Here is a 56,532-nt window from a genome sequence, read left to right on the forward strand (position 1 = left end):
CGATCCGCCGGCTTTGCCCACCCTGCGGACTGGCTGCCGGTTAGTTATTCAGCACCACCACGGTGGTGCCGACCGAGACGCGGCTATAGAGGTCGGTGACGTCGTCATTGGTCATGCGGAAGCAGCCCGAGGACACGGCCTGGCCGATCGTCTCCGGCTCGTTGGAGCCGTGGATGCGATAGAGCGTCGAGCCGAGATACATGGCGCGGGCGCCGAGCGGATTCTCGATGCCCCCCTTCATGTGGCGCGGCAAGTCGGGCCGGCGGGCCAGCATTTGCGACGGCGGCGTCCAGTCCGGCCATTCCTTCTTGGCGGTGATCTTGTGTACCCCGCCCCAGCGGAAGCCATCGCGGCCGACGCCGATGCCGTAGCGCAGCGCCTGGCCGTTCTGGAGCACCAGATACAGCCGGCGTTCGGCGGTGTTCACCACGATCGTGCCGGGCGCATAGTTGCCGTTATAGATGACGGTGGAACGGGGGATCGGGCTCGCGCCGCCGCGGAAGAAGTTCGGGCCGCCGCCCATGATGTCCCGGGAGTCGAACTCCTCGGCGAGCACGCCGCCGGTCGCGGCGGTCAAGAGTACGATGGCGGCGATCGGCGCGGCAAAAAACCGGATCATGTTTCCCCCGAAAAAAATCTCTTCAACAAAGGCCAGAGGCCATATTCGCGAGGGTTTCGCAAGCCACGGCCCCGTGAGGGGCGCCATGCTTAACGAATGGCGTTACCAAATCGGCAACCGCGCCAATTTGCCGGAAAGCGTTAGCCAAACCAGCTCATCCTCGCGCGGGGCAGGGGCGCGATGGCCGCTATTGCTTTGACGAGGCCTGCGAACAATGATTGGTCGGATGGATCACTCGAAATCGCCGGTTACGGGAGCAGAAAGAATGAACGGTGCGGAAAGCCTGGTGCGGACGATGGTCAAGGGTGGGGTCGACGTCTGCTTCACCAACCCCGGCACCTCCGAGATGCATTTTGTCGCGGCGCTCGACCGCGTGCCCGGCATGCGCTGCGTGCTCGGCCTGTTCGAAGGCGTGGTGACCGGTGCCGCCGACGGCTATTTCCGCATGAAGGGCACGCCGGCCTCGACCCTGTTGCATCTCGGCCCCGGCCTCGCCAACGGCCTTGCCAATCTGCACAATGCCAAGAAGGCGAATTCCGGCATCGTCAATATCGTCGGCCAGCACGCCGTCTACCACATCGGCTACAACGCGCCGCTGACCTCGGACATCGAGGGCCTGGCCCGGCCGATGTCATCCTGGGTCCGCACCTCGCCGGATGCCAAATCGGTCGCCGCCGACGGCGCCGCGGCCATTGCCGCCGCCAAAAGCGCGCCGCCGCAGATCGCGACCCTGATCCTGCCCGCGGACACTGCCTGGAACGAGGCCGACGGCATCGCCGAGGTTCCGGCCGAGCGGCAGCGCGCGAGCTACTCGCCGCAGGCGGTCGACCTAGCCGCAAGAATCCTGCATGGCGACGGCGAAGGCACCCTGCTCCTGATGACCGGCAGCGCCTTGAGCGAGCAGGGTCTGGCGCTGGCCGAGCGCATCGCCGGCAAGACCGGTTGCACCGTGATGGGCCCGACCTTCCGTCCGAAGATGGCGCGCGGCCGCGGCCGTTTCTCGATCGACCGGATCCATTATGTCATCGACCAGGCGCTGCCGATGCTGGCCAGGTTCCGTCACATCGTGCTGGTCGAGTCCGATGATCCCGTGGCGTTCTTCGCCTATCCGAACAAGCCGAGCATGCTCAAGCCCCAGGGCTGCGAAGTGCACCGCATGACCTCCTGGGGCGAGAACTCGGTCGCGGCGCTGGAAGCGCTTGCCGGCGCTGTCAAGGCCAGCGCCAAGGACGTCAAGCCGCAGGCTTTGCAGGAGCTGGTCAAGCCGACCGGCGCGCTCACCTTCGCCTCGATCGCGCAGGCCATTGCCTGTGCGATCCCCGAGAATGCGATCATGGTCGACGAATCCCTGACCACCGGCCGCGGCTTCTTCCCGCCGACGGCGGCGGCCGCCCCGCACGACTGGCTCCAGAACATGGGCGGGTCGATCGGCTTCTCGACACCGCTGTCGATCGGCGCGGCGATCGCCTGCCCGGACCGCAAGGTGATCACGATGGTCGGCGACGGCAGCGCGATGTACACGATCCAGTCGCTGTGGACGCAGGCGCGCGAGAACCTCGACATCGTCACCATCGTGTTCGCCAACCGCATCTACCAGATCCTCCGCGGCGAGTTCGACAATGTCGGCGCCGGCGAGCCCGGCCAGCGCGCCAACGACATGCTGCGCCTGGATCGTCCGACGCTGGATTTCGTGGCGCTGGCCAAAGGTATGGGCGTGCCCGGCCGAGCCGTCACCAATGCCGACGAGTTCAACAAGGCGTTGGCTGAGGCCGTCGCCGAGCCCGGCCCGCGGCTGATCGAAGTCCAGATGTAGGGCGCCAACAGACAGAGCGCCGTGAGCCCGGAGGCACGATGCAGACCGAGCTGAACAAGGTGATCGCGGCGCTCAGGGACGTCTACGCCCACGAGGGTTTCCTGTTCGAGAAGGACGTCGGCGAGCGTGCAGTGACGCACCGCTTCGCCGTGCATCTGGAAAAGCAGTTTCCGGGCTGGTCGGTCGACTGCAACTACGACCGGCTCGGCGAGCGCACGCTGCACCTGCCGCACGGTACCATCATCTCGACCGACGATCATCTCGGCAAGTCGATCTATCCCGATGTCGTCGTGCATCAGCGCGAGATCCCGAACAACCTGCTCGCCGTTGAGATCCGCAAGGCGAGCAATCACACGCCGCTCGATCACGATCAGCACAAGCTGCGGGCGCTGACCGATGTGCATGTCTGGTTTCCCTACTGGATGGGTGTTCTCCTGGTGCTGGACAGGCACCATGTGACCATGTCGGAGGTCTATGTGAGTGGCATTGTCGATCAGCCGCTGTCACTCTGGTTCGCAGCGCGGGTTGCGGAGAGTGGTCTTGGGGCTGCGCATTAAAGCATGATCCGGAAAAGTGCGAAGCGGTTTTCCGGAAAGATCATGCGTAAACAACAAGCTAAAGCGCGATGACGATTCATCCAAATCTCATCGCGCTTTAGACGCTGAGTTTTGGTTGAATCGATACGCGCTCGGGGCACGGTTTCACCTCTCCCCGTCGGGGAGAGGTGAACCAGGGACGGCTCGCCGAATCTCGTTTCAATGAGTTTCAGCCGAAAGGACGCCCGCGCGATGCGAGCGGCCTTTCATTGTGCAAGCGCGCTCAGTGCAACGGATCGCCCTGGCCGAGCGCGTAGGCGACGAGGTCCTTCAACGCGAAGCCGGGGCCCGTCACCGGCGTCCATTGCGGGTCGAGTGACAGCACGGAGGAGTTGTCGCCGAACAGCATGCCGAGGAAGACCTCGGCCACGATGCGACCGCCGACGGGGCCGAGCTGCGGTGTGTTGATTCCGGCCGCCGGCGCGCCGGTGGCGGGAATGGCCACGGTGGTTTGGAACTGCCGCGCCTCGGCCAGGATGTAGGTCCAGAGCGGGCAATTGCCGGCAAACACGCCGTTCGCAATGCTTGCGATCTTGGTTTGCGGATCGTCGGGGCCGGGCTCGTCGACGGCCTTGCCGATGACGATCTGGTCGTCGGCCAGCGGCGTCACGTTCATCGCCCTGGCGACGGCTTGCCCCGAGGGCAGGCCGAGCCGCCAGCCGCGCTCGAGATTGCGCAGCGCCAGCGACGCCGGATTGGATGCGACCTCCGGCGGCAGCTTGCGCAGCGGGTCCACCAGCGATGCGTCGATGCGATAGGCGAACTGCAGCCGCCGCTTGTTCTCGGGATTGGTGTCGTCGTCCTCGACGCCGTAAGCGCGCGTGTCGAGATCGATGAAGCGGCCCCAGTCGATGGCGCGCCCCGGGCCCATGGCGCGGAACCCCGTCAGCGCGTTTTGGTCGGGGTTGTTCGGATCGGGGAAGATCTGCAGCAGCATGTTGTCCGCATCGTTCAGCCGGTAGCCGGGTCGGATCATGGAGTGCCCGAGCCTGTAGGCCGCGACCGAGAACTCGACCGGCATGAACGGATAGGTCTTCCAGTGGTAGTGGGCGAGCTTGCTGCGGTCGTAGCGGCCCGCGGTCTTCAATTCGTCCAGCACGCTGGCGTGAACGATGCGCGGCAGGAAGTCGTTCAGCACGACGTATTGATAATGGAAGCGGACGCGCTGCTGCACGTCCTCGAACGACAGGCTGTCATTCTCGTCGACCATGCGGTTGTGAAAGCGCAGCATCAGGGCCTGGAACTGCGAGACGATGCTGTTCTCGTCGTTGCGGGGATCGCCGATCAGCGCGCGGCCCTTGAAGCGCGGCAGGTCGTTGGCATCAGGCACGCCCGCGCCGCTCAGCGTCTCGCCGAGGCGGAACTTGTTGCCGTCATACATGTAGGGCTGGTCGTTCGGCCCGCGGCCGTAGACGTTGTCCAGATCGAAGGACGGCGTGCGGAAGTCGACGAGCCCGTCGGGATCCTGCTGCCTCGTCAGCGAGCTGACCGGATCGAAGGTGATGTCGTGATCGACGAACTGGCCGAAATAGGTGTAGAGCGCGGGGATGCCGCTCTCCTCCGCGTCCGGTCCATCCTTGGGCGCGTCGAACTTGCCGACCATCTTGTCGGCGAGCGCCGAAAGGTTCGCGACATTGTCGGCGTCGTTCACGCCGAACGTCGCCGGGGTGAGCTTGCGGAACATGCGGCCGAAGCGGCCTTGCGAAAGCGGCGAACGGGTTGCGTTCAATCCGCGCGGAACAATTGCGTGGCGGCTGCTCATGAAAACACCTCCTCTGAAAAGTCACGACGGAACGAATAAAGCTAAAGTTGTTAGCAATAGAATATACAGGCAAAGCTAGATCAGGATTCCGGCGTGCGACAAGCCGTCGCTTCACACTGTGCGCGATGTCGATGCTGTTCCGAAGCGGAGGGGTGCGAGCAAGCTGCGGCGGCGCTTTGCAAATTCTTCCCGGACCGATGACGGATAACATTCTCGTCATCGCCGCGCGCAAGCAGCTTCATGCGGTGACGACTCGCCGGGCTTTCGGTCGATCGTCTTCACCGGAAGATTGTGGCGGCGCGCGCGACAGCGCGCACGCCGCAATCACGTCAGTAATAGCGCTGCGGCGCGAACGCGTAGCGCGGATTGATGCCGCAATAGGCCGACGTGCCGGAGGCGGAGGCCTGGCACTGCTGATAGGTCGCGAACTGGCAGTTGCCGGGATAGCCCCACATGCGGCCCTGCAGGCAATATCGATCGTTTGCAGGATGCGCCTGGGCCGCCGGCGATGCGACGGCGATCAGCGCTGCGAGCGATGCCAGGGTGAGGATGGTGCGACGCATTTCAGACTCCTTCGAGAACGGGGGATAACACCAGCTCATTCTACGTGTTCCGGGATTTGTCCGACACTTCGTCGTGCTCGTCTTGGTGTCCGCAGCGGCCGCCGCGTTCAACACGCATGCATGATGATGCGAACCGCGGCGAGCAATGTGATCTCGGCCACAGTTCGCCACCGGGTTGTCGGCCTATCGTGCAGACTTGTCGTGAACGGATTTGCCGTCTGCGGACTTGCACGCGCCATGCCCGGAGGCCTACGCTTTTGCTCATTCGGGTCAGGTCATTTGGAGGTTCTGATGCAAAGGTCATATTTGCTCGGTGCGACCGCAGCGCTGGCGCTTCTTGCACAATCGTCGCTCGTGCTGGCGCAGACCACTCCGGCCGCCGGCGGGACCACCGCGCCTGCGACGACAAGCCCCGCGCCAGCCGCGTCGACCACGCCGGGCGCGACCACCGATACCAGCCAGCCGACCGACGCCAAGAAGAGCGCATCGAAGAAGCGGGCGAAGAAGAGGATGACCCGGCAGCAGGAGATCGATCATTCGATCGACACCGCCTGCGCGCTACCGCAGTTCAGTGCCCAAGCAGTATCAGCGATACATTCCGTTCGATAAGCAGTAGCGGGATCGACGGTGGTGCGACGGTCTTGGCCGGGCGGCTTCCGGCCCCACATCCGCGGTGGCGGTCTGCGAGAGCAGTGCTAAAGTAGGGCGAAGCCGGGGGGAATGATGAGTGACGAGGTGAAGGATGCTGGCCTTATGGCCATGATCAGCAGCATCCTGGGAGGCAACAAGCGCGCGGACAGTGTTGCACCGCCGCCGCCCGCCGAGGTTCCGCCGATCGTGCCGGCGGATGCAGTGGGGCCGACATCCAGCTCCGATCCGGCAGCGGCCAAAGCCGAGAACGCACCCGATGCCGTGCCGGCTGCCACGAAACCGGTCGAGCCGCCTGTGCAGATCGCGACCACGCGGGACGGCAAGCGCCTGCTGCCGGCGGAGGCGATCGCCGATCTCGTGCTCGGCGAGCTGCGCAAGCTGGAAGATTTCCCGAGTTCTGGCGTCTCGGTCACGGTCTACGGCTATCGGAATTGGAACGCCATGCTCACCTTCGCGCCGTTCTCGACCAGTTTCCAGAACGCAACCCGGTTCCGCCAGGCGATTCCGGACCTCGTCTTCAAGCTCCGCCGTTTCGTCGAACTTGAGATATAGTCTTGGGCAGCGGCGGCACACGGCGTCGCCATCCAACCAGCTCGACAGGATATTCAATTGAGCGTCGCCTTCACCAAGGAAGAAAGCGCCGAAACCGCGTCCGAGACGCTGTTGCCGGATCGCCCGATCTCACCGCATCCGAACCTCGTCACGGAGGCAGGCTTCAAGGCGTTGCAGACGCAGCTTGCCGAAGCGCGCCAGGCCTATGAAGCCGCGCAAGCCATCGAGGACGTCAACGAGAAGCGCCGGCAGTCGGCGGTGCCGCTGCGCGACGTCCGCTATCTCACCGAACGCTTACGCACCGCTCAGGTCATGCCCGATCCGACCTCGACCGAAATCGTCGCCTTCGGCAGCACCGTGACCTTCAGCCGCCCCGATGGCCGCGTGCAGACCTACCGTATCGTCGGTGAGGACGAGGCTGATCCCAAGGCCGGCTCGATCTCGTTCGTCTCGCCGGTTGCGAGGTCGCTGATGGCAAAGGCGGTCGGAGACGTCGTGGGCTCAGGCGCGCAGGAGATCGAGATCCTGTCGATCGGGTAGGGACGCGCAGGGCCAGGCGACGATCGCGCGGCAAAAGGCGCTATCGACGGGAGCAATCTCATTGGAGCCCGCCTCAAGCGGGCGTCTCGAAGGATGGCCGCACGGAAAAGCTCTCATTTGCGATAGTCCTGCGGAAGAGGGAGCGCACCTCCGTCATTGCAGCATTTCGTGTTCATCACATCCTGCGTTACACCTCCGGCAGCTCGACGCCCGTCAGCTCGCTCAATTGGCCGATGAGCTGGTCCTGAAATTTCCGATCCGCCGCCTCGCTGGCCGGCTGCTGCTGCGCGAGATGATGCCAGTAGCGTCCGCTGACCAAGGCAGCGGAATCCTCGCTCACCGCGAGCCAGGTCTGGGTTCGTTGTCCGGTGTCGATATCGACCGGAGCGCCCGCGCCGCCCATCTTCGTGCGGACCCATCCGGGATCGACGGCGTTGCTCAGGACCTCGGGCCAGCGTCGTGCCAGCGCGAAGGCCAGCGCGACGACGTGCAGCTTGCTCTCGGCGTAGGCCTTGGCCGCATTCCAAGTCCGCTTCCTCCAGTCGAGATCGCCGAGCGAACCCTCTCCGTCCCGGTGCAGTCCGCTGCTGAGATAGACCAATCGGCCCGGCCGCTCGATCAAGGCCGTCAGCATGTACGGCGCAAGCGTGTTGATGGCGAAGGTCTCGGCATGGCCTTCCGGCGTCGCGCCACGGCTTGGCCGCGTGTAGACGCCGGCATTGTGGATGACCGCATCCATGCGCCCGATCGCGTTGACCTGATCCGCGATGCTCCTCGTCTCTGCCGCACTTCTGAGATCGCCGACCGCCACCCCCGCGGCACGCGACGTGAGTTGGCCGAGCGCTACGGCACGATCCGCCGAACGCGCGTGCAGCACCACGCGGTGTTCTTGATCGAGGAGTGATTGCGCCGCCGCCCGGCCGAGGCCGTCGGTGCTGCCCGTGATGAATATGGTCGCCATGCGCTGCTCCTCCTGACCTCTTATGCGCAGTGTATCGCGCCCGCGCGTCATTTCCGATACTGCTCGTCGTTCACGGCCACCGCGGCAGCGAGCAGGCCGACGATCACGCCGCGCTCCGCTCCGGCACAAAACAAGTCGGCCCGCAGCGGCAATTTGCGGAACTCGCCGCTTCGCCACATTGCGGAGGCGAACTGACGCGCAATCGAGTGAAAATCAACTCACGATAGGTCTGGTCGGAAGCACCTGATGGTGGAATAATTCCGGATGCTTTCTTGATTGGATTTTGACGTCGGCTGCGAACCGGCTGGCGACGTGGATTTTCACCATGGCCGCGCTTCCTCAGGACGTTGTGGCGGATTTGCAGCAGGAGAACGCGCGGCTCCTCGCCGAATTGCGCGCCGCACAAGATCGCGAGGCCGCCACCGCGGACATTCTCAAGATCATTGCCGGCTCGCCATCCGAGGTGAAACCGGTATTCGATGCAATCGCGAGGCGCGCCAATGCCTTGCTCGGCGGCTTTTCGACGACCGTATTCCGCTTCATCGACGGCTCCGCCCACTTGGCGGCGTTCACGCCGACGAATTCCGCCGCCGATGAAGCATTGAAGAAGATGTTTCCGCGGCCGATTGCCGATTTCGAGAGTTTTGCAAGGACGCAGACCGGTAAGGTGGTGCCGACCCCCGATACCGAAGCGCTGACAAACGACATCAAGTTCATCGCCCGCGCCCGCGGCTTTCGCAGCATGTTGTTCGTTCCGCTCGCGACCGGCGGCGAGGTGATCGGCATGATCAGCGTAACGCGAGCCGAGCCGGGTACCTTCGCTCCGCATCATGTGCAACTTCTGCAGACCTTCGCCGACCAGGCCGTCATCGCCATAGAGAACGTCCGGCTGTTCGATGAGGTCCAAGCGAAGACGCGCGATCTCGCCGAATCGCTCCAGCAGCAAACCGCGACTGCCGATGTGCTGAAGGTGATCAGCCGCTCGACCTTCGATCTGCAAGCCGTACTCAACACGCTGGTCGATTCGGCGGCAAGGCTGTGCGAAGCGGAGATGGCATTCATCATGCGCCGCGAAGGCGATGAATATCAGGCCGGAGCAGCGGTAGGGTTTTCCGAGGAATACATCGCGTTTCTGCAGGCTCACCCGGTTGCCCCCGGCAGGAGCACGGTCACAGGTCGGACCGTACTCGAGCGTCGTCCCGTGCAAATCCTCGACGTCGCTGCAGATCCCGAATACCGCCTGCACGAGTCCATCACCATGGCTGGCCAGCGCACGGCACTCGGCGTTCCCCTCCTGCGCGAGAATGAGCCGATCGGCGCGATCGTGATCGCCCGCAAGCGCGTGCAGCCCTTCACGGAAAAGCAGATCGAGTTGGTCGCCACGTTTGCCGATCAGGCCGTGATCGCCATCGAGAATGTACGGCTCTTCGAACAATTGCAAAGCAGGACGCGGGATCTATCCGAGGCGCTGACGTACCAGACCGGCAGCGCCAATATCCTGAGGGTTATCGCTTCCTCGCCGACTGAAGTCGGTCCGGCGCTCAAAGCGATCGTGGAAAGCGCATGCGGGCTTTGCGAGGCATACGATGCGCTCGTCGTTCTGAGGGACGGCGACGATATCCTCGTCCAGGCGCACCATGGTCGAGTTCCCGTCGTGTGGAGTCGACGATCGATCAGTGCGCAATCGCCCAGCGGCCGGGCCATTATCGACCGCCGCACCGTTCACGTGCATGATCTGCTTGGGCCCGAAGGGGAGGAATTCCCGACAGGACGCGAATATGCGCTTCGCTCCAACGTTCGGACCGTTTTGAGTGTGCCGCTGTTGCGCGAAGGCGAGGCCATGGGAGCGATCGTGCTACGTCGCACGGAGGTTCGTCCATTCGGCGAGAAGCAGATCAACCTGCTCCAGACTTTTGCAGATCAGGCTGTTATCGCCATCGGCAATGCGCGCCTGTTCGAGCAGTTGAACGAATCGCTGGAGCGGCAGACCGCAACCTCGGAGGTGCTGGAAATCATAAGCGCTTCATCAGGCTCGTTGACTCCGGTCTTCCACAAGATGCTGGAGAATGCGACACGGATCTGCGGCGCCGGCTTCGGCACCATGAATCTCTACGAGGAAGGCGGCTTTCGTACGGTCGCATTGCACAACGCGCCGCCAGCTTATGTTGAGACCCGGCTGCACCAGAGCATTCGCCCGCATCCCGCGAGCGGGCTCTGCACCGTCGAGAAGACTCACCAGGCGGTTCATATCGACGATATCAGGACGCAGCCGCCCTATATCGAAGGCAACCCCGACGTTCGCGCGCTTGCCGACCTTGCTGGCGCAAGGACCCTCGTCATCGTGCCCATGCTCAAGGAAGACGAACTGATCGGCACCATCACGATCTTCCGCCAGGAAGTTAAGCCCTTCACGGACAAGCAGATCGAGCTCGTGTCCAATTTCGCGCACCAGGGTGTGATCGCGATCGAGAATGCACGCCTGCTGAATGAACTGCGCGAGCGCACTATGGAGTTGTCGCGATCGCTCGAGGAATTGCGAAACGCGCAGGATCGGTTGATCCAGACCGAGAAGCTTGCCTCGCTCGGGCAACTCACCGCCGGCATTGCACATGAGATCAAGAACCCGCTCAATTTCGTCAATAATTTCGCTGCGCTTTCCTCCGAGCTGATTGACGAACTCGGCGACGGGCTGCGCTCGGCCGCTCTCGGCGAGGCAGCAAGGCAGGACATCGACGCGCTGATACGCATGCTACAAGGCAATCTGGAGAGAATCGTGCAGCACGGAAAGCGCGCCGATTCCATCGTCAAGAATATGCTTCTGCACTCGCGCGAGGGTTCCGGCGAGCGCCGCTCGGCCGACATCAACGCCATCGTTGAGGAAAGTCTCAACCTTGCCTATCACGGCGCGCGCGCTGAAAAGGCGGGTTTCAACATCAAGCTTGAAAGGAATCTCGATCCCAGTGCGGGGACGATCGAGCTGTATCCGCAGGAAATCACGCGGGTGTTCCTCAACCTCATTTCAAATGGCTTCTACGCGGCTAGCAAGCAGAAGGACGCCGCCGGCGACGGCTTCGAGCCAAGGCTGCGCGCGACGACCACAAACCTCGGCGGCGCCGTCGAAATCCGCATTCGCGATAATGGCACGGGCATCCCGGCCGACGTGAGGGAGAAAATATTCAATCCATTCTTCACCACCAAGCCCGCAGGTGAAGGTACCGGGCTTGGCCTTTCAATCTGCCACGACGTCATTGTGAAGCAACACGGCGGCAGCATCGAGGTCGATACCGAGCCTGGCGATCATACGGAATTCATCATTACGCTGCCACGTACGCTGGCGGCACCATTGCAGACCGGAGGCAGCAGTTGAGCGGTCAAATAATGTCGTCGACGATGAATCCGATGTCGAGGCACCATTCCGCCGGCAGTTCCGACGTGATCTGCGCGCCGGTCGCTTTCTCGCGGAGCTTGTATCGTCGGCACGCGTGGCACGCCGTCCCAAGCGAAACTAGGCATCCTGCGTCAATGTTCACCGCAAACACCGGGGGTTCAAAATGAAGACGCTCTTGGTCCCGCTTCGAAACATTCCGATGATGACATCCACGCTCAATGTCGTCGTAGGTCTCGCGCAACGTTCCGGCGCCTATATCGAGGGCTTTCCGCTCCGGTTCGGCATCCCTCAATATGTAGCCGCGGAATTGGCCACCGGCATCCTTTTGGATTCGTATCAAGTCAAGACCGAAGCCGAATTGAACGACATGCGCAACTTTTTCGAAGCATTCATGTTGAAGCACGATATTCCTCGAGCCACTGCGGGATCGCGTGGACCATGCTTCGGCTGGCTGGAGACCGCGCCTGAGGGCGAGGACTTTGTCGGAACTTATGGGCGCGCTTTCGATCTGATCGTGATGGCACGGTCCGACGTCGATGCTGCGGGCCCTCACCGTCGCGCGATTGAATCCGCGCTGTTTGAGAGCGGCAGGCCCGTGCTCCTGACGCCATCCAATGCACCAAGAAGCATCGCGACGAACATCATGATCCACTGGAATGGTAGTACCGAGCAGGCTCGGGCAAACGCATTTGCCATGCCGCTGCTTCGTGCGGCCGAAAGGGTATCGGTGCTAACCGTCATTGGCGGCCAGGGGGTAGCAGGACCGTCTGCCGATCAGATCGTTCAGCAACTGCGGTACAACGACATTGCAGCCCAGGTGAGAAGGGTTGAACTGGAGAACCGCGAGACCGGAGAGGCGGTCCTCGATGCCGCGAGAGCTGAAGGCTGCGATCTCTTGATCAAGGGAGCCTTCACCCGCACCCGGCTGCGGCAAATGATCTTCGGCGGGGCGACCAGCTATATCATGGAGCATGCGGATCTGCCTGTCCTGATGGCTCATTAGAGCGGAATGGCACAATTCGAATCGAACGCGGGCATCGTCCTCGTCATCTCGATGTCGCGTCAACGTCACAGCCGTTGGTTAACGGAGCGTTCGTGCCAGTACCAAGCCAAAAGCCAGGAAGCAAAGCATGTCACACCATCACCACGGCGATCGCCACATCGGTCCGTTCAAGAAAATCAAGTTCGGAACCAACGGAGACGACATCATTGCGGGGTCGGACCTTGGCGACATCATCCTTGGCTTCCGTGGCAATGATACCATCAATGCCGGCCTCGGCAATGACACCGTCTTCGGCGGTCGCGGCGATGATTGGATCGACGGCGGCAAGGGAAACGATGTGCTGTTCGGCGAAAGCGGCAATGACGTCCTGATCGGCGGCGACGGCAATGACGACCTGCATGGCGGCCGCGGCCGGGATCTGCTCCTTGGCGGCGCAGGCCGAGACCAACTGGACGGAGATCAGGGCAACGACAAGTTCCTGCTTCGGAAGGGCATGGGTGTGGACACGATCCAGCATCTCGATTCCGGCGATCGCATCGACGTCCGCGACTTCAACATTCCGTCCTTTCAGGCGCTGATCAATTCCGCGCGCCAGATCGGCCATAAAGTTCAGATCGATCTCGGCAATGGCGACGCGCTCATCATCGAGCATGCCCGCATTTCTGATCTTCACGCCGAGCAGTTCATTGTTTCCGATCAGGTGAAGGGCGCGTCGAGCTCACAGACACCCTACCTGCTCAGCAGCGATTCCCACGTTTATACCGAGTCGTTGCTGACGACCGGCGACAGTGTCAACGGCTACAAGATGGCCGGCATTCCGGACGGCCTCGGCGCGTTCGACAATGGCGATGGCACCTTCACCGTGCTGATGAACCATGAACTTCCCTCGGCGGCGGGCATTGCCCGCGCTCATGGCGGCACCGGCGCGTTCGTGTCGGAATGGGTCATTGACAAGACGACGCTGCAGGTCCTGTCGGGCAAGGACCTCATCCATGACGTCTGGATGTACGAGGGCGGCAACTATGTCGACCACAGCACCGGCAACAGCCCCGTATCGTTCAACCGGTTCTGTTCCGCCGATCTTGCCGATTCGGGCGCGTTCTACAACGCGCAGACGGGGCTTGGCTTCGACGGCAGGCTGTATCTCAATGGTGAAGAGGGTGGCGTCGAGGGCCGAGCCTTTGCGCACATTGTCGGCGGCCCTCAGGACGGGAACAGCTACGAGCTGGCCTGGCTCGGCAACATGGCCTACGAGAACGTGGTCGCCAATGCGCACACGGGAGACAAGACCGTCGTCGGCATGATGGATGACGGCCAGAACGGCCAAGTCTACTTCTATTCCGGCACCAAACAGTCGACCGGAAATGCCATCGAGAAGGCCGGGCTGACTGGCGGCCATCTGCTCGGGGTTCACGTGACCGACTTCGAGGGTTACGCGAACAATGCGCCGAGCAGCACCAGCCCGCTGGGTGCCGACGAGAAGTCCGCCTTCACCATGATTGACCTCGGCGACGTCAGCGGCAAAACCGGCGCGCAAATCGACGCGGACAGCGAAACTGCGGGTGTGACGAGCTTCCTGCGGCCGGAGGACGGCGCATGGGACACCCTCAATCCCAACCGCTTCTACTTCGTGACGACGAATGCGTTCAACGCGCCGAGCCAGCTGTGGGCGCTGGACTTCACCGACGCGTCGCACCCCGAGCTCGGCGGCACCATCAAGCTGCTGCTCAACGGCAGCGAAGGCCAGAAGATGCTTGACAACGTCGCCGTCGATTCCCACGGCAAAGTCATTCTTTGCGAGGACGTCGGCAACAACGCCCATCTCGGCAAGGTGTGGCAATACGATCCTGCGACCGACGCGCTCACACAGCTTGCTCAGCACGACGCAAGCCGCTTCGTTACGGGAGGTGCAAACTTCCTGACCCAGGACGAAGAGGCATCAGGCGTCATCGACGTCACGCAGCCGGGGAAAACGTCTACCTGATCGACACCCAGTCTCACCTCAATGTGGGAGGGGAGCTCGTCGAAGGCGGCCAGCTGCAACTGATCCACCAATATCTCGTCTGACGCCAAGTTGCCCGACGAGGCTATTGCTCTGTGGAGGTGCCGGACTCCAAGTCCGGCACCTCTGTCGCTGTCAAACGTCTGTCATGAGTCATCGACAGTTAGAAGCCGTTTCATCGCTTTCTGCGGTGAAGGGGCGATCAGTTCGAGACAATCACCACATCGTAAGCTGCGGAGTCATTGCGTGTGATGTTGGCTACGCAAGCAGGCGTTTCCACGGATGCAGGATCGGAGCTGCGCGCCGCTCTTCGATCGTGCCGCGCGGCCCTGGTGGGCATCGCAGCCTTCAGCGGGTTGATCAATATCCTCAGCCTGACCGGCTCCCTCTACATGCTTGAGGTCTATGATCGCGTGCTGCCTGGCCGCAGCGTATCTACGCTGGCCGGCCTGACGATCATCGCGGCCTTGCTGTTCGTCTTTCAGGGCACATTGGAAGTGGTTCGCGGTCGAATGCTGGTTCGCATCGGGAACCAGATCGACTGGCGGATCAGTGACCGCATCTACGATCTGATGGTTCGCCTTCCGCTTCGCACACGCGGTGGCGGAGACGGACTGCAGCCGGTTCGCGACGTCGACACGGTGCGATCGGTGATGTCGGGCTCTGGTCTTCCTGCCCTGTTCGATCTGCCCTGGTTGCCATTCTACCTCGTCATCTGCTTTGCTTTCCATCCGCTGATTGGCGCGACAGCCCTCGGCGGCGCGCTCATGCTGGTGATGTTGACGCTGGTCACCGATCGGCTGTCGCGGCAATCCGTCCGGAAGGCGTCGAGCTATGCCGCTGCACGCAACCGCCTTGCGGAAGCCAGTCGTCGCAATGCGGAAGTCCTGATTGCCATGTCGATGTCCTCCAGGTTTCTGGAGCGATGGCGCAAGCTGGGCGATGCTCATCGCAGGCAGCAAAGGATCGCCAACGACATCTCGGGAGGCTTCGGGGTGACGGGACGGATGCTGCGCATGATGCTGCAATCGGCCGTGCTGGGGGTTGGGGCCTACCTCGTCATTCGACAGGAGGCATCCGGGGGGATCATCATTGCCAGTTCCATCCTGACGGGTCGCGCACTTGCTCCCGTGGATGTCACGATCGGCAACTGGAAGAATTTCATCGCCGCGGCCCAAAGCTGGCAGCGCCTCACCGGGCTCATGTCGGCGTTGCCGGTGTCCGCCGATAAACTGCCTCTGCGGCCTCCGACGCGATTCCTCGTCGTGGACAAGTTGTCCGTCGCCGCCCCTGGATCGGAAAAGATCCTGGTTGCTGATATCAGCTTTCACCTGAAGGCAGGCAGCGGGCTTGGCATTGTCGGCGCCAGTGGCTCGGGAAAATCCTCGCTGGTGCGCGCCCTTGTCGGCGCATGGCGGCCGTCACGCGGTGTTATCCGGCTCGACGGTGCATCGCTCGAGCAATGGTCGCCTGACGCACTTGGAAATCACATCGGATACCTGCCTCAGGACGTCGAATTGTTCGAGGGGACCATCGCCGAGAACATTGCACGGTTTGCACCTGATGCTTCGATGGAGCAGATCCTTGCCGCTGCCGAAGCCGCCGGCGTCCACCAGCTCGTCGTCAGCCTGCCCGATGGGTACAACACCCAGATTGGCGAGCAGGGCGCGCTATTGTCGGCGGGGCAAAGACAGCGCGTGGCGCTCGCGCGTGCGCTGTATGGAAATCCTTTCCTGGTCGTGCTCGACGAGCCCAATTCCAATCTGGACATCGAGGGCGAGGAGGCGCTGACTCGCGCAATTCTCGGCGTTCGGGCTCGAGGCGGCGTTGTCGTCATCGTCGCACATCGCTCCAGCGCGCTGGTTGCCGTGGACTTCGTGATGACGATGACCCATGGCAGGCAGCAGGCGTTCGGGTCCAAGGAGGAAGTGCAGTCGCTGGTGGCGAGGCGGGAAGCCGGGCCGCCTGGCGCACCGTTCAAGGTTGTTGTTCCTCAACCGGCCGCATCCACATGACCACCGCGACATATGGCGAAGATCGCAGCATGCGCCATCATCTGCTCGCCGGCGTCGTTCTGGCGGCGGGTCTGACCGGCGGGATCGGCGGCTGGGCCGCCACGACCGAACTGTCGGGAGCGGTCACCGCTGCTGGATCGGTGGTCGTCGATTCCAACGTCAAGAAAGTCCAGCATCTCACCGGCGGTATCGTCGGAGAGCTGATGGTTCGCGAAGGCGACCATGTTCGTGCCGGTGAGACATTGGTGCGGCTCGACGAGACCGCCCTGCGTGCCGGCCTCGCCATCTACACCAAGGGATTGGATGAGATGCGCGCCCGCAAGGCTCGTCTTGCCAGCGAGCGAGACGGCGCCGACAATCTGGTCATCCCGCAGGAACTGCTCGACAACGCTTCTGCGGAATTCGTTGCGGCGATCGGCAGCGAACGCAAGCTGTTCGAGTTGCGCGCCACCGCGCGTCGCGGCCAGAAGGCCCAGCTTCGCCAGCGGATCGCGCAGCTCGAGGATGAAATCCGCGGCTATGCGGCTTTGCAGCAAGCCAAGGCGGAGGAGATCGAATTGATCCAGCGCGAGCTGATCGGAGTGCGCGGCCTCTGGGAGAAGAATCTGGTCCAGATAAACCGTCTTACCCTCTTGGAACGCGAAGCCGCGCGTCTCAAGGGCGAACTGGCGCAGTCGATCGCCTCCACGGCCCAAGTTCAGGGCAAGGTGACCGAAATCGAGCTGCAGATCCTGCAGATCGACCAAGACCTCAGCAGCGAGGTTGCGAAGGAGTTGCGCGAGATTGACGGCAAGATTGGCGAATTCATCGAGCGCAAGGTGACGGCCGAAGATCAGCTGAGACGGGTTGACATACGCGCTCCGCAAGATGGCGTGGTTCATCAACTCAATGTCCATACGGTCGGCGGCGTGGTCAGCCCGGCCGATCCCGTCATGCTGATCGTGCCGGAAGCCGACCTGTTGATGGTGGAAGCCAAGGTTTCTCCGGCCGACATCGACCAGCTGTATGTCGGCCAATCGGCAAGCCTGCGATTCTCTGCATTCAACCAGAGGACGACGCCGGAGATCGAGGGCAAGGTCAGCCGTATCTCCGCCGACGTGACGTCGGATCAACGCACGGGTCAGAATTATTACACGGTACGTGTCTCGATAATGCCCGAGGAGCTGGCACGGCTCGGCACTGTCAAGCTTGTGCCCGGCATGCCGGCGGAAGTCTTTGCCAAGACCTACGACCGCAGCGTCTTGTCGTACTTCACCAAGCCACTCCTGGACCAGGTTGCCCGGGCGTTCCGCGAGCGTTGAATGCAGGCCGATGCAACCAACCGCCAAGGTCTGCAATGGCGAGTGACCCGTTCAGGTACGAACCGACCGGGTCGCCCAGTGAGCCCTCCCTGATCCTGCCATCCTGCCCCTGTTTTGCCCGACAAGTCAAATCCGATTTCGGAAAAGGCGCAACCCATTGATCCGACTGACGTCGGCTACTGTGCATGGGGTTGTTTTTCGATTTTTTATGGAACGCTCTCGGCAAGCCCTGACGGCGACGCCAGCTGTCCGGATTGCCCGCAACTGGATGGTTCAGGAGGATGGATGGTGGGCGCACAAGGGATCGAACCTTGGACCTCTCCCGTGTGAAGGGAACGCTCTCCCGCTGAGCTATGCGCCCGGGACCATCATGCAGGCGGCCGGACCTTTCGGCCGGCCGGCACATCGGAGCCCGCGATTTAGAAGTGCCGGCCGAAGGTGTCAAGTTTCCAGGCGGCGCGGCGGCGGAAAACCTTCGGCAGGTCGGCAATTCGCGAGGGAAGCCGGATTTTGGGCCGGTTACGCGCCCTGCTGGCGCGCGCGGGAGGCGTGGGCCTGGAGGGCGCGGATGCGTTCGGCGAGCGTTCCGCCGCCTTCGGGCAGGGTGGCAGCGCCCGCGCCATTGGTCGCGGCATCGTTGGCCGGGCGTGGCGCCGGCTTGGGCGGCTGGCCGGCTTCGGCCGCCAGCAGCGCCTCGATCGGCGAGTTCGGGCCTTCGAGCTGCATCGCGAGTTTTGCCACTTCCGCGGCGATGTCGTTGATGCGTTCGCGCAGCAGCGCGTTCTCCATGCGCTCGGTCGCCCAGGAGCTTTCCGCCTGCTGCTGGATCGCGTTGATGTCGCGATGGAGCTTTGCGCGCTCGTCGCGGGCGGAGCGGAGCTGCTCCTCCAACGCGGCCTTCTCCGCGCGGATCGCTGCAAACGCGGCCGACGACTTGCCGCCGCTCAAGGCGGCGATCTCGACGCGCAGCTCCTTGATGGTGCGCTCGGCGGCCTCGTTGGCCTGGCGCAGCTGGTTGTTCTCATAGTCGCGCTCGGCGAGCAGCTTGCCTTGCGTCGCAAGTCGCCCTTCGAGGTCGGCGACGCGGCCCGACAGCATCTCGGCCTCCTTCACCTGCACGATGAGCTGGCGATCGAGCTCGGTGATGCGCTGGCTCAAATTCTCGACGCGGCCGCGGGCCTCGCCGAGTTCGCGCGAGGCGGTCTCGGAGTCGGTCCGCTCCTGCGCGAGGCGAGCTTGCGTGGCGGCAAATTCCTTCTCGGCATCGCCGACGCGGTTCTTCAATTCCTCGATTTGCGCGCGCACGGCAATGAGCTCGACCTGGCGGCTCTCCGCCATCATCGAGCGGTCGGACAGCTCGGCATTGATCCTGGCGAGCTCGGCCTGCTTGTCGGCCAGCGCAATCTCGGCGGCGTGCAACGCCTCGGTCTTGGCGTTGAATTCCTCCTCGGTGGCGCGCAGCTGCTCCTTCATCGCCTTCTCGCGCGCTTCGAGCGCGAAGATCGTGGCGTTCTTCTCGCCAAGCTCGATCTTCATGCGGTTGATGGCGTCGCTCTTCTTGCCGAGCTCGGCGAGCTGGCTCGTGGTCTTGTTCTTGAGCTGCTCGACGCTCATCTCGAGCCGCCGCGCCGACATGGCGAATTCGGCACGGAGCTGGTCCTTGTCGGCCTGGATCTCGGCCATCGACAGCGGAGTCGCGGCCTCCAGCCGGCGCGTGGTCAGGCGCACCGCGCGGTTATGCACCAGCGGCACGATCGCGAGCCAGCACAGCATCGAGAGCAGGAAACCGATCGCCAGGTACATGATCGGTTCGACCATGGGCCAGAACTCCCAAGCTTAAGGAAAAATTCACCAACGACAATGCCATGGCGGGCCGGCAAAAAGCCAGCCCCGCTCTGTCGTTAACCTTGATCCGTAGGCGGATAGGAGGCGAGGACCTAGAACGGGTTCCAGGTCGCCCGCGGGGTGTATTTGAGATAGCCGATATTGGCACCCAGCCGCAGACCGAGGCCGGAGCGGATCGGCACCAGCACGATGTTGTTGGCGGTGAGCGCCGTCATGCCGAATCCGCCGATGATGTAGGCCGAGCCGTCGATGCCGGCGAAGCGCTGGTAGATCGCATTGGTGGCGGGCAGGTTGTAGACCAGCGTCATGGTGCGGGCGCCGTCGCCGCCCCAGTCGAAACCGAGCGAGGGACCCTGCCAGTAGACGCGCAAGTCGCCGGCGTTCTTGGTGTAGAGCGTGCCTTCGCCGTAGCGCAGGCCGGCGACGAAGGCGCCGGAGCCTTCCTCACCCAGGATGTAGCCGTTCGGCAGGCCCCATTGGCTGACCGCCTTCTCGATGATCGAGGCGAGCCCGCGCGAGACGTTGCCGAAGAAGCGGTGGCCGGCCGTGACGAGCTCGTCCGGCCCATAGGTGTTGGGGGACGGGGCTCGCTGCGGCGGCGGCAGGTTGGGCGGCGGCGCCTGCTGGGCGAAGGCCGGCACGATCCAGCCGATCATCGCGGCAAGCGCGAGCGCAGCAAGGCGTGATGCGAAAGTCATAAAAGAACCCCTGGTACCGAATCCGATCGCTTCCTTAACCTGACGCCAACAGGCACGGCTCTAGGTTGCGCCGAATGTCCCCTCGACTCGGATGTTATCCGCAGCAACTATGACGGCACAACGGCAGGAAGATAGCCCTTTGCGCCCCGGAATTGCCTTGATCGGCCTCGTCGGCCTGTTGGCGGGCATCTGGATCATCTGCCCGGGGCTGCCGGCAGCGGCCACCACCACCGAACGGATCGTCGTCAACCGCTTCGCCGGCGTCGCCATCGAGGGCTTCGACCCCGTCGCTTATTTCGTTGTTGGCAAGGCCGTGCAGGGGACGGCAGAGTTCGAGGCGAATCTCCGGGGTGCGGTCTGGCGCTTCCGGAACGAGGGCAACCGAGCCTCCTTTCTGGCCCATCCCGAGATCTATGGTCCGCAATTCGGCGGCTACGATCCGGCCGATATCGCCCGCGGCGTCACCATCGCCGGCAATCCGCATTTCTTCGCGATCGTGGCGCAGCGGCTCTATTTGTTCAGCCGGGAAGCGAATCGCGACGCTTTCGTCGCCGATCCCGAGCGCTTCCTCTATGAGGTAGGCAAGCGCTGGCCGACTCTTCAGGAACAGCTCGGTCAGTAGCAGCCTATCCCCTGCGGGTCGCCCCAGGCGATGAATTCCGGGATGATGAAGCCCGTATCGCTGCGCTGGCCGAATCGGAGCTCGCCGCCCTTGCCGTCGGTCACCTTGCCGCCGGCCGCGGTCACGACCGCGCAGCCGGCCCCGACGTCCCATTCCGAGGTCGGCCCGAAACGGGGATAGATGTCGGCGTTGCCTTCCGCGATCCGGCCGAATTTCACGGCCGAGCCGCAGGTCTTCCTGACGGCATTGGGCCTGTTGTCGATGAACGCCTCGCTTTTGGGATCGCCATGGGAGCGGCTCACCGCCGCGATCCAGGGCTCGCCCGGTGCCGGCAGCTTTCGGGTGTGGATCGGCTCGGCCGCCCCGATGGTTGCCCCGTCGAACTTCACCCGCTCGGCGCCGCGCCCGACGATGCCGCGCCAGAGCAGCCCGAGCGCGGGTGCGCTGACGATGCCGAGCAAGGGAACGCCGTCCGTCACCAGGGCGAGGTTGACGGTGAATTCGTCGCGGCCGGCGACGAACTCCTTGGTGCCGTCGAGCGGATCGATCAGGAAGAAGCTGCCCTGAAACGGCGGGGCGGCGAGCTGGGTCCGCTCTTCCGACAGCGTCGGAACGTCGCCCGCGAGCTGCGCCAGGCCGTCGGCGATGATGCGGTCTGCGGCGAGGTCGGCCTCAGTCACCGGTGAGCCGTCCTGCTTGCCCTCGATCCGCATGGCGGAGCGGTTGACGGCAAGGATCGCTTCGCCCGCCTTCACCACCAGTGCGGTGAGCGCCTCCATCAATCCGGATGCGGCCTCGGCATCGATGATCCTCACCTGCATGCCTCATTCATCGGCAAGTCTGCCCTCTCAATTGATTCGCCCGCAGCTCTTATGGCCGCTTCGAGCCTATCGCAAGCTAGCTGCCACCGGCTGGCGAATGTTAGAACCCGCAGCATCCGTCAAGCATGCGTGATTCGCGGCGTCCAGCGCCGTGCAATTCCAGGAACCCTCCAGGACCCCATTATATGTCTGACGCCTCGTCGCCCGCGACCGCTACTGCTCCCGATATGCTCGAACTCGCCGCGCTCCTGTGCTCGCGGGTCTGCCACGATCTCATCAGCCCCGTCGGTGCCATCGTCAACGGGCTCGAAGTGCTCGACGATGATCCCAAGCCGGAAGATCGTGAGTTCGCGCTCGACCTGATCCGCAAGAGCGCCAAGACTGCCTCCGCCCGACTCCAGTTCTGCCGCCTCGCCTTCGGCGCCGCCGGCTCCTCCGGCGCCCAGATCGATCTCGGCGATGCCCAGACCATGGCGCGCGGCCACATCGAGGACGGCAAATGCTCGATCACCTGGAATCTGCCGCGGCTGCTGCTGCCGAAGAATCGCGTCAAGCTGCTGCTCAACATGCTGGTCGTCGCCCAGCATACGATCCCGCGCGGCGGCATGCTGACGGTTGATCCGATCGGCGAGGGCGAGACGATGAGCTTCCGCATCACTGCGACGGGGCACAATGCGCGCCTGCCGCAAAACATCTCCGAGCTCCTGAGCGGCGAGCGCGGGCCTGCCGCAGATGCGCATGCAATCCAGCCTTACTACACGCGGCTGCTCGCGCAGTCCTGCGGGCTAACCGTGACGCTCGCGCCCGAAGGCGAAGCCATCATCGTTAGCGCTTCGTAAAACAGACGCGTCGCGTTCGGCTTCTTAATCGAATCTTTATGAGGCGCTTCGGTTTGTCCGGAGCGCCCTATCTCTTTGTTGGTTCCGTTCTTTTGCACATACTCAACCAATATTAAACGCTTTGCGGTGAAGCTGGCCCCATTCCGAAATGGCGCATCACGCCTCGTGCGCGCCTGTATGAAGGCCTGTTTTCATGGATGATCTGTTGCGGGAGTTTCTGACGGAGACCAGCGAGAGCCTGGACACCGTGGACAACCAGCTGGTGAAGTTCGAGCAGGAGCCGAACAACGCCAAGATCCTGGATAACATCTTCCGCCTGGTCCACACCATCAAGGGCACCTGCGGCTTCCTCGGCCTGCCGCGGCTGGAAGCGCTGGCGCATGCCGGCGAGACCCTGATGGGCAAATTCCGTGACGGCATGCCGGTGACCGGGCAGGCGGTGACGGTGATCCTGTCCTCGATCGACCGCATCAAGGAGATTTTGGCAGGTCTCGAGGCGACCGAAGCCGAGCCTGAGGGCAACGACCGCGACCTCATCGACAAGCTGGAAGCGATGGTCGAGCAGGGCATGGCGGCGATGTCGGCGTCGGCCTCGCCGATCGCGTCCGGCTCGGCGCAGCCGATGCCGAGCGGCACCATTCCGGTTGCTGACGCTCCGCCGCTGGCGCCGGATGCCCCGGCTGCTGCGCCGGCCAAGCAGATGACCACGGGCTCGCTGGTCGAGCAGACCCTGGAGCGCCCGTTGCGTCCGGGCGAAGTCTCGCTCGACGAGCTCGAGCGCGCCTTCCGCGAGACCGCGATCGAAGCGCCGGTGCCTGTTGTCAAAGCTGTGGCCGCGCCTGCGCCGGCCGCCGAAGCACCGGTCGCGAAGGAGGCGGCAAAACCCGCCAAGCCGGCGCCGAAGAAGTCGATGGCCGACGAGACGGCGAGCGAGGGCGACCGCGTCGCCAACCAGTCGATCCGCGTCAACGTGGATACGCTGGAGCATCTGATGACCATGGTCTCCGAGCTGGTCTTGACCCGCAACCAGCTGCTGGAGATCTCGCGGCGCAACGAGGACACCGAGTTCAAGGTGCCCTTGCAGCGCCTCTCCAACGTCACCGCCGAGCTGCAGGAGGGCGTCATGAAGACGCGCATGCAGCCGATCGGCAATGCCTGGCAGAAGCTGCCGCGCATCGTCCGCGACCTCTCGAGCGAACTCGGCAAGCAGATCGAATTGGAGATGCACGGCGCCGACACCGAGCTCGACCGCCAGGTGCTCGACCTGATCAAGGACCCGCTCACCCACATGGTGCGCAACTCCGCCGATCATGGCCTGGAGACCCCCGCCGAGCGCCTCGCCAGCGGCAAGGGCGAGCAGGGCACCATTCGCCTCTCCGCCTATCACGAGGGCGGCCACATCATCATCTGCATCGCCGACAACGGCCGCGGCCTCAACACCGAGAAGATCAAGGCCAAGGCGCTCTCGTCAGGTCTCGTCACCGAGGCCGAGCTGGAGAAGATGAGCGAAGCCCAGATCCACAAGTTCATCTTCGCGCCGGGCTTCTCCACCGCCGCCGCCATCACCTCGGTCTCGGGCCGCGGCGTCGGCATGGACGTGGTGCGCACCAACATCGACCAGATCGGCGGCACCATCGACATCAAGAGCGTGGCCGGCGAGGGCAGCTCGGTCACCATCAAGATCCCGCTGACGCTCGCCATCGTCTCGGCCCTGATCGTGGAAGCCGCCGGCGACCGCTTTGCCATTCCGCAGCTCTCGGTGGTCGAGCTGGTCCGCGCCCGCGCCAACAGCGAGCACCGCATCGAGCGCATCAAGGACACCGCGGTGCTGCGGCTGCGCAACAAGCTGCTGCCGCTGATCCACCTGAAGAAGCTCCTGAAGATCGACGACGGCGCCGCCAGCGATCCCGAGAACGGCTTCATCGTGGTGACGCAGGTCGGCAGCCAGACCTTCGGCATCGTCGTCGACGGCGTGTTCCACACCGAAGAGATCGTGGTCAAGCCGATGTCGACCAAGCTGCGTCACATCGACATGTTCTCCGGCAACACCATCTTGGGCGATGGCGCGGTGATCATGATCATCGACCCCAACGGCATTGCCAAGGCGCTCGGCGCCGCCGGCTCCTCGGCCCACGACATGGCGGATGACGCGGCCGGCCATCACATCGGCTCGGGCGAGCAGACCACCTCGCTGCTGGTGTTCCGCGCCGGCTCGTCGCAGCCCAAGGCGGTCCCGCTCGGCCTCGTCACGCGCCTGGAAGAGCTGCCGGCCGACAAGATCGAGTTCAGTAACGGCCGCTACATGGTGCAGTACCGCGAGCAGCTGATGCCGCTGGTCGCCATGGAAGGCGTCACCATTGCCGGCCAGGGCGCCCAGCCGATCCTGGTGTTCGCCGATGACGGCCGCTCCATGGGCCTCGTCGTCGACGAGATCATCGACATCGTCGAGGAACGGCTCAACATCGAGGTCGGCGGTTCGGGTTCGGGCATTCTCGGCTCGGCGGTGATCAAGGGCCAGGCCACCGAGGTGATCGACGTCGGCCACTTCCTGCCGATGGCGTTCGCCGACTGGTTCACCCGCAAGGAGATGCGGCCGTCGATGCACTCGCAGTCGGTGCTGCTGGTCGACGACTCTGCGTTCTTCCGCAACATGCTGGCGCCGGTGCTGAAGGCCGCCGGCTACCGCGTCCGCACCGCGGGAGGCGCGCAGGAGGGCCTCGCCGCGCTGCGCGCGCAAAACTTCGACGTGATCCTGACCGACATCGAGATGCCGGACATGAACGGGTTCGAGTTCGCCGAAGTGATCCGCGCCGACAACAATCTCGCCGCGACGCCGATCATCGGCCTCTCGGCGCTGGTGTCGCCGGCGGCGATCGAGCGCGGCCGCCAGGCCGGCTTCCACGATTATGTCGCCAAGTTCGACCGTCCCGGTCTGATCGCGGCGCTGAAGGAGCAGACCGCGGGCGCCGCCGGCGCCTCCGAGCTGAGCCGGGCGGCGGCGTAACCAACGGGATCAGGAGACGCGCTTATGAGCAGCAAGACCCACGCCAGCGAAGGCACCATGGTCGAATACGTCACCGCGATGATCGGCGGCCAGCTGTTCGGGCTGCCGATCTCCCGCGTCCAGGACGTGTTCATGCCCGAGCGCGTCACCCGCGTGCCCTTGTCCTCGCGCGAGATCGCCGGCGTCTTGAACCTGCGCGGCCGCATCGTCACCGTGGTCGACATGCGCGCCCGTCTCGGCCTGCCCAGACCTGAGGACGGCAAGACGGCGATGGCGGTCGGCGTCGACCTGCGCGGCGAATCCTACGGCCTCCTGATCGACCAGATCGGCGAGGTGCTGCGCCTGCCCGAGGACGGCAAGGAGGAGAACCCCGTCAACCTCGACCCCCGCATGGCCAAGCTCGCCGGCGGTGTCCACCGCCTCGACGGCCAGCTCATGGTCGTCCTCGACGTCGATCGCGTCCTCGAGCTTGCGCCCGAAATGATGGCGGCCTGATACGGCGGCGCTGCCGCCGGCGGGCCTGCAATTGGAAGTGTCCCCGCAGAGGGGAGGAAGCAGAGGTTCACATGCGAACTTGTCTCGTCGTTGATGATTCCAGCGTCATTCGCAAGGTTGCGCGCCGGATCCTGGAAGGCCTCGACTTCCAGATCCTCGAAGCCGAGGACGGTGAGAAGGCGCTGGAGGCCTGCAAGCGCGGCCTGCCCGATGCGGTGCTGCTCGACTGGAACATGCCGGTCATGGATGGCTACGAGTTCCTCGGCCATCTCCGCCGCATGCCCGGCGGGGACCAGCCCAAGGTCGTGTTCTGCACCACCGAGAACGACGTCGCGCATATTGCGCGCGCGCTGCACGCCGGCGCCAACGAATACATCATGAAGCCGTTCGACAAGGACATCGTGACGGCGAAGTTCCAGGAAGTCGGCCTGATCTGAGCGATTGTCCGGAGGCTGAACGGATCCTCCGGCGCTTGTTTTCAACTGAACCGTTTCAGTCTGAGTTGGTGAGTAATGAGTATTGCGTTCGCAGGTAATTCGACTACAGGCACGTCGCGCGAAGCCGGACCGCTGCGGGTGATGATCGTCGACGACTCCGTCGTCATCCGCGGTCTGATCTCGCGTTGGATCGGCGCCGAGCACGACATGGAGGTTGCGGCCTCGCTGCGCACAGGGCTCGAGGCGGTCAACCAGCTGGAACGCATCAACCCCGACGTCGCCGTGCTCGACATCGAGATGCCCGAGCTCGATGGCCTCTCGGCGCTGCCGCGGCTGCTGGCAAAGCAGCGCGATCTCGTCATCATCATGGCCTCGACGCTGACCCGCCGCAACGCGGAGATCAGCTTCAAGGCGCTGTCGCTCGGCGCGGCCGATTACATCCCCAAACCGGAGTCGACGCGCGAGGCGGCAGCCGCGGACATTTTTCATCACGACCTGATCCAGAAGATCCGCCATCTCGGTGCGCGGCTGCGTCGCAGGCCCGCGGTTGCGAGCCCGCCGCTGGCGCCCGCGAGCCCGTCTCCGGCCGCGCGCGGTCCGGTTGCGCGGCCTGTCGCGCCTGCGCCCGCTCCGGCCGTGCACGCGCCCTCGTCAGGATCGCCGTCGACGCGTCCGTTCTCGGCCCAGGCGCCCAAGGTGCTGCTGATCGGCTCCTCGACTGGCGGTCCCCAGGCGCTGATGTCGCTTGTCACCGAGCTTGGCCCCGTGATCGACCGCTTCCCGGTGCTGATCACCCAGCACATGCCACCGACCTTCACCACCATCCTTGCCGAGCATCTGGCGCGTTCGAGCCGCCGGCCGGCAGCCGAGGCGGTCGACCGCGAGCCGGTGAAGCCGGGACGGATCTATCTTGCGCCCGGCGGCAAGCACATGCGTGTGGCGCGCAGCGGCGCGGATGTCGTGATCGGGCTCGACGACGGCCCCGCCGTCAATTTCTGCAAGCCCGCGGTCGATCCGCTCTTCACCTCCGCCATCGACGTCTGGCACGGCAGCATCCTCTCCGTGATCCTGACGGGCATGGGCTCGGACGGCATGCGTGGCGGCAAGGACATCGTCGCGGCCGGCGGCAGCGTGATCGCGCAGGACGAAGCCTCCAGCGTGGTCTGGGGCATGCCGGGCGCAGCGGCCAATGCCGGCATCTGCGCGGCGATCCTGCCGCTCAACCAGATCGGCGCCAAGGTCAACCGCCTGTTCGCGGGAGACCGCTCGTGACGCCCTTGGATTACGATTATCTGCGCAAGTTCCTGAAGGAACGCTCCGGTCTCGATCTCTCCGCCGACAAGCAATATCTGGTCGAGAGCCGACTGCTGCCGCTCGCCCGCAAGGCAAGCCTATCAGGCATTCCCGATCTCGTCCTGAAGATCAGGAACGGCGACGGCCGGCTTGCGACCGATGTGGTCGAAGCGATGACCACCAACGAGACGTTCTTCTACCGCGACAAGATTCCGTTCGATAACCTGCGCGACACCATCCTGCCGGGCCTCATCCAGGCGCGCGCGGCGCGCAAGTCGCTTCGCATCTGGTCGGCGGCCTCCTCGACCGGGCAGGAGCCCTATTCGATCGCGATGTGCGTGAAGGAGATGGGAGCTGCTCTCGCCGGCTGGCGTATCGAGATCGTCGCCACCGACCTGTCGCAGGAGGTGCTGGAGAAATCCAAGGCCGGCGTCTACAGCCAGTTCGAGGTGCAGCGCGGCCTGCCGATCCAGCTTCTGGTGAAATACTTCACGCAAACCGGCGAGCTCTGGCAGCTCAACCCCGACATTCGCGCCATGGTGCAGTTTCGTCAGCTCAACCTGCTGCAGGACTTCTCCCATCTCGGCACGTTCGACGTGATCTTCTGCCGCAACGTGCTGATCTATTTCGATCAGGATACAAAGGCCGTGATCTTCGAGCGCCTGGCGAAAGCGATGGAAGCCGACGGCACGCTGCTGCTTGGGGCCGCCGAATCCGTCGTCGGCATCACGGATGCGTTCCGCCCGATCTCCGACCGTCGCGGTCTCTACCAGCTTAACCCCGCGCGCTCCGGCCGGGCGATGGGCGTATTGATGCCGCAGCCGCTGAAGGTCGCTGCGGCGCGGTGAACAGCTTCTCGTCATTCCGGGGCCGCGCCTAAGCGAGGAGCCCGGAATCCATAACCACAGGCCTCCGAGATGGGCAGGCCGTTGGACGTGGGGCCGTTCGATCTGCCTGTGGCTATGGATTCCGGGTTCGCGACGACGTCGCGCCCCGGAATGAGGGGCCCTCACAGAATCGCATGCGGCAGAAACCGCGAGCGGTTGCCGGTGATCGGGCTCTCGTCTTCGCGGATCGACAGGCCGCAGGGTTCGTGATTCACCAGCCAGCTTCCCACCACGGGATAGAAGCCTGAGAAATTCGGCAGCGGGGACAGCGCCTGGCGCACGAAACCTTCGGCGCCATAGGGGCCATTCTGTTCATCGAGCGGCATTCCGCCGGACACAATCGTGACGTTGGCGCCCTCGCGCGAGAGCAGCGGCTTGCGCACATAGGAGCTGCCGAGCTCGGCAGCGCGCGGGTCGTCCTCGAAGAAGGCCGGCAGCAGGTTGGGATGGTTCGGAAACATCTCCCAGAGCAGCGGCAGAATGCCCTTGTTCGAGAGCACCGCCTTCCATGGCGGCTCGATCCAGCGCGTCGGAGCACCCTTGAGCTTTGCGCCGAATGCGTCTCGGAACATCCACTCCCAGGGATAGAGCTTGAAGGCGAGTGCGATGTCGCCATCGTCGAGATCGACGAAGCCACCAGGCTCGTCGTGCCAGCCGACCTGCTCGATGTCGAGCAGCCTGGTCGAGAGCCCGGCCTGGCGTGCGGTGTCTTCGAGATAAGCGAGCGTGCCGGCGTCTTCCTCGTTGCCGGTGATGCCGGTGAGATGGACGTGGCGGCCGCTAGCGATCTCCTTCCACGTCGCGATCAGCCGCTCATGGATCGAGTTGAACTGATCGGCACGCGACGGGATCATGCGGCGTTCGATCGCCTGCTCGAGCCAGGTCCATTGAAACACGGCGGCCTCGAAGATCGAGGTCGGCGTGTCCGCGTTGTATTCGAGCAACTTTGCCGGCGATTTGCCGTCGAACTTCAAATCGAGCCGGCCATAGAGGCTGCGGTCGTCGCGCTTCCAGCTCTCGGCGATCAGGCCCCAGAACGCTTCCGGAATCTTCAAGCGCCGCAAGGAGTGCTCGTCGCCGATGATGCGGCCGGCAAGCTCCAGGCACATCGCGTCGATCTCGCCGGTCGGCGTCTCGATGTCACGCTCGATCTCGTCCAGCGTGAAGCCGTAATAGGCGCGCTCGTCCCAATAGCGCTCGCCGTCGATGGTGTGGAAGACGAAGCCGCATTTCGCTGCGGTCTCTCGCCAGTCGTCGCGCTCGAGACAGGTGATGCGCTGCATGGGTCATCCGCCGCCCGAGAAGCCGTGGCCGAACGAGCCGAAGCCACCGCGGCTCACGCTATGAGAGCCCGAGTCGGAAGATGTTCCCGACGAGGAATGGCTCGAGGAATCGCTGCTGAAGACGCTCGATCGCGACGACCAATGCGGGCTGCTGCCGCCTGACGAACTGCTGCCGCTGCTGCTGCAGGTCGTGGTCGTCTGCCCCGGTACGGCCCCGGGAGAGGGCTCGCAGGTCTGCCGCGGCATCAGCGTGTAGGCGGTGGTGCCGACCGCGATCGTGCCCATCACCAGCAGCGCGACATGGCCGGAGCGCTTCACCGGTGGCTGCGCAGGCGGTGGTTCAACCACTGGCCGGCGCTTGCCGAATTCCTTCTTGGAGGGCTTGTCGGCCATCTCAGTAGATCATGCTGGCGGCGTTGAGGAGGCCCGCGGCGAGCGAGGACAGGCCGAGCCAGATCGCCGGGGCAAGCTCGCCGGCGGAGATCCGCGCCGACAGATTGGGGACCGGGACCTTGACGAGGAAGAACACGATGACCTGCACCACCAGTGCGATGGTCGCCCAGATCAGGCAGTCCAGCACATTGGCCGAATGCGCGATGGCGCTGACCAGCGGCGCCGCGAAGCCGAGCAGGCTGAGCCCGAGCGCGATCGCTGCGGCCGGCTCGTTATCCCGGATGAGCTGGAATTCGTCATGGGCCGTGATGCGGGTGTAGACGAACAGATAGGCCACGATCGCGATCAGCCCGGTGCAGAAATAGACCAGGAAGGCGGGCAGGCCGGCGAGTGATTGCAGGAGCATCGTTCCCCATCGTGCAGCGACCATTCGTCGGCAGGGGAAGGCTAGCGGTTCAAACGTTAAGCTTCGGATGAAGCTGCCCCCCAAAAACGAAAACCCCGCCATTTGCGGCGGGGGCCAGGCTGGGAGGAGCGAGCCCTTTCGGGCTCGCGACGTAACCCGGAAGATCAGGCGGGGATGCGCTCGTCGGCCTCGTGCGGCTCGCGCAGCACGTAGCCGCGGCCCCACACGGTCTCGATGAAATTGCGGCCCTCGGAGGCGTTGGCGAGCTTCTTGCGGAGCTTGCAGATGAAGACGTCGATGATCTTCAGCTCCGGCTCGTCCATGCCGCCATAGAGATGGTTGAGGAACATTTCCTTGGTGAGGGTCGTGCCCTTGCGGAGCGAAAGCAGCTCCAGCATCTGATATTCCTTGCCCGTCAGATGCACGCGCTGGCCGCCGACTTCCACCGTCTTGGTGTCGAGGTTGACGACGAGGTCGCCGGTCTGGATGACAGACTGGGCGTGGCCCTTCGAGCGGCGCACGATCGCATGGATGCGGGCCACCAGCTCGTCCTTGTGGAAGGGCTTGGTCATGTAGTCGTCGGCGCCGACGCCGAGACCCTTGACCTTGTCCTCGATGCCGGCGAGGCCGGAGAGGATCAGGATGGGTGTCTTGATCTTGGAGACCCGGAGCTGCTTGAGCACGTCGTAGCCGGACATGTCGGGCAGGTTGAGGTCGAGGAGAATAATGTCGTAATCGTACAGTTTACCGAGATCGACGCCTTCTTCCCCCAGGTCGGTCGTGTAGACGTTGAAGCTCTCCGACTTCAGCATCAGCTCGATCGACTGCGCGACGGCGCTGTCATCTTCAATCAGCAAAACGCGCATGCCAGTTCCCCATAGTCGCCGCTCCTGGGCGTCAGGTCGGCCGCATTCGCGGCACTCAACAAAACGCCTTTGAACAACTGATTCGGATCCTGACGACAGATGGTTAACAAACTCTGATTCTGGAACGCAAGTCCCCACGGTGCAATTTTTGTCGAATCGCCCTAAGGTCTTGCGCGCGAAGCAGCTTTCGTTACCCGATCCCGTTCAAGCTCCACTTTAAGAGACGGACCTAACCGACTCCCGCGACTCAGCCTTCTTCTGAAGGGGAGTCACGCTCAGTCACAAAGACAGTGACGCAATGATTAATGATGCGGGTAAACACGAAGTTAAGCGCCGTTCAGAAATATGGCGAAACTTAAGAGTTTCACCGTGAGGTCCCGGATGACCTGGGCGCGCCCCTTGATGAAGGCTCACCGATGAAGGCTCTTGCCGAACAGATCGGCGACATCGACGGCATCAACATCTATGGCCGCGTGGTCGGCGTGCGCGGGCTGATGGTCGAGGTGGCCGGTCCGATCCACGCGATGTCGGTCGGCGCGCGGCTGGTGATCGAGACCGGCGCCAACCGCACCATTCCCTGCGAAGTGATCGGCTTCTCCGGTAACAATGCTGTCGTGATGCCGTTCGCCGGCCTCGAAGGCGTGCGCCGCGGCTGCAAGGCGGTCATTGCCAATGCCGCCAATCAGGTGCGGCCGTCCGCAGCCTGGCTCGGCCGGGTCGTCAACGCGCTGGGCGAGCCGATCGACGGCAAGGGCCCGTTGCCGCAGGGCTCTTCGCCGATGCCGTTCCGCAATACGCCGCCGCCCGCACATTCGCGCAAGCGAGTAGGCAGCCCGCTCGATCTCGGCGTGCGCGCGATGAACACGTTCCTCACGTGCTGCCGTGGCCAGCGCATGGGCATCTTCGCAGGCTCCGGCGTCGGCAAATCGGTGCTGCTGTCGATGCTGGCGCGCAACGTCGATGCCGCCGTCAGTGTCATCGGGCTGATCGGCGAACGCGGCCGCGAGGTGCAGGAATTCCTGCAGGACGATCTCGGCGAGGAGGGCCTGGCGCGTTCGGTCGTGGTGGTCGCGACCTCCGACGAGCCCGCGCTGATGCGCCGCCAGGCGGCGTATCTCACGCTCGCGGTCGCCGAGTATTTTCGCGACGAGGACAAGGACGTGCTCTGCCTGATGGACTCGGTGACGCGCTTTGCCATGGCCCAGCGCGAGATCGGCCTGTCCGCCGGCGAGCCGCCGACCGCCAAGGGCTACACGCCGACCGTCTTCACGGAGTTGCCGAAGCTGTTGGAGCGTGCCGGGCCGGGCTTGGGCGAGGGCGCCATCACCGCGATCTTCACGGTGCTGGTCGATGGCGACGACCATAATGAGCCGATCGCCGATGCCGTCCGCGGCATCCTCGACGGTCACATCGTGATGCAGCGGTCGATCGCCGAGCGTGGCCGCTACCCTGCGATCAACATCCTCAAATCCGTCTCCCGCACGATGCCGAAATCGGCCGATCCGCAGTTCTGGCCTGTCATCCAGCGGGCGCGCCAGGTGATGGCGACCTATGCCGACATGGAGGAATTGATCCGTCTCGGCGCCTACCGGGCCGGCTCCAGCCCCGAGGTCGACGAGGCGATCCGCCTGCACGAGCCGCTCGAGGCCTTCCTGCGCCAGCGCAAGGACGAAAATGCATCACTCGCGGACGGCTACCGCCAATTGGCCCAAATCCTGGGCAATTTGGAAACGGAACGCTAACTTTGTCAGGTCATCATCCGATCCCACAGAGTAGCAGAGCCGGTCTTGGCCTCGATCGGGCCTATGGGGTGACCGGTGCCGTCCCACGTGCAGCGGGGGGACTTCTGGGGAGTACGAGTCGATGAAGTCACGAGATACGCTTATCCGCCTGAAGAAATTTCAGGTCGACGAGAAGCGCCGCCGGGTCACCCAGATCGAGACCATGATCGCCGATTTCCAGCGGATGTCGGTCGATCTCGAGCGCGAGATCCAGACCGAGCAGGAGCGTGCCGGGATCAACGATCCCTCGCACTTCGCCTATCCGACCTACGCCAAGGCCGCGATCCAGCGCCGCGAGAATCTGACCCGCTCGGCCGACGAGCTCAAGGGTCAGCTCGATGAAGCCAAGGCCGCGCTGGCCGAGGCCTTCGAGGAGCTGAAGAAAGTCGAGCTCCTCGACGAGCGCGACCAGGCCCGCGAGCGCGCCGAGGAAAACGCCCGTGAGCAGGCCGACCTCGACAGCATCGGCCTGATGCGCGCGCGCATCGGCGCCGTCGCCTGACGCGCCAGCAACCAAACCATCCAGGAATTTGCCAAACCCGGACCCGCAAGGTCCGGGTTTTCGTATCTGCTGTCCACAGTGTAGCGCCGCGCCCCTTGGTGGTCGGCTTGGCCGCGCGCTATGCTGGCGAGAGTGAATGCTGTGCCAGCGACGGCGGTGCCCACCTCTCCCTCGGGAGAGGTCGGCGCGGAGCGCCGGGTGAGGGGTTACGGTCTGCCGTTAGCCCTGCGCCCCCTCACCCGATTTGCTGCGCAAATCGACCTCTCCCCGACGGGGAGAGGTGAAGCGACGGGTCGCGTTTCAGGGGGCTCAATGCTGACGCCAGCAGAGCTGGTCGGGTTGATTGAGGCGGTGGCGAAGGGCGATCAGGCCGCATTCGAGCGCCTGTACGCCGCCACGCGCGCGAAACTCTATGGCGTCGTGCTCCGTATCTTGCGTCGGCAGGATCTCGCAGAGGAGGTCATTCAGGAGACCTACGTCAAGATCTGGAACAGCGCCGGCCAGTTCAATGCGGCGCTGTCGTCGCCGATCACGTGGATGGCCTCGATCGCGCGCAATCGTGCGATCGACATCGTGCGCAAGAAATCGGAAGCCTCCATCGAGGAAGAGCCTCAGGCGATGGAGGTTGCGGCCGAGACTGCCGATCCGCTGGCGCGCCGCGAGATGACCGAGGAGCTGAAGCGGCTCCTGGAATGTATCGGCCGGCTCGAGCCGGACCGTCAGAGGCTCGTGCTGCTCGCCTATTACAACGGCTGGAGCCGCGAGCAATTGGCGGAGAAATTTTCGGCGCCCGTCAACACGGTGAAGACGTGGCTCCGGCGCAGCATGTTGGATATCCGGGAGTGCCTCGGGCTCTAGAGGATGACGAGAGTGGCACGAACCAGAGCGGCAACGGCAGTTGACCTCCCCCCGTCGGGGAGAGGTCGGCGCGTAGCGCCGGGCGAGGGGCCGCGGATCTCCTGGGGGACCGTAACCCCTCACCCGGGCCGCATCTTGCGATGCGCTCCGACCTCTCCCTTCGGGAGAGGTGAAGGAATGTGATGGCCTACACGGAGGACCATATCGCGCTCGCCGCGGAATACGCGCTCGGGACGCTCGACGCCGATGAGCGCGCGCAGGTCGAGACCATGATGGCGGTCGACGAGGCGTTCGCCGCCATCGTGCAGGGCTGGGCCCATCGTCTCGGCGTGCTCAACCAGATGGTCGGCTCCGTCGAGCCGCGTCCGATCGTGTGGGAGAACATCAGGTCCGAGATCGCGCGCACGGCCGCCGCACAGGAGCCGCCCGCGCTGGCCGAGGCTTCGCCGCCACCACCGTCCGTGCCGGAGTCATCCTCGCTGCAGACCGCGGAGGCGCCGACCGAAAGCTCGCAGTCGGTGGAGGTGCAGCATCCCGAGGCCGGGCCAGCTGAGACGTCGCGTCCCGAGCCGGACGCCCTCCCTGACGTCGCACCGCAATTCATCCCGCAAGTCCATGCGCCGGATATCAACGTCGTTCGTGCGCCGCAGCCGCCGGTCGTCGGCGACAGCAATGTGGTTCGCCTCGAGGGCCGCGTGAAGCGCTGGCGCTCCATTGCATCGGCCGCCGCCGCGCTCGCAGCCGCGCTGCTCGTGACGCTGTCGCTCCAGATCTTCCAGCCCGACGCGCTGCCGGGTGCTTTGCGTCCCGCGCCGCGCATCCAGACGGTCGAGGTGAAGACGCCGGCCGCGCCGCTCGCCGCCTCCGCACAATATGTCGCGCTGCTGCAGGGCCAGGGCGGCGGCCCCGCCTTCATCCTCACCATCGACGGTGCGACGCGGAATTTCACGGTGCGCAAGGTCGGCGCGACGCCGGAGCCCGGCAAGAGCTTCGAGCTCTGGCTGATCTCGGACAAGCTGCCGCGCCCGCGCTCGCTCGGCGTCATCGGCGCGAGCGATTTCACCGCGCGTCCGCTGCTCGCCTCCTATGATGCCGAGGTCGTCCAAGGCGCGACCTACGCCGTCACGGTCGAGCAGGCCGGCGGTTCGCCGAGCGGCCAGCCGACCTCGGCGCCGGTGTTTTCCGGCAAGCTGATCGAGGCCGTGCCGCCGTCCCAGCCGCAGGCGCCTGCGAAGAAATAGGTGCGTGTGCCGCAGCCCGGATGGAGCGAAAAGCGAAATCCGGGACCACTGTTCCCGCATTCCGCTTTGCTCCGTGCGGGCTACAAGGCCGCGCCACTGCCGCCACGGTCCATCCCGCCGTCGCATCCCGATTAAGTGTCCGTGAATCCATCCCCGCTTTGAACCTCCCCGCAATTCGCCGCGTCAAATCCCCGGAATTTGAAGTCCGCGATGCTGGAAAGGGCGAGAAAATCAAATGGATGCAGCGAGAACGCCGAGCATCTTCCTTCACCAATATGCAGGCCTGCCGCACGGCGCCGCCTTCGAACATTGGCGCGAGCGGGCCGTCGGTCCCTGCGGCCTCGATATCGGGCCGAGCCATGGCGACAACATCGATTGCCGGCTGCAGATCAGCGTCGTCGACAACATCGCGCTCGCCATTCCGGAAGGTGCCTCCGCGCAATATTCCCGCACGCAGAGCCACCTTGCCGACGGCAGTGACGATCTCGTCCTGATCGCGGCCCATGCGGGGCTCGTCCGCGTCGGGCAGAACGGCCACAGCGTCGAGCTCGCGCCCGCCCAGATGGTGCTGGTCGACATGAGCGTGACCGGGACCGTCGGCCACACCGAGGCAGACCGCTTCACCACCATTCGCATGCCGCGCCGTGCGCTGCTCGACATCAGTCCGCGCGCCGAGGACAAGCTCTCGCAGGTGCTCTCGGATGGCGCGGTCGCCGATACCATCTTCCGCTACCATGAGCTCGCCGCCAATCATGCGCCGCATCTCGATGCGGTCGGCCAGCGCCTGACCGCGCAGCATATGGTCGATCTCGTCGGGCTCTTGCTCGGCACGGATGCGGAGAATGCAAACCGCGCACGCGGCCGGGGCCAGGCGGCGGCTCGCTTCGATCTCATGCGCGCCGATGTGATGGCCGCACTCGGCCGCAACGATCTCTGCCTGTCCGAAGTCGCGACGCGCTCGGGGCTCAGCCCGCGCCAGGCCCAGCGCCTGTTCGAGCAGGCCGGCACGACCTTCACCGAATTCGTGCTGGAGCAGCGCCTGCTCCACGCGCGCAAGCTGCTCGCTGATCCCCGCGCCAGGGCGCGCAAGATCAGCGACATTGCGCATTCCTCGGGCTTCGCCGACCTGTCCTATTTCAACCGCGCCTTCCGCAAGCGCTTCGGCGCGACGCCGTCGGAGCTGCGCGAGGCGTGAGCCGCGGCTTGTAGGCGCGTAGCACGGAGCCTGGATGGAGCGTTAGCGCAATCCGGGACCGCTTTGTCCGCGGATGCGATCCCGGATACGCTTTGCTCGATCCGGGCTACGAGACCTTGTGTTGCCGACGGGCAAAACACCCCAACTGTCGGTCAACGGGCGCAGTCGAAAATATTCCGCTTTACCGAAATTCGGAAATCGCGTAGGTGTCGCGGCACTCCGGCCCGAGGAAGAGGGGCGTATCGCGATCGTCACGACACGCGGGCCGGGCGGCGGTGGACGTGGGTCACATCGGCGCGAAGAGCTTCGCAGGGCGGGTAACCGTGAGCGAGTGCGTCGCGCATACGACCGGTGTGACTGGCGTACGGCAAAATCGTGTGGTCCTGGCGCCCGGGGTCTGTGCGCCAAGCGTTGTGGTGGTGTGTATTGCCCGACCGGGCATGCACATCAGTCATCCGCAAGGCGACGGGGGCAATAGTGCATCGCTCCCCGAGGAGATCACGACATAAGCCGTCAAACCACTGCGCAGGGAAGGCCGGGATGTCCTGGCTTCACCTGTATGCCGCTGTGCAGCTTCTTGTTACGCAGAATTCGCACAGTGGACCGCGGGTGCCAGCGGGCTCCCGGTCTTCCCTGCGCCCTCTTTCCCACGAGGGCAAGGCGACGAAGCAAAGCTCGGGCGAGATCAGTCGCGAGAATGCGAGGGTGTGTCTGCGATGAATGCCAATGATGAAGCGACTGTGTCACCTCCCACGCGCCATCACTCTGCCCTCGTGCCCCGGACGCAGCGTAGCGTTCCTTCGACGATGCGAAGCAGAGCCGGGGTCCATGTGTCGGGATGCCGTGGAGCTGCTGGGTCCCCGGCTCTGCGCAGCAACGCCATAGCGCGTCGAAGACGCGCGTGAACGTGCTGAAGAGCGTTGCAGCGCGTCCGGGACACGGGCGGAGAGAATGCTCGCATTGAAGATCTGACCCGTCCCTGCGCAACCGCGCGACATACCCCAGACATGAGAAAGCGCCCGTGGGGGGCGGGCGCTTTCCGTAGTCGACTTGGGGTTGGGGTCGTCTACATATCCACGTGGCGACTTTGGGGGGCTGGTAAAGAGCCGCGTGAATTCACAAAACTCGTCAAATCTCCTCAGCGAACGAGAGAGGCGTTCGAACTGGTGACAACGACCGGCTTGCCGGCCTTGACCACGCGGGCGGTCTGGGTCAGGCCTTCATCCGAGCCAGAGCGCGCCGTCATGCCGAAGCCCGCCACCGCGATCCCTGCGACGAGCGCGACGACCACAATCTTCCAATGGGTCGCGCGATCAGCGCTGTAGATCGAGTGGTTCATGGAAGCCTCCTGCCGCCATCTACCCGAAGTAGTCGCCCGCCCATTCGGGCAGGTTCATGCTTCCGGTGCTCAACAACCTAATATCGGCGGATTCGTTCCCAAGGGGCGATCACAAGACCGTGACATGACGTGAAAGATCGCGATCAAAAGCGGCCCCTTTGTCGTGCTTTTCTATAATTATTTCAAAGATGTAATGGGCCTGCCTGGCGCTTTCTGGCTTGGTGGTCGACAAGGCGCCAGGAACTCAAAAAACATTTGCCTGTGGCTGAAAAACACACGGCTTCTTAAGGCAAATCAGATGCTTCCGACCGTTTTCAACCTCGCCCTGGGGTGGATTTCAGCCTGCGACAGCACGGTGGTCTGGGCCCGGAACCGTTCCACCAGGGACCGCACGAACGGACGAATGGCCGCGGAGGTGACCAGCACCGGCGCCTCGCCTTCGCGCGCGGCGCGCTCGAAGGCCTCGCGCACGGCGGTCATGAACTCCGACAGTTTCGAGGGCTGCATTGCGAGGCTGCGCTCCTCGCCCTGGCCGATGATCGACTCGGCGAAGGCCTGCTCCCATTTCGCCGACAGCGCGATCAACGGCAGATAGCCGGCATAGGAGGTGTTTTGCGCGCAGATCTGGCGCGCGAGGCGCGCGCGGACGTGCTCGACCATGGTCGCCGGATTGCGCGAGAAGGCGAGCGAATCCGCAATGCCTTCGAGGATGGTGGAGAGGTCGCGGATTGAGATGCGCTCGGCGAGCAGCAGCTGCAGCACGCGCTGGATGCCGGAGACCGTGACCTGGCCCGGAACGATGTCCTTGACCAGCTCGCTCTGCTCCTTCGGCAGCTCCTTGAGCAGCTTCTGCACCTCGCCATAGGACAACAGGTCCGACATGTTGGCCTTGAGCAGCTCGGTGAGATGGGTCGAGAGCACGGTCGCGGCGTCGACGACGGTGTAGCCCTTGAGCGAGGCCTCCTCCTTGAGGCTGGCGTCGACCCAGGTCGCGGGCAGGCCGAAGGTCGGCTCGGTGGTGTGGATGCCGGGCACCTGCACCTGGCTGCCGCCGGGGTCCATCACCATGAACTGGTTCGGCCAGATCTTGCCGGTGCCGGCGTCGACCTCCTTGATCTTGATGATGTAGGTGTTGGCCTCGAGCTGGACGTTGTCGAGGATGCGCACCGCCGGCATCACGAAACCCATCTCGATCGCGAGCGAGCGGCGCAGCGCCTTGATCTGCTCGGTGAGGCGGTCGGTGCCGTCGGGGCCATTGACCAGCGGCAGCAGCGCATAGCCGAGCTCGATCTTGAGGTCGTCGATCTTGAGCGCGGCCGAGATCGGCTCTTCAGTCGCGGCAGCACCGGGCGCACCCGGCGTGCCCGGCGCGGGTGCCGCCTTGGCGGCTTCCTCGGCCTTGACGGCGGTCTTCTTGTGGTTGCGGGCATGCCAGGCCAGCGCACCGGCGCCGGCGCCGAGCGCCAGGAAGGGGATGGTCGGAATGCCCGGCAGCGCCGCCAGCACCAGCATCACCGCCGAGGACATCGCCAGCGCCTGCGGATAGCCGGAAAACTGCTTCATCAGCGCCTTGTCGGCGGCGCCTGAGACGCCGGCCTTGGAGACGAGCAGGCCGGCCGCGGTCGAGACGATCAGCGCCGGCACCTGGGTGACGAGGCCGTCACCGACCGTCAGCAGCGTGTAGCTGCGGCCGGCGTCGGCGAAGGACATGCCCTGCTGCGCGACGCCGATGATCATGCCGCCGACGACGTTGATGAAGACGATCAAGAGGCCGGCGATGGCGTCGCCCCGGACGAACTTGGAGGCACCGTCCATGGCGCCGAAGAAGCCGCTTTCGTCCTCCAGCTCCTTGCGCCGCTGCTTGGCGACCTTCTCGTCGATCAGGCCGGCGGAGAGGTCGGCGTCGATCGCCATCTGCTTGCCGGGCATGGCGTCGAGGTGGAAGCGCGCGGCGACCTCGGCGATGCGGCCCGAACCCTTGGTGATGACGACGAAGTTGACGATGATCAGGATGGCGAAGACGATGATGCCGATGACGAAATTGCCGCCCATCACGAAGCTGCCGAAGGCCTCGATGACGTGACCGGCGGCCGCCGTCCCTTCGTGCCCGTGCGACAGGATCAGGCGGGTCGAAGCCATGTTGAGCGACAGGCGCAGCATGGTCGAGATCAGGAGGATGGTCGGGAAGGCGGAGAATTCGAGCGGCGCCTGGATGAACAGCGAGGTCATCAGGATCAGGATCGACAGCGTGATCGAGATCGCCAGGAACAGGTCCAGCACGATGGCGGGCAGGGGCAGGATCAGCACCACCAGGATGGTGAGGATGCCGAGTGCCAGCGCGATGTCGCCGCGCTTGAGGATGCTCGCGATCTCGTTGAGGGAGGGGATGCCGGGCTTGGCGCTGCCTACGCCCTGTCCCGCGGTGACGTCGACCATGGTAGCTGCCTCCCCGCGCGACTGCCGTCCGCGCGCCCCAAACGTCTGCGCAGCGGCCGATGGGCCGCCGTTCCGAAAGTGAGGCACCGCACTGGCGTCCACGGGGGCTCTCCCGTTCTAAACGCGGCCGACGACACTCGACTTCACCCGGCAATTTTTGCCCGGTGTATGGTTAGCAAAGGGTTAACGGAGGGGTGGGTGGTGCGGGGGTCATGGATCCGGTCCTGCGGACCATCCCGGAATGACAGTCGAGGGCAAGCGCCCCTACTTCGCCTTGTCCATCTTGGTCACCGTGTACCCTGAAGCCGCCTCCTCGGCCTCGAAGGTCACCTTGTCGCCGACCTTCACCTGCTTGAGCATCGCGGCGTCCTTGACGCGGTAGACCATGGTCATCGGCTCATCCATGCCGAGGCTCTTTGCCGGTCCGTGCTTGAGCGTGATCTTGCCGGCACCCTCATCGATCTTCTTGACCTCGCCGCTGATCGCGGCAGCCCCGGCCGCCAAAGCTCCAGCGGCAACGCTCAACGTCAGCGCCAGCGCAGTGCCGATACGGATGATGTGGTTCATGGCAGTCTCCTTTCGCGTTACTTCACGGTGACGTGGCCGACCATGCCGTAGTCGCGATGGTCGGGAATCAGGCAGGAGAACTCGAAGGCGCCTGCCTTGGTGAATTTCCAGACGATCTCGGCCGTCTTGTTCGGGGCGAGGCGCACGCCGTTCGGATCGTCGTGCTCCATGTGCGGATGCTTCTTCATCTCAACGGCATGCGCGAGGTTCTCCTTAGGTGTCGCGAGCAGGAATTCGTGATCCTCCTTGCCGACATTGCGCAGCACGAAGCGGATCTGTTCGCCGCGTTTGACCTCGATCCGGGCGGGTGAGTAGTCCATCTCGTTCATCAGGATCTCGATCGTGCGTGCGGGCTTGTTGGGATCGCCGGGCTCGCCGGCGGAAAAATTTGCGTGCCCGTGCTTGTCGTGGGCAAAGGCCGGGACGGTCGAGAGCGCGGCCAGCGTGAGGCCGAGCTTGATCGTGATCTTCATCGTGGTCTCCAGTTGGTGGTTCATCAAGACGCTCACATCTTCATGTTCTTCATCGGCGGGCTGCCGGGTTTTTGCCGGGCTGGTTCGGCGGCCGGCGCCGTGACCTCGTAGGCGACGGTGCCTTGCGGGAACTTGTACGGACCGGGATCGCGGTAATCGTCGCGCGCGAGGTCTTCGCGGATTTTCATCACGGTGAACATGCCGCCCATCTCGATCGGCCCGAACTGGCCGGTGCCGGTCATCATCGGCAGCGTGTTGTCGGGCGCGGGCATCTCCATGTTGCCCATCGCCATGCCGGTCGAGCCCATCGCCATGCTGTCCGGTGCGAGCTTGCCGACGGCCTTGGCGAGATCCTTGCGCGACACGCCGATCAGGGTGCGCACCTCGTGTCCCATCGCGTTCATGGTGTGGTGCGATTTGTGGCAGTGGAACGCCCAGTCGCCGGGATTGTCGGCGAGCACGTCGAGCACGCGCACCGCGCCGACCGGAACGTCCGTCGTCGTCTCCGGATATTGCGCGCTCTCCGGAACCCAGCCGCCGTCGGTGCAGGTCACCGCAAAACTGTGGCCATGCAGATGGATCGGATGATTGGTCATGCTGAGGTTGCCCATGCGCACGCGCACCTTGTCGCCGAGCCTGACCGGCAGTGGATCGATCCCGGGAAACACCCGCGCATTCCAGGTCCACATGTTGAAATCGGTCATCTCGTTGACATGCGGCAGATAGGTGCCGGGGTCGACGCGATAGGTGCTCATCACGAACACGAAGTCGCGATCGACGGGCCGGAAATTCGGATCGCGCGGGTGCACGACGACCATACCCATCATGCCCATCGCCATCTGCACCATCTCGTCGGAATGCGGGTGGTACATGAACGTGCCGCTCTTCTTCATCTCGAATTCGTAGACGAAGGTCCTGCCCGGCTCGATGTGCGGCTGGTTCAATCCGCCGACGCCGTCCATCCCGCTCGGGACGATCATGCCGTGCCAGTGCACGGTTGTGTATTCGGGCAGTCTGTTGGTGACGAAGATGCGGACCTTGTCGCCCTCGACGGCTTCGATGGTCGGGCCGGGCGATTGCCCGTTGTAGCCCCACAAATTCACCTTCATGCCTTCGGCGAACTCCCGCACCACCGGTTCTGCGACGAGATGGAATTCCTTCCAGTCGCCGTTCATGCGGAACGGCAGCGACCAGCCGTTCAGCGTGACCACGGGGCGATAATCCGGTCCGCTGATCGGATGCAGCGGCGGCTGCATCACCACCTTGTCCATGGTGGGTGCTTCCGGAATCGAAGCGGCCTGCACGCGGCCTTGAATAGCCGACGCGCCGGCAAGCGCGGCGCTCCCTAGAAATCCTCGGCGGGAAAACATCCTGGCCTCCATCTCAGTGGCCGCCGCCATCGGCAGGTGCTGCCGCGGCGATGGTGGTTGGATTGTCGCTGACGGCCGCCGCCGCGCCGCCGCCATTGACGGCGGTCTGCAAGTCGGCCTGGGCGAGGAAGAATCTCTGCCTGGCGTCGATCGCGCCGCGCAGCGACGCCAGACGTTGCCGCGCCTCGGTGAGCAGCGCGAAGATATCGACCTGCATGCTGGAGAAGCGCAGCTGCATCTCCTCGGTGATGATCTTGCGCAAGGGGATGATCTCGCGCTGGTAGTGGCTCGCGATGTCGTAAGTGGAGCGATAGGCACGATAAGCATCGCGCGCCTCGGAGCGCACATTCACGGCGCGCTCGCTCAAACGGTTGAAGGCAAAGTTGTAAGTCTCGGCTGCCTGACGCACGCGCACCTCGCCGCCGTCGAAGATCGGGATCTGGAACTGCACGTCGAAGCCGCGTTCGCGGAACGGCGGCCCTTCCGGATCCCGAGTGCGGCGGGAAATGCCGGCAAGATCCAGCAGCGTCACGAAACGCGTCGCCTCGGTGAGGTTCAGCGACTTCGCCAGCGCCGTCAGCTCCAGCCGCGCGATCTGCAGGTCGATGCGATGGGCGACCGCATCGGCCTCGATGGAGGGCAAGGCCAGCGGCCGGCGCGGCAGCGACGGCAACGCGTTGGGCAAGCGGAAGTCGAGACCCTCGTCCCACAGACCCATCAGGCGCGCCAGCCTTTCGCGCGTGCTCGCCGCGGTCTGCCGCGCGGTGGCGAGGTCGGCAGTGGTCTCGGCGTAAAACACCTGCTCGCGCGCCTGGTCGAGCTTGTTGAGCGAGCCGGTCTCGCCGAGCTTGACCGCGAGCTGCGCGGTCGATTCCGCCGTCGCCTTCGCCTCGGTCAGCAGCACCACCATCTCGTTGGCGGCAACAGTGCGGATGTAGGCGCGGCGCACGTCGGCGGCGAGTCGCAGCGTCGCCAGGGCAGCGCGCAATTGCGCTGCCCTGAAACGGTCACGGGCGATGTCGGAGCGGAACGGCAGGGTGGCAAGCGCGAGGATGTCGCCGACCACTTGGCGCTCGATCTCGCTGGCGCCATTGCCTGATATCCGCGAGATCGAGAACACCGGGTTGGGCGGCAGGCTCTGCTCGACCAGATCGGTCTCGGCCAGCGCCAGCTCGTTATAGGCGGCCTGCAGCCCCTTGTTGTTGAGCAGCGCGATCTGCACGGCAGCGTCTGCGCTGAGCGTCCGCGACAGCAATTGGCGAACGCGCGCCTCGACCGCGCCGGTGCCTTCGGCCGTTCGCACAAAGGCGACGTCCTTGTTGATGGCCTGGTTCGTCAGATCCGAGACATCGGTCATGCCGCTGTCGGGCGAGAACGCGGCGCAGCCGGAAACGCTGAGCGCAGTGAGGACGAGCAGGCCTCGCGCAAGATGGCGTGTCATGGCGCGCTCCTACCGGTCTTGCTTCGGCTGCGGCGTCACCGCATCGTTGCGGCCGCGCCACGGCGCCGGCGTCGCAGGCCGCAGGCTGGTATAGGGCGCGATGGTCGAGCGATAGCCGATGCGCGCCACCTTCGCCGCGGGAGCGGCGGGGTCGGCACTGGCGATCGGTGTCGTTGCCGGCATGCAGCCGGAGAGCGACAGCGCGGCAAGGGCGAGCAGCAGCCGATTCAATCGAAAATATCGTCGATCCACCGCAGATGCGGCGGACTTCGCCCCGGAAAGCGTAAACATGACCTGTCCTTGATCTGGAGACCACAGGTTCGCGCGCGCAGAAGCGCGCTCGGCCCGAAATCGTCGCGTCAGATCAAGCGATGGGGGGACGGTAGTGCTGGGGTGGTGCCGCGCCGTGCAGGCTGGGGACGATCTCGGGTGCGCAGGCGGAGACGGGCAGAAGCGGCTTGGCGACATCAGGCAGATCGGCGGGCAGCGCGCTGACGCACATCATCGCGCAGCACGGGCCCACTGTTCCCTTGCCGTCGTGGTGATGCTGTGCGGGCGCGTCCTTTGCCGCGGTCTGGTGATGAGCGTGGGTTGCCGCATGCGCGTGCGACGTATCGCCGTGCACATGGTTCGTCGGCATCTGGTGATGCGCCGGCACGAGATCTGCGAGGCGCGCGTCGTCAAGGCAGGGCGCAGGGCCACCGCCCCAGGCAAGGCTTGCGGCCGGCGCGAGCACGCAGAACAGATAGGCGAGGGCGATGATCCGCCCCACCCTGATCCGCAACGATCGCGTCAATCGCAACAACATTCCGCCGACTCCGCGCGGCAATGTTGCACACGCTGATTGCAAACTAATGGCAAAAGGCGCATTCGCCAAGCTCTTCTTACCGCAGTGCACCGCGCATGCCCAATATCGCGCCACGATGCTTGACCATGTGGCGAACCGCGGGTCATGGTCCGGCCCGTGCACGCGCCAAATCATCCAGGACAAACACCTGCGTCCTTCAACCCTGACTCCCGACAGGCCTGGGTGCGCCTGGTCATTGCCCTTGTGATCGGCTCGATCGGCGCCGTCGGCATGTGGGCGGTCGTGGTCGTGATTCCCGTGGTGCAGACCGAATTCGGCGCCACGCGCGGCGCGGTGTCGCTGGCTTTCACCCTCATGATGTTCGGCTTCGGGCTCGGCGGCGTGATCGCCGGCAAGATCACCGACCGGTTCGGCATCGTGCCGGCGATGGCGATCAGCATCGCCTTCCTCGGCGTCGCCAATGTGCTCGCGGGTCTGTCGACCCAGCTCTGGCAGTTCGTGGCGGCTTATTTCTTGATCGGGCTCGGCACCTCCGCGACCTTCGCGCCGCTGATGGCGGAAGCCTCGCATTGGTTCGAGCGCTATCGCGGATTGGCGGTGACCATCGTCGCCAGCGGCAATTATGTCGCGGGAACAATGTGGCCGCCGATCGTGAGCTGGGGCACGCAGGAGATCGGCTGGCGCTACACCCATATCGGCATCGGCATCGTCTGCGCCAGCCTGATGGCGGTGCTCGTGCTGATCCTGCGCGCGCAGATGGGCAACGACCATCTCCGCGATCATGCCAACGCACCGCCGCCGCGGGTCGATCTCAAGCTGTCGACCAACACACTGACGGTGCTGCTCTCGATTGCCAGCATCTCCTGCTGCGTGGCGATGGCGATGCCGCAGGTGCACATCGTCGCGTATTGCGGCGATCTCGGCTACGGCGTCGCGCGCGGCGCCGAGATGCTGTCCTTGATGATGGGCTGCGGCATCATCAGCCGCATCGGCTCGGGCTATCTCGCCGACAAGATCGGCGGCATCCGCACGCTGCTGGTGGGATCGCTGGCGCAGGGATTTGCGCTGGTGTTCTATCTGTTCTTCGACAGCCTCACCTCGCTGTATCTGATCTCCGCGATGTTCGGCCTGTTCCAGGGCGGTATCGTGCCGAGCTACGCCATCATCGTGCGCGAGGCGATGCCGGCGAGCGAGGCGGCGACCCGCGTCGGCATCGTGATCTTCGCCTCCGTGTTCGGCATGTCGTTCGGCGGCTGGGTGTCCGGCGTCATCTTCGATGCCACCGGATCGTACGCCGCGGCATTCGCCAATGGCGTGGCGTGGAATGCGCTGAACATCGGCATCGTCGTGCTGCTCTTGATCCGCGCGCGGATGGGCTCGGTCAAGACCGGCCCGGGTTTTGCCACCTAAACGGACTGTCCTGCCTTCAGCAGCGAGCAGCCGGTGATCTTGTAGCTGCCGTCGCCCTGCTGCTCGAGCGTGTAGAGCGCCTCCCAGGCCTCGCCATTGGCATCGATGATATGGACGCGCTGGGCGATCCAGCCGCCATCGATCTTGCTCTCGCCAAATTCGAAACTCTTGTGACGATAGACCGGCGCGTAGCCGCTCTGCACCATGGACATGAAGATGTCGGGTGCGGGAAAGATCTCCTTGATCGCCGGTGCCGCATAGGAATAAGCCGCCGTCGCATCGTCGCGAACGAAGGCCTGCTCCTGGGCGCGGATGACGCTTTGGGCGGCCGCGACATCGCCGGCGCGTGCGGCGAGGAGACTAAGGGCAATCGTGAAGGCGACGACCAAGACTGCGATGCGCATGACAGGCTCCGCGTCGATATCCCGGCGGAGGCGATGCTAGCACATCTCCGCGCCTACCGCTTCCGCCTCGGTGCCGGCTTCGTCGTCCTGGCCGCGCGCACCTTGGCCTTGCTGGGCGGCTGCACGCGCAAGCCGTCGACGAATACGTCGAGCAGGCGCAGCGCCGTCGCCTGCCAGCCGGGCTGGTCGTGCACGTAGCACATGCCGAAGAAGGCGCGCAGCAGATCCTCCGGGCTGATGTCGGCGCGCATCTCGCCAGCTGCGACCGCGCGCTCGAGCAGCGAGCCGATCGCCTTGGTCAGACGCTCGAAGGAGAAAGCATGTAGCTCCGACCCGCTCTGCACCGCCAGCGCCAGCGCTGCCATCATCCCCTTCTTGGTCGCAACAAACTCGACCCCTGAGTGCAACCAGCGCCGCAGCGCCTCGACCGGGTCCTTTTCATTCTTCAGTTGCTCGGCCAGCTCGCTGAGCTGCTCGACCTCGCGCCGGTACACCGCCTCGAACAGATCCTCGCGCGTCGGAAAATGGCGGTAGAGCGTGCCGATGCCGACGCCGGCGCGTTTTGCGACGGCCTCCAGGCTCGCTTCGGGGCCGCCGGCGCTGAACACGGCCTTGGCCGCTTCGAGCACGCGCTCGCGATTGCGCACGGCGTCGGCGCGGGGCTTTCGGGCCTGGTCGGTGTGGTCATCCATGCCGCGCAATGTAGATCACGAATTGGTTAGATTGAACCCTCGCCGGACCCGTGCAGGGCTGCATCGCGTTGGTGGCGCAGGGGCTTTTGACGAATTCCAGATATTTCCGAGCGGCTCTTGTTAAACGGAGGCTGCCTCCGTATCTTCGATCGGGCGTCGGCCGCATCATCTTCGGGCGGCGCGGTATCGACGGCGGCCACGGCGGTGGCGCGCTGCACGACGACTCATATCCATTTCTGATCGGAGCCTTGTATGAACCACTCCATCAGCCTCACCGTGAACGGTGCGCGGCGCGACTTCGTCCTCGACGATCCGCGCGTCACGCTGCTCGATCTCTTGCGTGAGCGCCTCCATCTCACCGGAACCAAGAAGGGATGCGACCGCGGCCAGTGCGGCGCCTGCACCATTCTCGTCGACGGCAAGCGCATCAACTCGTGCCTTGCGCTCGCCATCAGCCATGACGGCGCCGACATCCTCACCATCGAAGGCGTCGCACGCGGCGACCAGCTTCATCCCGTGCAGGCCGCCTTCATCGCCAATGACGGCTTTCAGTGCGGCTTCTGCACGCCCGGCCAGATCATGAGCGCGATCGGCATGATGCGCGAAGGCCAGGCTGGCAACGATCCCGAGCGCGTGCGCGAATGCATGAGCGGCAATCTCTGCCGCTGCGGCGCCTATGCCGGCATCGTCGATGCCGTGCTGGAAGCGCAGGCCGGCATGGACGAGACCAATCAGAGGCGCTCCGCATGAAACAGTTCGATTATGTCAGGCCCGGCACGATCGCCGAAGCCGTCGCCGCCGCGGCCCGGCCGAGCGCCGTCTATCTCGCAGCCGGCACCAACCTGCTCGATCTGATGAAGGGCGGTGTCAGCCGTCCGGATCGCCTGGTCGACGTCACGCATCTCGATGGACTCGATGGTATAGAGACTCTCGCAGACGGTGGCTTGCGTATCGGCGCGCTCGTCAACAACGCCGATCTCGCGCACAATGCCGAATTCGCGAGATCCTATCCTGCGGTGGCCGAAGCGCTGCTCTCCGGCGCGTCGGCTCAATTGCGCAATGCCGCCACCGTCGGCGGCAATCTGTTGCAACGGACACGCTGTGCATATTTCTACGATACCGCCAGCCGCTGCAACAAGCGCGAGCCGGGCTCCGGTTGCGACGCCCGCGACGGCGAGAATCGAAGCCATGCCGTGCTCGGCTGGAGCGAGAGCTGCATCGCCACGCATCCGTCCGACTTCTGCGTGCCCCTGGTCGCGCTCGACGCGGTCGTGGAGATCGAGGGCAGGAACGGCCGCCGCGAGATCGCGCTCGACGCGCTGCACCGCCTGCCCGGCGATACGCCCGGGCGCGAGTCCGTGCTCGAGCCCGGCGATCTCATCGTCGCGGTGCGCCTGCCGCCCGCCGCGCGCGGCTTTGCCGCGCATGCGCGTTATCTCAAGGTCCGCGAGCGCACCTCCTATGCCTTTGCCCTGGTCTCGGCCGCCGCCGCGCTGCGGATCGAGAACGGCAGAATCGCGGAGGCGCGGCTTGCGCTCGGCGGTGTTGCCGCAAAGCCCTGGCGCGCTCGCGCAGCAGAGGACGTGCTTGGGAATGCTGCGCCCTCGGCGGACGCGTTCCAGGAGGCGGCCTGGCGTGCGCTCGAGGGCGCAAAACCGTCCGGCGACAACGCTTTCAAGATCGAGCTCGCGCGCCGCATCGTCGTGCGCGCGCTGCTACTCGCCGCCGCCGGTACGCCTGCGCGTATCCCCGCGCTGCCGGCCTCTCCCTTTGCCTCGATCTCCGGAGCCATCCATGCCTGAGCTCAATTTGACCAGCGCTCCCGCCCATCTGCGGCACGGCTCGAATATCGGCCAGCCGCTGACCCGCCGGGACGGCATCCTCAAGGTCACGGGGCGGGCGACCTACGCCGCCGACAATCATCCACCCGGGATGCTGTTTGCGGTGATGGCCGTTTCGAGCATCGCGCGCGGCCGCGTGACCTCGCTCGATGTCGCGGCCGCCAAGCGCCATCCCGGCGTCGTCGACGTCATGACGCCCGACCACAAGCCACAGCTCGCGATCGACCCCGAGATCAAGACCAATCCGTTTGTGTTCCGGATGGAGGTGTTGCAGAGCAATGAGGTTCGCTACGCCAATCAGCCGATCGCGGTCGTGATCGCGGAAACGCTCGAAGCCGCGACTGAAGGCGCTGCCTTGCTGGCGCCTCGCTATGATGAACTGCCCCCGCTGGTCGGGCTCGATGCCGGGGAGACCTTCGTGCCGCCCGTCGTTGGCGTCGGCAATCCGAGCGAACATCATCACGGCGACGTCGAGGCGGGTCTTGCCGCGGCCGAGAAGCGGATCGACGCGACCTACGAGACGCCGCCGCAATATCACAACGCGATGGAGCCGCATGCGATCGTCGCCTCCTGGGATGGCGACCGTCTGCAGATCGACATGCCGACCCAGGGCTTGATGCTGTCGCTGGCGCGCATCGCCGAATTGTTCGGCATCGCGCACGACAAGATCCACATCCGCAGCCCGTTCCTCGGCGGCGGCTTCGGCTCCAAGGGATTGATGGCCGGGCCGCCAACGCTCGGCATCATGGCGGCAAAACTCGTCGGCAGGCCGGTGAAGCTGGTGCTGCGCCGTGAGCAGATGTACGGCCCGGTTGGCCATCGTGCGCCGACGCGTCAGCGCCTGCGCATCGGTGCCGACGGGGAGGGACGCCTGACCGCGCTCGATCATCACGCCAGGACCGTGTCGAGCACGTTCGACGATTTCTACGAGCCCGCGGCCGATGCCTCGCACACGCTCTATGCGGCGGCTGCGATCCGCACTTCGCACGATGCCGTGCGCGTCAACACCGGCACGCCCCTCTTCATGCGCGCGCCGGGGGAGGCAACGGGCTCGATCGCGCTCGAGAGTACGATCGACGAGATGGCCTGGGCCTGCGGCATCGACCCGCTCGCCTTCCGCCTGAAGAACTACGCCGAGGTCGAGCCGATCTCGGGCAAGCCGTTCTCGTCCAAGGCACTGCGTGCCTGCTACGAGCAGGGTGCGGCGCGGTTCGGCTGGGCGAAGCGCTCGCTCCAGCCGCGGCAGATGCGCGACGATGACGGTCTTCTGGTCGGCTGGGGCGTGGGCACCGCGACCTTCCCGGCGCTGATGTTCCAGGCCGAAGCGCGCGCGGCGATCCGCCGCGACGGCTCGGGTGTCATGGAGATCGGCGCGCATGACATGGGGCAGGGCGCCTGGACCGCGCTGGCCCAGATCGCGGCCGATGCCGTCGGCCTCGATGTCGACCGTGTCGAATTCAAGGCCGGCACGTCCGACCTGCCCGATGCCGGCATCGCCGGCGGCTCGGCCCACACCGCGACGGCCGGCAGCGCGATCCATAGCGCCGGCGCGGCCGTGATCGCAAAGCTCGCCGATCTCGCCACCAATGATGAGCGCTCGCCACTGTTCGGCGCCGGCAATGCCGGCGTGATCGCGCGGGACGGCAGGCTGATCCGTCGCGACGACGAGAGCCGCGGCGAGAGCTATGCCGAGATTCTCGCGCGCGCCGGCGTCGCCGAGGTCGAGGCTCGCGGTACCGGCGCGCCGAATCCGGCGGCGATGGAGGAATATGCCATGCATGCCCACGGCGCGGTGTTCGCCGAGGTGAAGGTCGATCCGGAGCTCGGCCAGGTCCGCGTCACCCGCATGGTCGGCGCCTTCGCGGCGGGACGGATCGTCAATCCGCGCATGGTGCAGAGCCAGCTGTGCGGCGGCCTGATCTGGGGCATGTCCTTCGCGCTGCACGAGGAGGCCGTCACCGACCGCCGCAGCGGCCGGATCATGAATGCCAATCTCGGCGAGTACCACATCCCGGTGAATGCCGACGTGCCGCCGCTCGACGTCATCACGGTCGAGGAGCACGATCCGCACGTGAATGCGCTCGGCATCAAGGGCGTCGGCGAGATCGGCATCACCGGCAGCGCCGGCGCGGTCGCCAATGCCGTCTGGCATGCGACTGGCGTGCGCGTCCGCCGTTTCCCGATCCGGATCGAGGAGTTGCTGACGCAGCGTTGAGGGACAAGGCGGGGCGAGATCTTCTCGCTCCGCCGCGTTTCGCTAATGCAGCTTCTTGCGGAGCGCCCTGAGCGCCTCGCGCTGCATCTCGATGTAGTCGGCGATGGCCTTGCGCAGCTCGCGCGAATGGAGCTTGTCGGCATCGCGCTGGACTTCGTCGAGCGCGGCTTCTGCATTGGCGAGCGTGATCTTCATCTGCGAGTCCTGTTGCGAAGCGGCCCCGGAGTGCCCAAGGAATTCTCACGTATTATAACCTCAGCACCTCAACGCCAGGCTGCCCGGCACGGTTCGTAATATGTAGCGGCTTGTTTCGCGGAAATTGAGGTGGCTCAATATCCGTAAGATATCGGTGGTTCCGTAAGATCGCGAAAGGCCGATCGCGCCCTCAGAACGTCGGCGGCGTGCAGGCGGAGATCACCTCGCACGGCTTGCCGCCGACGCAGCGGAAGCGATGCGGGCGGCGGCTCTCGAAATAATAGGCATCGCCGGGATTGAGAATGCGGCGCTCGTCCTCGACGGTGACTTCGAGCTTGCCCGAGATCACGATGCCGCCTTCCTCGCCGTCGTGGACGAGATGCACGCGTCCGGTGTCACTGCCGGGCTCGTAGCGCTCTTTCAGGATCTGCAGGCTGCGGCCGAACAGATTGTCGCCGACTTGCCGATACGAGATCGGCTTCTTGCCGACCTCGGTCAGCTCCTCGGCGCGGTAGAAGATCTTGCGCCTCGACTCCGGCTCCAGCGCGAAGAACTCGGCGAGCCCCATCGGGATGCCGTCGAGGATGCGCTTGAGCGCGCCGACCGAGGGGTTCATCTGGTTGGATTCGATCAGTGAGATCGTCGAATTGGTGACGCCGGCACGTTTGGCCAGCTCGCGCTGCGACAGCTTGTGGCGCGCCCGGATGAATCGTAGCCGTCCACCGATGTCGACGCTCATAGCCCAAGCCCTGTTGCAGGTGTTGCGGATCGCGCAAATATGGACCGGCGGCCCCAGTTAAATCAATGGCTTGCAGATCACCAGAAAAGGACTTGTTGCGGCTTCGAAGCCGTGGCTCTGCTGGCCCGTCAGCAAAGGAGCGCGGCCGTGACCCTTCATCAGATTCCGAACACCATCAAGACCGACTCGTTCTGGATGCCGTTCACCGCCAACCGGCAGTTCAAGAAGGCGCCGCGCCTGTTCTCCTCGGCCGAGGGCATGCACTACACCACCGTCGACGGCCGCAAGGTGATCGACGGCTCCGCCGGCCTCTGGTGCGTCAATGCCGGCCATGGCCGCAAGCAGATCGGCGCCGCGGTCGAGCGGCAGCTGATGACGCTGGACTTCGCGCCCTCGTTCCAGATGGGCCATCCGCTGGCATTTGACTTCGCCGAGCGCCTCGCGGAGATCGCGCCGAAGGGACTCGATCGCGTCTTCTTCACCAACTCCGGCTCCGAGTCGGTCGACACCGCGCTCAAGATCGCGCTCGCCTACCATCGCGCCAACGGCCAGTCGAGCCGCACCCGTCTGATCGGCCGCGAGCGCGGCTATCACGGCGTCGGCTTTGGTGGCACCTCGGTCGGCGGCATGGTCGCCAATCGCCGCGCCTTCGCGACCCTGCTGCCGGGCGTCGATCACATCCGCCACACCCACGATCTCACCCGTAACGCCTTCGCCAAGGACCAGCCCGAGCATGGCGTCGAGCTGGCCGACGATCTCGAGCGTCTGGTGGCGCTGCACGGCGCCGAGACCATTGCCGCCGTCATCGTCGAGCCGGTGCCGGGTTCGACTGCGGTGCTGCCGCCGCCGAAGGGCTATCTGCAGCGCCTGCGCGAGATCTGCGACAAGCACGGCATCCTCCTGATCTTCGACGAGGTCATCACCGGCTTCGGCCGCCTCGGCACGCCGTTCGCCGCCAACTTCTTCGGCGTCACGCCGGACCTGATGACGACGGCCAAGGGCATCACCAACGGCACCATTCCCTGCGGCGCGGTGTTCGCGAGCCGCAAGGTGCATGACGGCATGATGGTCGGCCCCGAGAGCCAGATGGAGCTGTTCCACGGCTACACCTATTCGGCGCATCCGACCGCCTGCGCCGCCGGCATCGCGACGCTCGACATCTACAAGGACGAAGGCCTGCTCACGCGCGGTGCCTCGATCGCCGAATACTGGCGCGACGCGCTGCATTCGCTCAAAGGCCTGCCGAACGTCGTCGACATCCGCAATTGCGGCCTGATGGGCGCGGTCGAGCTGGCGCCGCGCGACGGCGTCGTCGGCGCGCGCGGCTATGACGTCATGGTCGACTGCTTCAACACCGGTCTCTATCTGCGCATGAGCGGCGACAGCTTCGCGATGTCGCCCCCGCTGATCGTCGAGAAGAGCCACATCGATCAGATGGTCTCCATCCTCGGCGACGCCATCAAGAAGGTGGCCTGATAATTGCTCTCGCCGTTGCGAGTTGTTTCCTGGCAGCGGCGCGTGTGATGCCGCGGGAGTTTGACGAAGCGTGAAAGTTCTGATCCTCGGCAGCGGTGTCATCGGTGTCACCTCTGCCTACTACCTCGCTCGCGCCGGTCATGAGGTGACGGTCGTCGACCGTCAGCCGGAGCCGGCACTGGAGACCTCTTTCGCCAATGCCGGCGAGGTGTCGCCCGGCTATTCGTCGCCCTGGGCCGGCCCCGGCGTGCCGGTGAAAGCGGTCAAATGGCTGTTGATGAAGCACGGCCCGCTGGTGATCCGGCCGAAGCTAGATCCGGTCATGTGGGTCTGGCTGCTCAAGATGCTGCGCAACTGCACCAGCGCGCGCTATGCGGTCAACAAGAGCCGGATGATCCCGATCGCGGAATACAGCCGCGACGCCTTGCGCGACCTGCGCCACGACATCGGCATCCAGTATGACGAGCGCTCGCAGGGGACGCTGCAGCTGTTCCGCCACCAGTCCCAGCTCGACGGCACCGGCGAAGACATCGCCGTGCTCAAGCAATATGGCGTGCCCTTCGAGGTGCTGAGCCGCGAGGGCTGCATCGCGGTCGAGCCGGCGCTATCAGGCGTCAAGGAAAAATTCGTCGGTGGATTGCGTCTGCCGCAGGACGAGACCGGCGACTGCCATATGTTCACGCAGTCCCTGGCCAAGCATGCCCAGGCGCTCGGCGTGCGCTTCCTGTTCAACACCGGCATCGATCGCATCGTCACCGAGGGCGCGCGCGTCAGCGGCGTCGTGACCAGCGCCGGCCTGTTGCAGGCGGACGCTTACGTGCTCGCGCTCGGCAGCTGGTCGCCGCGGCTGGTGGCGCCGCTCGGCATCGCGCTGCCGGTCTATCCGGTGAAGGGCTATTCGATCACGGTGCCGATCAAGGACGCCTCCGGCGCGCCGGAATCCACCGTGATGGACGAGAGCTACAAGGTCGCGATCACCCGCCTCGGCGACCGCATCCGCGTTGGCGGCACCGCCGAGATCTCGGGCTATTCGAGCAAGCTGTACGACGCCCGCCGCGCCACGCTCGATCACTCCCTCACCGACCTGTTCCCGCGCGGCGGCGATCTCGCCAAGGCAACGTTCTGGAGCGGTCTGCGCCCCATGACCCCGGACGGCCCGCCCGTGATCGGCCCGACCCAATACGCCAACCTCCACCTCAACACCGGCCACGGCACGTTGGGTTGGACCATGTCCTGCGGTTCGGGACGCGTGCTGGCCGACATGCTGTCGGGCAAGAAGCCGGAGATCGATGTGAGTGCGCTGACGGTGGAGCGGTACGCGCATCGGTTCGGGTAAGGCTCTATCCGTTCGTCATTGCGTGCGTAGCGAAGATTCCATGGGGAGTGGATAGCGACCAGGTCTGAGGCCAGACTGAGGGTTGCTGAATCCATTCAACCTGGAGACGACGATGTTGCTCGATCATCCTTCCGACGGACTGGCCGCTATCCGCACGCAGTTTGGCGCAATTTTTGTGTCATTGGAACTGAGCCGTTCGACATGGCTGGTCACTTCGCTGTCGCCCTGCAAGGGCGAGAAGATGTCCAAACGCAGCATGAAGGCCGGCGAGCTTTCGGAACTGTTGAAGCTGTTTGCGGAGCTGAAGCGCAAGGCGCAGGCGCGAACGGGTGAGAGCTATCCGCTCATCACGATCCAGGAGGCGGGGCTGGACGGGTTCTGGCTTCACCGCGCCCTGCAGCAGGAAGGCATCGAGAGCCACGTAGTCGATCCGGCCTCGATTGCGACGCCGCGCCGGCGCCGGCGGGCCAAGACGGACCGGCTGGATGGCGAGACGCTGTTGCGGACGCTGCTGGCCTACAAGCGCGGCGAGGTACGGGTCTGCGCCATGGTCGTTGC

General features: G+C 64.7%; 52 protein-coding genes, 1 tRNA gene and 3 pseudogenes (1 of these 56 only partly in view). 31 read left to right on the forward strand and 25 right to left on the reverse strand.

The features are described 5' to 3' along the window. Positions 1–40: 40 nt before the first annotated feature. Positions 41–619 carry a L,D-transpeptidase gene (locus tag P6U27_RS06515; protein WP_162500139.1) on the reverse strand — a complete coding sequence of 193 codons (579 nt, stop codon included), beginning with the start codon at positions 617–619 and terminating at the stop codon, positions 41–43. Positions 620–884: 265 nt separating this feature from the next. Here P6U27_RS06515 and P6U27_RS06520 point away from each other — a divergent pair, with 265 nt between their 5' ends. Together P6U27_RS06520 and P6U27_RS06525 are read left to right on the forward strand one after the other, a co-directional pair. After that, positions 885–2,432, forward strand: a complete 1,548-nt coding sequence (locus P6U27_RS06520; RefSeq protein WP_162500140.1) for an acetolactate synthase large subunit — start codon at positions 885–887, stop codon at positions 2,430–2,432. A 38-nt stretch (positions 2,433–2,470) separates the two neighbouring features. After that, entirely contained in the window at positions 2,471–2,989 is a 519-nt protein-coding gene (locus tag P6U27_RS06525) for a hypothetical protein (protein ID WP_122401162.1), read from the forward strand. A 262-nt stretch (positions 2,990–3,251) separates the two neighbouring features. Here the strand turns inward: P6U27_RS06525 and P6U27_RS06530 are convergent, their stop codons facing one another. Next, positions 3,252–4,790: a heme peroxidase family protein gene (locus P6U27_RS06530; protein ID WP_122401163.1), complete on the reverse strand. Its 1,539-nt coding sequence runs from the start codon at positions 4,788–4,790 to the stop codon at positions 3,252–3,254. Between the two features lie 329 nt (positions 4,791–5,119). Next, positions 5,120–5,353: a DUF3551 domain-containing protein gene (locus P6U27_RS06535; RefSeq protein WP_122401164.1), complete on the reverse strand. Its 234-nt coding sequence runs from the start codon at positions 5,351–5,353 to the stop codon at positions 5,120–5,122. 291 nt (positions 5,354–5,644) lie between these two features. On the opposite strand from P6U27_RS06535, the pseudogene P6U27_RS06540 reads away from it, so the two are divergent. The 3 genes and pseudogenes from P6U27_RS06540 to greA all read left to right on the forward strand — a co-directional run bounded on the left by P6U27_RS06540 (position 5,645) and on the right by greA (position 7,096). Further along, a pseudogene (locus P6U27_RS06540) lies at positions 5,645–5,969 on the forward strand (hypothetical protein). Between the two features lie 107 nt (positions 5,970–6,076). Next, positions 6,077–6,556: a hypothetical protein gene (locus P6U27_RS06545; protein WP_122406406.1), complete on the forward strand. Its 480-nt coding sequence runs from the start codon at positions 6,077–6,079 to the stop codon at positions 6,554–6,556. A gap of 57 nt (positions 6,557–6,613) precedes the next feature. Further along, entirely contained in the window at positions 6,614–7,096 is a 483-nt protein-coding gene (gene greA / locus P6U27_RS06550; protein WP_122401166.1) for a transcription elongation factor GreA, read from the forward strand. Positions 7,097–7,283: 187 nt separating this feature from the next. On the opposite strand, the gene P6U27_RS06555 is transcribed toward greA, so the two are convergent. Both P6U27_RS06555 and P6U27_RS06560 read right to left on the reverse strand, forming a co-directional pair. Beyond that, positions 7,284–8,057, reverse strand: a complete 774-nt coding sequence (locus P6U27_RS06555; protein WP_407194417.1) for an SDR family NAD(P)-dependent oxidoreductase — start codon at positions 8,055–8,057, stop codon at positions 7,284–7,286. 47 nt (positions 8,058–8,104) lie between these two features. Beyond that, on the reverse strand, positions 8,105–8,236 hold the full coding sequence (locus P6U27_RS06560; protein WP_407193746.1) for a hypothetical protein: 132 nt from the start codon (positions 8,234–8,236) through the stop codon (positions 8,105–8,107). 146 nt (positions 8,237–8,382) lie between these two features. Here P6U27_RS06560 and P6U27_RS06565 point away from each other — a divergent pair, with 146 nt between their 5' ends. The 7 genes and pseudogenes from P6U27_RS06565 to P6U27_RS06595 all read left to right on the forward strand — a co-directional run bounded on the left by P6U27_RS06565 (position 8,383) and on the right by P6U27_RS06595 (position 17,766). Continuing rightward, positions 8,383–11,424, forward strand: coding sequence for a GAF domain-containing protein (locus P6U27_RS06565; protein ID WP_122401168.1), 3,042 nt, complete (start codon positions 8,383–8,385; stop codon positions 11,422–11,424). A gap of 13 nt (positions 11,425–11,437) precedes the next feature. Further along, positions 11,438–11,545 (forward strand): annotated as a pseudogene (locus P6U27_RS06570) (response regulator); the annotation flags it as partial. Between the two features lie 63 nt (positions 11,546–11,608). Beyond that, positions 11,609–12,448 (forward strand): universal stress protein, encoded by an 840-nt coding sequence (locus tag P6U27_RS06575; protein WP_122401169.1) that lies wholly within the window; start codon positions 11,609–11,611, stop codon positions 12,446–12,448. 127 nt (positions 12,449–12,575) lie between these two features. Then, positions 12,576–12,770 (forward strand): annotated as a pseudogene (locus P6U27_RS06580) (calcium-binding protein); the annotation flags it as partial. A 15-nt stretch (positions 12,771–12,785) separates the two neighbouring features. Next, positions 12,786–14,432, forward strand: coding sequence for a hypothetical protein (locus tag P6U27_RS06585; RefSeq protein ID WP_407194418.1), 1,647 nt, complete (start codon positions 12,786–12,788; stop codon positions 14,430–14,432). A gap of 269 nt (positions 14,433–14,701) precedes the next feature. Continuing rightward, positions 14,702–16,465 (forward strand): type I secretion system permease/ATPase, encoded by a 1,764-nt coding sequence (locus tag P6U27_RS06590; protein WP_122401171.1) that lies wholly within the window; start codon positions 14,702–14,704, stop codon positions 16,463–16,465. Then, positions 16,462–17,766: an HlyD family type I secretion periplasmic adaptor subunit gene (locus P6U27_RS06595; RefSeq protein WP_122401172.1), complete on the forward strand. Its 1,305-nt coding sequence runs from the start codon at positions 16,462–16,464 to the stop codon at positions 17,764–17,766. Before P6U27_RS06590 ends, P6U27_RS06595 begins: the two co-directional genes overlap by 4 nt. Positions 17,767–18,052: 286 nt before the next feature. Here P6U27_RS06595 and P6U27_RS06600 read toward each other — a convergent pair. The 3 genes from P6U27_RS06600 to P6U27_RS06610 form a co-directional block, all read right to left on the reverse strand. Further along, positions 18,053–18,127, reverse strand: a tRNA-Val gene (locus tag P6U27_RS06600). Between the two features lie 158 nt (positions 18,128–18,285). Next, the gene (locus P6U27_RS06605) at positions 18,286–19,584 is read right to left on the reverse strand and encodes a hypothetical protein (RefSeq protein ID WP_122401173.1); all 1,299 of its coding nucleotides are present in this window, start codon (positions 19,582–19,584) and stop codon (positions 18,286–18,288) included. A gap of 119 nt (positions 19,585–19,703) precedes the next feature. Next, the gene (locus P6U27_RS06610; protein ID WP_122401174.1) at positions 19,704–20,309 is read right to left on the reverse strand and encodes a DUF1134 domain-containing protein; all 606 of its coding nucleotides are present in this window, start codon (positions 20,307–20,309) and stop codon (positions 19,704–19,706) included. A 139-nt stretch (positions 20,310–20,448) separates the two neighbouring features. Between P6U27_RS06610 and P6U27_RS06615 the strand changes: the two genes are divergently transcribed. After that, positions 20,449–20,931, forward strand: a complete 483-nt coding sequence (locus P6U27_RS06615) for a YHS domain-containing (seleno)protein (protein ID WP_407193747.1) — start codon at positions 20,449–20,451, stop codon at positions 20,929–20,931. Here the strand turns inward: P6U27_RS06615 and P6U27_RS06620 are convergent. Continuing rightward, the gene (locus P6U27_RS06620) at positions 20,925–21,752 is read right to left on the reverse strand and encodes a 3'(2'),5'-bisphosphate nucleotidase CysQ (RefSeq protein WP_122401176.1); all 828 of its coding nucleotides are present in this window, start codon (positions 21,750–21,752) and stop codon (positions 20,925–20,927) included. The two genes, P6U27_RS06615 and P6U27_RS06620, sit on opposite strands and share 7 nt — an antisense overlap. 185 nt (positions 21,753–21,937) lie before the next feature. On the opposite strand from P6U27_RS06620, the gene chpT reads away from it, so the two are divergent. The 6 genes from chpT to P6U27_RS06650 all read left to right on the forward strand — a co-directional run bounded on the left by chpT (position 21,938) and on the right by P6U27_RS06650 (position 28,668). Then, positions 21,938–22,591 (forward strand): histidine phosphotransferase ChpT, encoded by a 654-nt coding sequence (chpT, locus tag P6U27_RS06625; protein ID WP_162500141.1) that lies wholly within the window; start codon positions 21,938–21,940, stop codon positions 22,589–22,591. Positions 22,592–22,784: 193 nt separating this feature from the next. Then, positions 22,785–25,595, forward strand: coding sequence for a hybrid sensor histidine kinase/response regulator (locus tag P6U27_RS06630; RefSeq protein WP_122400448.1), 2,811 nt, complete (start codon positions 22,785–22,787; stop codon positions 25,593–25,595). Between the two features lie 24 nt (positions 25,596–25,619). Further along, positions 25,620–26,090, forward strand: a complete 471-nt coding sequence (locus tag P6U27_RS06635; protein ID WP_122401178.1) for a chemotaxis protein CheW — start codon at positions 25,620–25,622, stop codon at positions 26,088–26,090. A 71-nt stretch (positions 26,091–26,161) separates the two neighbouring features. Continuing rightward, positions 26,162–26,527: a PleD family two-component system response regulator gene (locus tag P6U27_RS06640; RefSeq protein ID WP_007600538.1), complete on the forward strand. Its 366-nt coding sequence runs from the start codon at positions 26,162–26,164 to the stop codon at positions 26,525–26,527. 75 nt (positions 26,528–26,602) lie between these two features. Beyond that, positions 26,603–27,799: a chemotaxis response regulator protein-glutamate methylesterase gene (locus tag P6U27_RS06645; protein ID WP_122401179.1), complete on the forward strand. Its 1,197-nt coding sequence runs from the start codon at positions 26,603–26,605 to the stop codon at positions 27,797–27,799. After that, a complete protein-coding gene (locus P6U27_RS06650) occupies positions 27,796–28,668 on the forward strand; it encodes a protein-glutamate O-methyltransferase CheR (RefSeq protein WP_122401180.1) in 873 nt (290 codons plus the stop codon). The genes P6U27_RS06645 and P6U27_RS06650 overlap by 4 nt, the downstream gene beginning before the upstream one ends. A gap of 161 nt (positions 28,669–28,829) precedes the next feature. On the opposite strand, the gene P6U27_RS06655 is transcribed toward P6U27_RS06650, so the two are convergent. The 4 genes from P6U27_RS06655 to ctrA all read right to left on the reverse strand — a co-directional run bounded on the left by P6U27_RS06655 (position 28,830) and on the right by ctrA (position 31,655). Next, on the reverse strand, positions 28,830–29,990 hold the full coding sequence (locus tag P6U27_RS06655; protein WP_122401181.1) for a glutathionylspermidine synthase family protein: 1,161 nt from the start codon (positions 29,988–29,990) through the stop codon (positions 28,830–28,832). A gap of 3 nt (positions 29,991–29,993) precedes the next feature. Then, positions 29,994–30,383 carry a hypothetical protein gene (locus P6U27_RS06660; RefSeq protein ID WP_122401182.1) on the reverse strand — a complete coding sequence of 130 codons (390 nt, stop codon included), beginning with the start codon at positions 30,381–30,383 and terminating at the stop codon, positions 29,994–29,996. 1 nt (position 30,384) lies between these two features. Beyond that, positions 30,385–30,789, reverse strand: coding sequence for a DUF350 domain-containing protein (locus P6U27_RS06665; protein ID WP_122401183.1), 405 nt, complete (start codon positions 30,787–30,789; stop codon positions 30,385–30,387). A 164-nt stretch (positions 30,790–30,953) separates the two neighbouring features. Further along, positions 30,954–31,655, reverse strand: coding sequence for a response regulator transcription factor CtrA (gene ctrA, locus P6U27_RS06670; protein ID WP_016848562.1), 702 nt, complete (start codon positions 31,653–31,655; stop codon positions 30,954–30,956). Positions 31,656–32,071: 416 nt separating this feature from the next. Here ctrA and fliI point away from each other — a divergent pair, with 416 nt between their 5' ends. From fliI to P6U27_RS06695, 5 genes are all read left to right on the forward strand, one after another. Then, positions 32,072–33,397 (forward strand): flagellar protein export ATPase FliI, encoded by a 1,326-nt coding sequence (gene fliI, locus P6U27_RS06675; RefSeq protein WP_122401184.1) that lies wholly within the window; start codon positions 32,072–32,074, stop codon positions 33,395–33,397. A gap of 121 nt (positions 33,398–33,518) precedes the next feature. Further along, entirely contained in the window at positions 33,519–33,938 is a 420-nt protein-coding gene (gene fliJ / locus P6U27_RS06680) for a flagellar export protein FliJ (protein WP_011084990.1), read from the forward strand. A gap of 312 nt (positions 33,939–34,250) precedes the next feature. Next, positions 34,251–34,796 carry a sigma-70 family RNA polymerase sigma factor gene (locus P6U27_RS06685; RefSeq protein WP_122401185.1) on the forward strand — a complete coding sequence of 182 codons (546 nt, stop codon included), beginning with the start codon at positions 34,251–34,253 and terminating at the stop codon, positions 34,794–34,796. A 182-nt stretch (positions 34,797–34,978) separates the two neighbouring features. Then, complete coding sequence (locus P6U27_RS06690; protein WP_122401186.1) at positions 34,979–36,037, forward strand: anti-sigma factor domain-containing protein; 1,059 nt, start codon at positions 34,979–34,981, stop codon at positions 36,035–36,037. A gap of 235 nt (positions 36,038–36,272) precedes the next feature. Further along, positions 36,273–37,232 (forward strand): AraC family transcriptional regulator, encoded by a 960-nt coding sequence (locus P6U27_RS06695; RefSeq protein WP_407193748.1) that lies wholly within the window; start codon positions 36,273–36,275, stop codon positions 37,230–37,232. Between the two features lie 1,138 nt (positions 37,233–38,370). On the opposite strand, the gene P6U27_RS06700 is transcribed toward P6U27_RS06695, so the two are convergent. The 8 genes from P6U27_RS06700 to P6U27_RS06735 form a co-directional block, all read right to left on the reverse strand. After that, a complete protein-coding gene (locus P6U27_RS06700; RefSeq protein WP_122401188.1) occupies positions 38,371–38,571 on the reverse strand; it encodes a hypothetical protein in 201 nt (66 codons plus the stop codon). Between the two features lie 294 nt (positions 38,572–38,865). Continuing rightward, complete coding sequence (flhA, locus tag P6U27_RS06705) at positions 38,866–41,007, reverse strand: flagellar biosynthesis protein FlhA (RefSeq protein ID WP_162500142.1); 2,142 nt, start codon at positions 41,005–41,007, stop codon at positions 38,866–38,868. A gap of 264 nt (positions 41,008–41,271) precedes the next feature. Next, on the reverse strand, positions 41,272–41,574 hold the full coding sequence (locus tag P6U27_RS06710) for a copper-binding protein (protein ID WP_122401190.1): 303 nt from the start codon (positions 41,572–41,574) through the stop codon (positions 41,272–41,274). 17 nt (positions 41,575–41,591) lie between these two features. Then, positions 41,592–42,047, reverse strand: a complete 456-nt coding sequence (locus P6U27_RS06715) for a cupredoxin domain-containing protein (RefSeq protein WP_162500549.1) — start codon at positions 42,045–42,047, stop codon at positions 41,592–41,594. A 32-nt stretch (positions 42,048–42,079) separates the two neighbouring features. Further along, on the reverse strand, positions 42,080–43,417 hold the full coding sequence (locus P6U27_RS06720; RefSeq protein WP_122406407.1) for a copper oxidase: 1,338 nt from the start codon (positions 43,415–43,417) through the stop codon (positions 42,080–42,082). A gap of 13 nt (positions 43,418–43,430) precedes the next feature. Next, on the reverse strand, positions 43,431–44,858 hold the full coding sequence (locus P6U27_RS06725; RefSeq protein ID WP_122401192.1) for a TolC family protein: 1,428 nt from the start codon (positions 44,856–44,858) through the stop codon (positions 43,431–43,433). Between the two features lie 9 nt (positions 44,859–44,867). Further along, positions 44,868–45,149, reverse strand: a complete 282-nt coding sequence (locus P6U27_RS06730) for a hypothetical protein (protein ID WP_122401193.1) — start codon at positions 45,147–45,149, stop codon at positions 44,868–44,870. Positions 45,150–45,222: 73 nt separating this feature from the next. Further along, positions 45,223–45,666 (reverse strand): hypothetical protein, encoded by a 444-nt coding sequence (locus tag P6U27_RS06735; RefSeq protein ID WP_122401194.1) that lies wholly within the window; start codon positions 45,664–45,666, stop codon positions 45,223–45,225. A gap of 144 nt (positions 45,667–45,810) precedes the next feature. Between P6U27_RS06735 and P6U27_RS06740 the strand changes: the two genes are divergently transcribed. Further along, on the forward strand, positions 45,811–47,076 hold the full coding sequence (locus tag P6U27_RS06740) for an MFS transporter (protein WP_122401195.1): 1,266 nt from the start codon (positions 45,811–45,813) through the stop codon (positions 47,074–47,076). Here the strand turns inward: P6U27_RS06740 and P6U27_RS06745 are convergent. Further along, complete coding sequence (locus P6U27_RS06745) at positions 47,073–47,480, reverse strand: DUF4864 domain-containing protein (RefSeq protein ID WP_122401196.1); 408 nt, start codon at positions 47,478–47,480, stop codon at positions 47,073–47,075. The genes P6U27_RS06740 and P6U27_RS06745 overlap by 4 nt on opposite strands. Positions 47,481–47,533: 53 nt before the next feature. Beyond that, entirely contained in the window at positions 47,534–48,172 is a 639-nt protein-coding gene (locus P6U27_RS06750) for a TetR/AcrR family transcriptional regulator (protein ID WP_122401197.1), read from the reverse strand. 252 nt (positions 48,173–48,424) lie between these two features. Between P6U27_RS06750 and P6U27_RS06755 the strand changes: the two genes are divergently transcribed. The 3 genes from P6U27_RS06755 to P6U27_RS06765 are packed head-to-tail and all read left to right on the forward strand — an operon-like array spanning position 48,425 to position 52,228. Beyond that, complete coding sequence (locus tag P6U27_RS06755; RefSeq protein WP_122401198.1) at positions 48,425–48,922, forward strand: (2Fe-2S)-binding protein; 498 nt, start codon at positions 48,425–48,427, stop codon at positions 48,920–48,922. After that, positions 48,919–49,974, forward strand: a complete 1,056-nt coding sequence (locus tag P6U27_RS06760; protein WP_407193749.1) for an FAD binding domain-containing protein — start codon at positions 48,919–48,921, stop codon at positions 49,972–49,974. The genes P6U27_RS06755 and P6U27_RS06760 overlap by 4 nt, the downstream gene beginning before the upstream one ends. Then, positions 49,967–52,228 (forward strand): xanthine dehydrogenase family protein molybdopterin-binding subunit, encoded by a 2,262-nt coding sequence (locus P6U27_RS06765; protein WP_407193750.1) that lies wholly within the window; start codon positions 49,967–49,969, stop codon positions 52,226–52,228. Before P6U27_RS06760 ends, P6U27_RS06765 begins: the two co-directional genes overlap by 8 nt. 42 nt (positions 52,229–52,270) lie before the next feature. Here the strand turns inward: P6U27_RS06765 and P6U27_RS06770 are convergent, their stop codons facing one another. Both P6U27_RS06770 and P6U27_RS06775 read right to left on the reverse strand, forming a co-directional pair. Beyond that, complete coding sequence (locus tag P6U27_RS06770) at positions 52,271–52,423, reverse strand: hypothetical protein (RefSeq protein ID WP_164937244.1); 153 nt, start codon at positions 52,421–52,423, stop codon at positions 52,271–52,273. 190 nt (positions 52,424–52,613) lie between these two features. Continuing rightward, positions 52,614–53,162: a cupin domain-containing protein gene (locus tag P6U27_RS06775; RefSeq protein ID WP_018646206.1), complete on the reverse strand. Its 549-nt coding sequence runs from the start codon at positions 53,160–53,162 to the stop codon at positions 52,614–52,616. A 147-nt stretch (positions 53,163–53,309) separates the two neighbouring features. Here P6U27_RS06775 and P6U27_RS06780 point away from each other — a divergent pair, with 147 nt between their 5' ends. The 3 genes from P6U27_RS06780 to P6U27_RS06790 all read left to right on the forward strand — a co-directional run. Then, a complete protein-coding gene (locus P6U27_RS06780; protein ID WP_407193751.1) occupies positions 53,310–54,638 on the forward strand; it encodes an aspartate aminotransferase family protein in 1,329 nt (442 codons plus the stop codon). A 70-nt stretch (positions 54,639–54,708) separates the two neighbouring features. Next, on the forward strand, positions 54,709–55,974 hold the full coding sequence (locus tag P6U27_RS06785) for a D-amino acid dehydrogenase (RefSeq protein WP_407193752.1): 1,266 nt from the start codon (positions 54,709–54,711) through the stop codon (positions 55,972–55,974). Between the two features lie 112 nt (positions 55,975–56,086). Then, a protein-coding gene (locus P6U27_RS06790) for an IS110 family transposase (protein ID WP_122406387.1) crosses the window boundary here: on the forward strand, positions 56,087–56,532 show its beginning. It continues 721 nt past the right edge of the window; 446 of the gene's 1,167 nt are visible here — the first part of the coding sequence; the start codon lies at positions 56,087–56,089; its stop codon lies off the right edge, out of view.

This window comes from Bradyrhizobium sp. STM 3566, from assembly GCF_045571445.1.
Classification (GTDB): Bacteria; Pseudomonadota; Alphaproteobacteria; order Rhizobiales; family Xanthobacteraceae; genus Bradyrhizobium; species Bradyrhizobium vignae.

Bases quoted from the DNA above. Each gene is read 5' to 3' on its own strand.
- P6U27_RS06770 (WP_164937244.1), bottom strand. From the start codon at position 52,423: ATGAAGATCACGCTCGCCAATGCAGAAGCCGCGCTCGACGAAGTCCAG.
- P6U27_RS06560 (WP_407193746.1), bottom strand. From the start codon at position 8,236: ATGTGGCGAAGCGGCGAGTTCCGCAAATTGCCGCTGCGGGCCGACTTG.
- P6U27_RS06740 (WP_122401195.1), top strand. From the start codon at position 45,811: ATGGTCCGGCCCGTGCACGCGCCAAATCATCCAGGACAAACACCTGCG.
- flhA (WP_162500142.1), bottom strand. From the start codon at position 41,007: ATGGTCGACGTCACCGCGGGACAGGGCGTAGGCAGCGCCAAGCCCGGC.
- P6U27_RS06665 (WP_122401183.1), bottom strand. From the start codon at position 30,789: ATGCTCCTGCAATCACTCGCCGGCCTGCCCGCCTTCCTGGTCTATTTC.
- P6U27_RS06655 (WP_122401181.1), bottom strand. From the start codon at position 29,990: ATGCAGCGCATCACCTGTCTCGAGCGCGACGACTGGCGAGAGACCGCA.
- P6U27_RS06575 (WP_122401169.1), top strand. From the start codon at position 11,609: ATGAAGACGCTCTTGGTCCCGCTTCGAAACATTCCGATGATGACATCC.
- P6U27_RS06590 (WP_122401171.1), top strand. From the start codon at position 14,702: ATGTTGGCTACGCAAGCAGGCGTTTCCACGGATGCAGGATCGGAGCTG.
- ctrA (WP_016848562.1), bottom strand. From the start codon at position 31,655: ATGCGCGTTTTGCTGATTGAAGATGACAGCGCCGTCGCGCAGTCGATC.
- fliJ (WP_011084990.1), top strand. From the start codon at position 33,519: ATGAAGTCACGAGATACGCTTATCCGCCTGAAGAAATTTCAGGTCGAC.
- P6U27_RS06660 (WP_122401182.1), bottom strand. From the start codon at position 30,383: ATGGCCGACAAGCCCTCCAAGAAGGAATTCGGCAAGCGCCGGCCAGTG.
- P6U27_RS06645 (WP_122401179.1), top strand. From the start codon at position 26,603: ATGAGTATTGCGTTCGCAGGTAATTCGACTACAGGCACGTCGCGCGAA.
- P6U27_RS06750 (WP_122401197.1), bottom strand. From the start codon at position 48,172: ATGGATGACCACACCGACCAGGCCCGAAAGCCCCGCGCCGACGCCGTG.
- fliI (WP_122401184.1), top strand. From the start codon at position 32,072: ATGAAGGCTCTTGCCGAACAGATCGGCGACATCGACGGCATCAACATC.
- chpT (WP_162500141.1), top strand. From the start codon at position 21,938: ATGTCTGACGCCTCGTCGCCCGCGACCGCTACTGCTCCCGATATGCTC.
- P6U27_RS06545 (WP_122406406.1), top strand. From the start codon at position 6,077: ATGAGTGACGAGGTGAAGGATGCTGGCCTTATGGCCATGATCAGCAGC.
- P6U27_RS06775 (WP_018646206.1), bottom strand. From the start codon at position 53,162: ATGAGCGTCGACATCGGTGGACGGCTACGATTCATCCGGGCGCGCCAC.
- P6U27_RS06685 (WP_122401185.1), top strand. From the start codon at position 34,251: ATGCTGACGCCAGCAGAGCTGGTCGGGTTGATTGAGGCGGTGGCGAAG.
- P6U27_RS06690 (WP_122401186.1), top strand. From the start codon at position 34,979: ATGGCCTACACGGAGGACCATATCGCGCTCGCCGCGGAATACGCGCTC.
- P6U27_RS06640 (WP_007600538.1), top strand. From the start codon at position 26,162: ATGCGAACTTGTCTCGTCGTTGATGATTCCAGCGTCATTCGCAAGGTT.
- P6U27_RS06720 (WP_122406407.1), bottom strand. From the start codon at position 43,417: ATGTTTTCCCGCCGAGGATTTCTAGGGAGCGCCGCGCTTGCCGGCGCG.
- P6U27_RS06530 (WP_122401163.1), bottom strand. From the start codon at position 4,790: ATGAGCAGCCGCCACGCAATTGTTCCGCGCGGATTGAACGCAACCCGT.
- P6U27_RS06595 (WP_122401172.1), top strand. From the start codon at position 16,462: ATGACCACCGCGACATATGGCGAAGATCGCAGCATGCGCCATCATCTG.
- P6U27_RS06620 (WP_122401176.1), bottom strand. From the start codon at position 21,752: ATGCAGGTGAGGATCATCGATGCCGAGGCCGCATCCGGATTGATGGAG.
- P6U27_RS06565 (WP_122401168.1), top strand. From the start codon at position 8,383: ATGGCCGCGCTTCCTCAGGACGTTGTGGCGGATTTGCAGCAGGAGAAC.
- P6U27_RS06535 (WP_122401164.1), bottom strand. From the start codon at position 5,353: ATGCGTCGCACCATCCTCACCCTGGCATCGCTCGCAGCGCTGATCGCC.
- P6U27_RS06710 (WP_122401190.1), bottom strand. From the start codon at position 41,574: ATGAACCACATCATCCGTATCGGCACTGCGCTGGCGCTGACGTTGAGC.
- P6U27_RS06745 (WP_122401196.1), bottom strand. From the start codon at position 47,480: ATGCGCATCGCAGTCTTGGTCGTCGCCTTCACGATTGCCCTTAGTCTC.
- P6U27_RS06555 (WP_407194417.1), bottom strand. From the start codon at position 8,057: ATGGCGACCATATTCATCACGGGCAGCACCGACGGCCTCGGCCGGGCG.
- P6U27_RS06610 (WP_122401174.1), bottom strand. From the start codon at position 20,309: ATGACTTTCGCATCACGCCTTGCTGCGCTCGCGCTTGCCGCGATGATC.
- P6U27_RS06520 (WP_162500140.1), top strand. From the start codon at position 885: ATGAACGGTGCGGAAAGCCTGGTGCGGACGATGGTCAAGGGTGGGGTC.
- P6U27_RS06605 (WP_122401173.1), bottom strand. From the start codon at position 19,584: ATGGTCGAACCGATCATGTACCTGGCGATCGGTTTCCTGCTCTCGATG.
- P6U27_RS06700 (WP_122401188.1), bottom strand. From the start codon at position 38,571: ATGAACCACTCGATCTACAGCGCTGATCGCGCGACCCATTGGAAGATT.
- P6U27_RS06725 (WP_122401192.1), bottom strand. From the start codon at position 44,858: ATGACACGCCATCTTGCGCGAGGCCTGCTCGTCCTCACTGCGCTCAGC.
- P6U27_RS06695 (WP_407193748.1), top strand. From the start codon at position 36,273: ATGGATGCAGCGAGAACGCCGAGCATCTTCCTTCACCAATATGCAGGC.
- P6U27_RS06765 (WP_407193750.1), top strand. From the start codon at position 49,967: ATGCCTGAGCTCAATTTGACCAGCGCTCCCGCCCATCTGCGGCACGGC.
- P6U27_RS06715 (WP_162500549.1), bottom strand. From the start codon at position 42,047: ATGAAGATCACGATCAAGCTCGGCCTCACGCTGGCCGCGCTCTCGACC.
- P6U27_RS06755 (WP_122401198.1), top strand. From the start codon at position 48,425: ATGAACCACTCCATCAGCCTCACCGTGAACGGTGCGCGGCGCGACTTC.
- P6U27_RS06735 (WP_122401194.1), bottom strand. From the start codon at position 45,666: ATGTTGTTGCGATTGACGCGATCGTTGCGGATCAGGGTGGGGCGGATC.
- P6U27_RS06630 (WP_122400448.1), top strand. From the start codon at position 22,785: ATGGATGATCTGTTGCGGGAGTTTCTGACGGAGACCAGCGAGAGCCTG.
- P6U27_RS06760 (WP_407193749.1), top strand. From the start codon at position 48,919: ATGAAACAGTTCGATTATGTCAGGCCCGGCACGATCGCCGAAGCCGTC.
- P6U27_RS06515 (WP_162500139.1), bottom strand. From the start codon at position 619: ATGATCCGGTTTTTTGCCGCGCCGATCGCCGCCATCGTACTCTTGACC.
- P6U27_RS06730 (WP_122401193.1), bottom strand. From the start codon at position 45,149: ATGTTTACGCTTTCCGGGGCGAAGTCCGCCGCATCTGCGGTGGATCGA.
- P6U27_RS06525 (WP_122401162.1), top strand. From the start codon at position 2,471: ATGCAGACCGAGCTGAACAAGGTGATCGCGGCGCTCAGGGACGTCTAC.
- P6U27_RS06635 (WP_122401178.1), top strand. From the start codon at position 25,620: ATGAGCAGCAAGACCCACGCCAGCGAAGGCACCATGGTCGAATACGTC.